52 protein-coding genes, 1 tRNA gene and 1 pseudogene (1 of these 54 only partly in view) are annotated in these 55,824 nt (G+C 71.3%); 23 read left to right on the top strand and 31 right to left on the bottom strand.

The window, feature by feature from the left end; all coding sequences use genetic code 11:
• Window positions 1-131: 131 nt before the first annotated feature.
• Both I4Q55_RS40195 and I4Q55_RS40200 read left to right on the top strand, forming a co-directional pair.
• Window positions 132-536, top strand: a complete 405-nt coding sequence (locus I4Q55_RS40195) for a pilus assembly protein TadG-related protein (protein ID WP_206795814.1) — start codon at window positions 132-134, stop codon at window positions 534-536.
• A 10-nt stretch (window positions 537-546) separates the two neighbouring features.
• Window positions 547-3,249 (top strand): LysM peptidoglycan-binding domain-containing protein, encoded by a 2,703-nt coding sequence (locus I4Q55_RS40200; RefSeq protein ID WP_206795816.1) that lies wholly within the window; start codon window positions 547-549, stop codon window positions 3,247-3,249.
• A gap of 268 nt (window positions 3,250-3,517) precedes the next feature.
• Here the strand turns inward: I4Q55_RS40200 and I4Q55_RS49820 are convergent, their stop codons facing one another.
• Window positions 3,518-4,369 (bottom strand): hypothetical protein, encoded by an 852-nt coding sequence (locus tag I4Q55_RS49820; RefSeq protein WP_242547639.1) that lies wholly within the window; start codon window positions 4,367-4,369, stop codon window positions 3,518-3,520.
• Window positions 4,370-4,441: 72 nt separating this feature from the next.
• On the opposite strand from I4Q55_RS49820, the pseudogene I4Q55_RS51130 reads away from it, so the two are divergent.
• Window positions 4,442-4,942, top strand: a pseudogene (locus I4Q55_RS51130) (recombinase family protein); the annotation flags it as partial.
• A 623-nt stretch (window positions 4,943-5,565) separates the two neighbouring features.
• Here I4Q55_RS51130 and I4Q55_RS40215 read toward each other — a convergent pair.
• A tRNA-Leu gene (locus I4Q55_RS40215) sits at window positions 5,566-5,639 on the bottom strand.
• Between the two features lie 191 nt (window positions 5,640-5,830).
• Between I4Q55_RS40215 and I4Q55_RS40220 the strand changes: the two genes are divergently transcribed.
• Window positions 5,831-6,433: an ANTAR domain-containing response regulator gene (locus I4Q55_RS40220; protein ID WP_206795819.1), complete on the top strand. Its 603-nt coding sequence runs from the start codon at window positions 5,831-5,833 to the stop codon at window positions 6,431-6,433.
• 34 nt (window positions 6,434-6,467) lie between these two features.
• The gene (locus I4Q55_RS40225; protein ID WP_374194528.1) at window positions 6,468-6,992 is read left to right on the top strand and encodes a DUF4352 domain-containing protein; all 525 of its coding nucleotides are present in this window, start codon (window positions 6,468-6,470) and stop codon (window positions 6,990-6,992) included.
• Window positions 6,993-7,047: 55 nt separating this feature from the next.
• Here I4Q55_RS40225 and I4Q55_RS40230 read toward each other — a convergent pair whose 3' ends face one another.
• From I4Q55_RS40230 to I4Q55_RS40250, 5 genes are all read right to left on the bottom strand, one after another.
• Window positions 7,048-7,761: an ABC transporter ATP-binding protein gene (locus I4Q55_RS40230; protein ID WP_206795820.1), complete on the bottom strand. Its 714-nt coding sequence runs from the start codon at window positions 7,759-7,761 to the stop codon at window positions 7,048-7,050.
• Entirely contained in the window at window positions 7,751-8,524 is a 774-nt protein-coding gene (locus I4Q55_RS40235; RefSeq protein WP_206795821.1) for an ABC transporter ATP-binding protein, read from the bottom strand. Before I4Q55_RS40235 ends, I4Q55_RS40230 begins: the two co-directional genes overlap by 11 nt.
• Window positions 8,521-9,678 carry a branched-chain amino acid ABC transporter permease gene (locus tag I4Q55_RS40240; protein ID WP_206795822.1) on the bottom strand — a complete coding sequence of 386 codons (1,158 nt, stop codon included), beginning with the start codon at window positions 9,676-9,678 and terminating at the stop codon, window positions 8,521-8,523. The genes I4Q55_RS40235 and I4Q55_RS40240 overlap by 4 nt, the downstream gene beginning before the upstream one ends.
• Entirely contained in the window at window positions 9,675-10,643 is a 969-nt protein-coding gene (locus I4Q55_RS40245; protein ID WP_206795823.1) for a branched-chain amino acid ABC transporter permease, read from the bottom strand. The genes I4Q55_RS40240 and I4Q55_RS40245 overlap by 4 nt, the downstream gene beginning before the upstream one ends.
• A 109-nt stretch (window positions 10,644-10,752) precedes the next feature.
• Window positions 10,753-11,907: a branched-chain amino acid ABC transporter substrate-binding protein gene (locus tag I4Q55_RS40250; RefSeq protein ID WP_206795824.1), complete on the bottom strand. Its 1,155-nt coding sequence runs from the start codon at window positions 11,905-11,907 to the stop codon at window positions 10,753-10,755.
• A gap of 558 nt (window positions 11,908-12,465) precedes the next feature.
• Between I4Q55_RS40250 and I4Q55_RS40255 the strand changes: the two genes are divergently transcribed.
• Complete coding sequence (locus I4Q55_RS40255; protein ID WP_206795940.1) at window positions 12,466-13,236, top strand: S9 family peptidase; 771 nt, start codon at window positions 12,466-12,468, stop codon at window positions 13,234-13,236.
• On the opposite strand, the gene I4Q55_RS40260 is transcribed toward I4Q55_RS40255, so the two are convergent.
• Complete coding sequence (locus I4Q55_RS40260; RefSeq protein ID WP_206795825.1) at window positions 13,202-14,173, bottom strand: LysR family transcriptional regulator; 972 nt, start codon at window positions 14,171-14,173, stop codon at window positions 13,202-13,204. The genes I4Q55_RS40255 and I4Q55_RS40260 overlap by 35 nt on opposite strands.
• A gap of 4 nt (window positions 14,174-14,177) precedes the next feature.
• On the bottom strand, window positions 14,178-14,618 hold the full coding sequence (locus I4Q55_RS40265) for a hotdog fold thioesterase (RefSeq protein WP_206795826.1): 441 nt from the start codon (window positions 14,616-14,618) through the stop codon (window positions 14,178-14,180).
• A 62-nt stretch (window positions 14,619-14,680) separates the two neighbouring features.
• Here I4Q55_RS40265 and polA point away from each other — a divergent pair, with 62 nt between their 5' ends.
• The 3 genes from polA (at window position 14,681) to I4Q55_RS40280 (ending at window position 19,751) form a co-directional block, all read left to right on the top strand.
• Window positions 14,681-17,422: a DNA polymerase I gene (polA, locus tag I4Q55_RS40270; protein ID WP_206795827.1), complete on the top strand. Its 2,742-nt coding sequence runs from the start codon at window positions 14,681-14,683 to the stop codon at window positions 17,420-17,422.
• Between the two features lie 97 nt (window positions 17,423-17,519).
• On the top strand, window positions 17,520-18,047 hold the full coding sequence (locus tag I4Q55_RS40275) for an EF-hand domain-containing protein (RefSeq protein ID WP_242547641.1): 528 nt from the start codon (window positions 17,520-17,522) through the stop codon (window positions 18,045-18,047).
• Window positions 18,048-18,149: 102 nt separating this feature from the next.
• Window positions 18,150-19,751 carry a serine protease gene (locus I4Q55_RS40280; protein ID WP_206795828.1) on the top strand — a complete coding sequence of 534 codons (1,602 nt, stop codon included), beginning with the start codon at window positions 18,150-18,152 and terminating at the stop codon, window positions 19,749-19,751.
• A gap of 165 nt (window positions 19,752-19,916) precedes the next feature.
• Here I4Q55_RS40280 and I4Q55_RS40285 read toward each other — a convergent pair whose 3' ends face one another.
• A complete protein-coding gene (locus tag I4Q55_RS40285; protein WP_206795830.1) occupies window positions 19,917-20,834 on the bottom strand; it encodes an NADP-dependent oxidoreductase in 918 nt (305 codons plus the stop codon).
• An 85-nt stretch (window positions 20,835-20,919) separates the two neighbouring features.
• Between I4Q55_RS40285 and I4Q55_RS40290 the strand changes: the two genes are divergently transcribed.
• The gene (locus I4Q55_RS40290; RefSeq protein WP_242547642.1) at window positions 20,920-21,654 is read left to right on the top strand and encodes a helix-turn-helix domain-containing protein; all 735 of its coding nucleotides are present in this window, start codon (window positions 20,920-20,922) and stop codon (window positions 21,652-21,654) included.
• Here I4Q55_RS40290 and I4Q55_RS40295 read toward each other — a convergent pair.
• The 6 genes from I4Q55_RS40295 to I4Q55_RS40320 form a co-directional block, all read right to left on the bottom strand.
• Window positions 21,651-22,223: a TetR/AcrR family transcriptional regulator gene (locus I4Q55_RS40295; RefSeq protein ID WP_206795834.1), complete on the bottom strand. Its 573-nt coding sequence runs from the start codon at window positions 22,221-22,223 to the stop codon at window positions 21,651-21,653. The genes I4Q55_RS40290 and I4Q55_RS40295 overlap by 4 nt on opposite strands.
• Entirely contained in the window at window positions 22,220-24,118 is a 1,899-nt protein-coding gene (locus I4Q55_RS40300; RefSeq protein WP_206795835.1) for a YhgE/Pip domain-containing protein, read from the bottom strand. The genes I4Q55_RS40295 and I4Q55_RS40300 overlap by 4 nt, the downstream gene beginning before the upstream one ends.
• Complete coding sequence (locus I4Q55_RS40305) at window positions 24,115-24,846, bottom strand: ABC transporter ATP-binding protein (RefSeq protein WP_206795837.1); 732 nt, start codon at window positions 24,844-24,846, stop codon at window positions 24,115-24,117. Before I4Q55_RS40305 ends, I4Q55_RS40300 begins: the two co-directional genes overlap by 4 nt.
• Before the next feature lie 123 nt (window positions 24,847-24,969).
• Window positions 24,970-25,890, bottom strand: a complete 921-nt coding sequence (locus I4Q55_RS40310) for a GNAT family N-acetyltransferase (RefSeq protein WP_206795839.1) — start codon at window positions 25,888-25,890, stop codon at window positions 24,970-24,972.
• Window positions 25,891-25,913: 23 nt separating this feature from the next.
• Entirely contained in the window at window positions 25,914-26,831 is a 918-nt protein-coding gene (locus tag I4Q55_RS40315; RefSeq protein ID WP_206795841.1) for a GNAT family N-acetyltransferase, read from the bottom strand.
• Window positions 26,828-27,679 carry a class I SAM-dependent methyltransferase gene (locus I4Q55_RS40320; protein ID WP_206795942.1) on the bottom strand — a complete coding sequence of 284 codons (852 nt, stop codon included), beginning with the start codon at window positions 27,677-27,679 and terminating at the stop codon, window positions 26,828-26,830. The genes I4Q55_RS40315 and I4Q55_RS40320 overlap by 4 nt, the downstream gene beginning before the upstream one ends.
• 318 nt (window positions 27,680-27,997) lie before the next feature.
• Between I4Q55_RS40320 and rpsA the strand changes: the two genes are divergently transcribed.
• On the top strand, window positions 27,998-29,497 hold the full coding sequence (gene rpsA, locus I4Q55_RS40325; RefSeq protein WP_003098851.1) for a 30S ribosomal protein S1: 1,500 nt from the start codon (window positions 27,998-28,000) through the stop codon (window positions 29,495-29,497).
• 71 nt (window positions 29,498-29,568) lie between these two features.
• Here the strand turns inward: rpsA and I4Q55_RS40330 are convergent, their stop codons facing one another.
• Window positions 29,569-30,183 (bottom strand): TetR/AcrR family transcriptional regulator, encoded by a 615-nt coding sequence (locus tag I4Q55_RS40330; protein WP_206795944.1) that lies wholly within the window; start codon window positions 30,181-30,183, stop codon window positions 29,569-29,571.
• A gap of 164 nt (window positions 30,184-30,347) precedes the next feature.
• On the opposite strand from I4Q55_RS40330, the gene I4Q55_RS40335 reads away from it, so the two are divergent.
• Entirely contained in the window at window positions 30,348-30,788 is a 441-nt protein-coding gene (locus I4Q55_RS40335) for an OsmC family protein (protein ID WP_206795843.1), read from the top strand.
• A 1-nt stretch (window position 30,789) separates the two neighbouring features.
• On the opposite strand, the gene I4Q55_RS40340 is transcribed toward I4Q55_RS40335, so the two are convergent.
• Window positions 30,790-31,038: a hypothetical protein gene (locus I4Q55_RS40340; RefSeq protein WP_206795845.1), complete on the bottom strand. Its 249-nt coding sequence runs from the start codon at window positions 31,036-31,038 to the stop codon at window positions 30,790-30,792.
• A 121-nt stretch (window positions 31,039-31,159) separates the two neighbouring features.
• Between I4Q55_RS40340 and coaE the strand changes: the two genes are divergently transcribed.
• Window positions 31,160-32,344 carry a dephospho-CoA kinase gene (gene coaE / locus I4Q55_RS40345; RefSeq protein ID WP_206795847.1) on the top strand — a complete coding sequence of 395 codons (1,185 nt, stop codon included), beginning with the start codon at window positions 31,160-31,162 and terminating at the stop codon, window positions 32,342-32,344.
• Here the strand turns inward: coaE and I4Q55_RS40350 are convergent.
• Window positions 32,341-33,849: a glycosyltransferase family 39 protein gene (locus tag I4Q55_RS40350; RefSeq protein WP_206795848.1), complete on the bottom strand. Its 1,509-nt coding sequence runs from the start codon at window positions 33,847-33,849 to the stop codon at window positions 32,341-32,343. The genes coaE and I4Q55_RS40350 overlap by 4 nt on opposite strands.
• 66 nt (window positions 33,850-33,915) lie before the next feature.
• Complete coding sequence (locus tag I4Q55_RS40355; protein WP_206795850.1) at window positions 33,916-34,434, bottom strand: DUF402 domain-containing protein; 519 nt, start codon at window positions 34,432-34,434, stop codon at window positions 33,916-33,918.
• Between the two features lie 200 nt (window positions 34,435-34,634).
• On the opposite strand from I4Q55_RS40355, the gene I4Q55_RS40360 reads away from it, so the two are divergent.
• The 4 genes from I4Q55_RS40360 to I4Q55_RS40375 are packed head-to-tail and all read left to right on the top strand — an operon-like array spanning window position 34,635 to window position 38,165.
• On the top strand, window positions 34,635-35,246 hold the full coding sequence (locus tag I4Q55_RS40360; protein WP_206795851.1) for a carboxymuconolactone decarboxylase family protein: 612 nt from the start codon (window positions 34,635-34,637) through the stop codon (window positions 35,244-35,246).
• Window positions 35,247-35,292: 46 nt separating this feature from the next.
• Window positions 35,293-37,449, top strand: a complete 2,157-nt coding sequence (gene uvrB / locus I4Q55_RS40365) for an excinuclease ABC subunit UvrB (protein ID WP_307793442.1) — start codon at window positions 35,293-35,295, stop codon at window positions 37,447-37,449.
• 48 nt (window positions 37,450-37,497) lie between these two features.
• Window positions 37,498-37,770: a type II toxin-antitoxin system VapB family antitoxin gene (locus tag I4Q55_RS40370; RefSeq protein ID WP_206795852.1), complete on the top strand. Its 273-nt coding sequence runs from the start codon at window positions 37,498-37,500 to the stop codon at window positions 37,768-37,770.
• A complete protein-coding gene (locus I4Q55_RS40375) occupies window positions 37,767-38,165 on the top strand; it encodes a type II toxin-antitoxin system VapC family toxin (RefSeq protein ID WP_206795853.1) in 399 nt (132 codons plus the stop codon). Before I4Q55_RS40370 ends, I4Q55_RS40375 begins: the two co-directional genes overlap by 4 nt.
• A 51-nt stretch (window positions 38,166-38,216) precedes the next feature.
• On the opposite strand, the gene I4Q55_RS40380 is transcribed toward I4Q55_RS40375, so the two are convergent.
• Together I4Q55_RS40380 and I4Q55_RS40385 are read right to left on the bottom strand one after the other, a co-directional pair.
• The gene (locus I4Q55_RS40380; protein ID WP_206795854.1) at window positions 38,217-38,606 is read right to left on the bottom strand and encodes a VOC family protein; all 390 of its coding nucleotides are present in this window, start codon (window positions 38,604-38,606) and stop codon (window positions 38,217-38,219) included.
• A gap of 60 nt (window positions 38,607-38,666) precedes the next feature.
• Window positions 38,667-40,052 carry a S28 family serine protease gene (locus I4Q55_RS40385; RefSeq protein ID WP_206795855.1) on the bottom strand — a complete coding sequence of 462 codons (1,386 nt, stop codon included), beginning with the start codon at window positions 40,050-40,052 and terminating at the stop codon, window positions 38,667-38,669.
• A 246-nt stretch (window positions 40,053-40,298) separates the two neighbouring features.
• On the opposite strand from I4Q55_RS40385, the gene I4Q55_RS40390 reads away from it, so the two are divergent.
• The gene (locus I4Q55_RS40390) at window positions 40,299-40,802 is read left to right on the top strand and encodes an SRPBCC family protein (protein ID WP_206795856.1); all 504 of its coding nucleotides are present in this window, start codon (window positions 40,299-40,301) and stop codon (window positions 40,800-40,802) included.
• Here I4Q55_RS40390 and I4Q55_RS40395 read toward each other — a convergent pair.
• The 3 genes from I4Q55_RS40395 to I4Q55_RS40405 are packed head-to-tail and all read right to left on the bottom strand — an operon-like array spanning window position 40,799 to window position 45,358.
• Entirely contained in the window at window positions 40,799-41,539 is a 741-nt protein-coding gene (locus tag I4Q55_RS40395; protein ID WP_206795858.1) for an enoyl-CoA hydratase/isomerase family protein, read from the bottom strand. The two genes, I4Q55_RS40390 and I4Q55_RS40395, sit on opposite strands and share 4 nt — an antisense overlap.
• 19 nt (window positions 41,540-41,558) lie before the next feature.
• A complete protein-coding gene (locus tag I4Q55_RS40400) occupies window positions 41,559-42,482 on the bottom strand; it encodes an ABC transporter permease (RefSeq protein ID WP_206795860.1) in 924 nt (307 codons plus the stop codon).
• Entirely contained in the window at window positions 42,479-45,358 is a 2,880-nt protein-coding gene (locus I4Q55_RS40405; protein WP_206795862.1) for an alpha/beta fold hydrolase, read from the bottom strand. Before I4Q55_RS40405 ends, I4Q55_RS40400 begins: the two co-directional genes overlap by 4 nt.
• 305 nt (window positions 45,359-45,663) lie before the next feature.
• Between I4Q55_RS40405 and I4Q55_RS40410 the strand changes: the two genes are divergently transcribed.
• Genes I4Q55_RS40410 through I4Q55_RS40420 form a run of 3 tightly spaced genes read left to right on the top strand, consistent with a single transcriptional unit; the run spans window position 45,664 to window position 49,248 of the window.
• Entirely contained in the window at window positions 45,664-46,626 is a 963-nt protein-coding gene (locus tag I4Q55_RS40410; protein WP_206795864.1) for a TerC family protein, read from the top strand.
• Window positions 46,627-46,678: 52 nt separating this feature from the next.
• Complete coding sequence (locus I4Q55_RS40415) at window positions 46,679-48,616, top strand: S9 family peptidase (protein ID WP_206795866.1); 1,938 nt, start codon at window positions 46,679-46,681, stop codon at window positions 48,614-48,616.
• Entirely contained in the window at window positions 48,598-49,248 is a 651-nt protein-coding gene (locus I4Q55_RS40420; protein WP_206795868.1) for an HAD family phosphatase, read from the top strand. The genes I4Q55_RS40415 and I4Q55_RS40420 overlap by 19 nt, the downstream gene beginning before the upstream one ends.
• Here the strand turns inward: I4Q55_RS40420 and I4Q55_RS40425 are convergent.
• From I4Q55_RS40425 to I4Q55_RS49825, 4 genes are all read right to left on the bottom strand, one after another.
• A complete protein-coding gene (locus I4Q55_RS40425) occupies window positions 49,230-49,886 on the bottom strand; it encodes an RES family NAD+ phosphorylase (protein WP_091315215.1) in 657 nt (218 codons plus the stop codon). The two genes, I4Q55_RS40420 and I4Q55_RS40425, sit on opposite strands and share 19 nt — an antisense overlap.
• Before the next feature lie 51 nt (window positions 49,887-49,937).
• Window positions 49,938-50,519, bottom strand: coding sequence for a DNA-binding protein (locus tag I4Q55_RS40430; protein ID WP_206795869.1), 582 nt, complete (start codon window positions 50,517-50,519; stop codon window positions 49,938-49,940).
• Window positions 50,520-50,916: 397 nt separating this feature from the next.
• Window positions 50,917-51,894, bottom strand: a complete 978-nt coding sequence (locus I4Q55_RS40435; protein WP_206795871.1) for a LacI family DNA-binding transcriptional regulator — start codon at window positions 51,892-51,894, stop codon at window positions 50,917-50,919.
• Window positions 51,895-52,047: 153 nt separating this feature from the next.
• Window positions 52,048-53,127 carry a helix-turn-helix domain-containing protein gene (locus tag I4Q55_RS49825; protein WP_307793444.1) on the bottom strand — a complete coding sequence of 360 codons (1,080 nt, stop codon included), beginning with the start codon at window positions 53,125-53,127 and terminating at the stop codon, window positions 52,048-52,050.
• A 177-nt stretch (window positions 53,128-53,304) separates the two neighbouring features.
• Here I4Q55_RS49825 and I4Q55_RS40450 point away from each other — a divergent pair, with 177 nt between their 5' ends.
• Both I4Q55_RS40450 and I4Q55_RS40455 read left to right on the top strand, forming a co-directional pair.
• Complete coding sequence (locus tag I4Q55_RS40450; protein ID WP_206795872.1) at window positions 53,305-53,763, top strand: MmpS family transport accessory protein; 459 nt, start codon at window positions 53,305-53,307, stop codon at window positions 53,761-53,763.
• 17 nt (window positions 53,764-53,780) lie between these two features.
• The gene (locus I4Q55_RS40455; RefSeq protein WP_206795873.1) at window positions 53,781-54,524 is read left to right on the top strand and encodes an ABC transporter permease; all 744 of its coding nucleotides are present in this window, start codon (window positions 53,781-53,783) and stop codon (window positions 54,522-54,524) included.
• Here the strand turns inward: I4Q55_RS40455 and I4Q55_RS40460 are convergent.
• Together I4Q55_RS40460 and I4Q55_RS40465 are read right to left on the bottom strand one after the other, a co-directional pair.
• Complete coding sequence (locus tag I4Q55_RS40460; RefSeq protein WP_206795874.1) at window positions 54,508-55,194, bottom strand: histidine phosphatase family protein; 687 nt, start codon at window positions 55,192-55,194, stop codon at window positions 54,508-54,510. The genes I4Q55_RS40455 and I4Q55_RS40460 overlap by 17 nt on opposite strands.
• A gap of 10 nt (window positions 55,195-55,204) precedes the next feature.
• Window positions 55,205-55,824, bottom strand: partial view of a Na+/H+ antiporter gene (locus tag I4Q55_RS40465; protein WP_242547660.1) — the 3' portion only. 1,276 nt of this gene lie beyond the right edge of the window; 620 of the gene's 1,896 nt are visible here — the last part of the coding sequence; its start codon lies beyond the right edge, outside the window; its stop codon occupies window positions 55,205-55,207.

Raw genomic sequence — 55,824 nt, forward strand, 5'->3', positions numbered from 1 at the left:
CGACAGTCTGTCAGGAATCTCGACGAACGGTCGGAATCGTTATGCGAACGAACAGAACCACCCTGGCCAGGCCAGCAGCTCTACCAGGGCCAACGCACACAGCAGCAACTGGCGAGACTTCCCACACGGTCATGAGGTCGCTGCGCGGCGACCGCGGCTCCGCGTCGGTGCTCATCCTCGGCCTGAGCATCTCGGCGCTGGTCGGCATCGGGTTCGCCGTCGACGGGACCCGCAAGGGACAGGCCTACTCCCAGGCGACGTCGATTGCCGAGGAAGCAGCGCGTGCCGGCGGCCAGGCACTGCACGCCCGCGCGTTGGCCGAGGGGACCGATGCTGACATCGATCCGCAGCTGGCGGTGGTCGAGGCGCAGCGCTACCTCACCGCATCCGGTGCCGACGGAACCGCACGGTGGGACGGCCGGCGCCTGATCGTCGAGACGACGATCACCAGGTCCACCGTGTTCCTCGGCTCGATCGGTATCCCCGCCTTCACCGTCCATGGCGCCGGAGCAGCCGTCGTGGTCTCGGCGGGGTAGGAGGAGTGCGATGCGAACGACTGCGAGGCTGTTCGCCGGCGTCGCCGCGCTGGTTGTGATCGTCGCGGTGCCGCCGATGGCGTTGTGGCACTTCCGGTCCGCCTACCTGCCTGACCACGTGCCATCGGCGTCCGAGGTTGCCACGTGGCTGACGAGCGAGGACACCGGCCGGTTCTTCCTCCTGCTGTTGGTCGGCGTGGGCTTCGTCGCCTGGCTTCAGCTGGTGGTCGCGATCGCGCTTGAACTGGTTGCCCGACTGCGCGGCATTACCGTGCCCCGGCTGCCCGGCTTCGCATGGGCACAGCGCACGGCTGCGGCCTTGTTGCTCGTCGTACTGACGAGCACAGCGGCTGAGGCTACGGAGCTGGCCGGCGACGGAACTCCGTCGACGCACGTGGTCGTCCCTGGCGACAGTCTGACGAAGATCGCCGCCGGCGAACTCGGCAGCGCGGCGCGCTACCGAGAGGTCTTCGACCTCAACCGCGGGGTCCGCCAGCCTGACGGCCGCTCCCTCCAGGACCCCGGCCTGCTTCGGCCCGGCTGGGTTCTCCAACTGCCGGACGATCCCGACTGCGAAGAGGTCATCGTGCGTCCCGGCCAGACCTTGACCCAGATCGCCCGCGAACAGCTGGGGGACGCAAGCCGTTACCGCGAGATCTTCGACCTCAACCGCGGACGAACTCAGCCGACCGGACACTTGCTGGACGATCCCGACACAATCCACCCCGGCGACGTTCTACGCATACCGCGCCCGCCGAAGCCTGCCGCTGGCGGCGGCGGGGCGCCGGCCGCCGCAGTGTTCGCCCGCGCCCCCGAGTCCTGTCAGCCGGCCGAACCACCTTCCCCTCCGCCTCGCCCCCTCGAACCGCCGGAGCCGCCTGGCGGCGAAACCCCGACCCCGACCAACCAGCCCTCGAAAACCGTGACGCCGACCGCCGACGCAGACGATGGATCATCGGTCGTGCTGACGAGCGTCGGTGGTGTCCTCGCCGCAGGTCTGCTCACCCTGCTGGTGGTCCGGCGACGCCGCGCACAGCGTCGCCGACGTCCCGGACACCGCATCCACATCGAAGAGTCTGGCCCGTTTGAACACGCTCTCCGTTCGGCCGCGCATCCGGCCACTGTGGAGGACCTGGCCCGGGCGCTGCAAACGCTTGCGGGACAGGTCGGAGACGACTTGCCGAAGCTCCGAGCCGTGAAGATCGGGACAGAGGGGATCAAGCTTCGGCTCGCCGGGAAGAGCAAGCCGGTCGAGCCGTTCGTCAAGTCAGGGCCGTCCGAGTGGCGGCTGGACTCGACGGCGAATCTCGACGGCGACGGTGTCCCGCCGCCGTATCCGGCATTGGTATCCCTCGGGCACACCCAGAAGCGCGACCTCGTACTGATTGACCTGCGAGAAGTGGGCGTCCTTACCCTCGGCGGCGACCGCGAGGCGGTCGAGCCTGTCCTGCTCGCCATGGCTTGGGACCTCGCCGCGGCTCCATGGACCGCTCGGACGCAGATCACGCTGGTCGACGTGGGAAGAATCTCGGCCGAGGCCCACCCGGATCGACTCCGGTTCACGTCAGGCTGGGATGAAGCCATCGAGTCGCTCGAGCCCGAACCGGACCGGCCTCAGGTGCTGCTGTCGGCCATCCCGCTGACCGGCGACGTCGTGCAACGCCTTCAGTCCCTTCGCCTGGACGCCGTCGTGGCAGCTCACGACGAAGACGTCGTGCTGCCGGGTGCGTGGCACCTCGACGTGACGAACCGGTTCACGCCGGTAGAGGTCTTGGACGAGGACATCGAGCTACAGAGGCTCTCGCCGGCGCAGGTCGGCGAACTCGTATCAGCCCTCGCCGAGGCGGACGAGCCCAAGCAGGTACTGCACCACGAATACCGAGGCGTCCCACCGGAGGAAGAGGGATTGCCAGAGCCGCGCCAGACATGTGAGCCCGCGGCGCCGGTTGCGCCGCACCCCACTGTGGCGGCAACACCGTCTCTCCAGCTGCTGGGTCCCGTACGGCTGCACGGAGCCGACCCGCAAGCCGTGGAGGGCAAGAAGCTCAACCGCCTGACCGAGCTGGCCGCGTTCCTTGCCCTGCATCCTGGCGTGACGGCCGACGAGATCTCCCGACAGCTCGGCACGGACACCCAACCATGGTCCGCAGCGACTCGGCAGGGCTACATCTCGCGCCTCCGCACCTGGCTCGGCCGGGACGAGAACGGCGATCCGTACGTGCCGAACGTCGACGCCCGTCACGGCGGCTACCGGATGTCGGACTCGTTCACCTCCGACTGGCGCATCTTCCGAGACTTGGCGCGCCGCGGTCTCGCCGACCGAGACAGCGGGGTCTCGGATCTGCAGCAAGCTCTCGACCTGGTGCGGGGGACACCGTTCGGCACCGTCTCGGCTGGCAGGTACGCGTGGAGCTCGTGGCACCAGCGGGAGATGATCGATGCGATCGTGGACGTCGCCCACACCCTGGCTGACGCCTACCAGAAGGCCGGTGACCTCCCCGCGGCACGCCGGGCAGCCATGCGCGGCCTCCTCGCCGAGCCGGTAAGCGAGATCCTGTACCGAGACTTGCTCCGCATCGAGTACCGAGCGGGCAATCTCGCCGCCGTTCGCCAGACGGCCGACAAGCTCGCCGCCCTCGCGGCCTCACTCGAGCTGGAGCTCGATGAGGAAACCAGCGCCCTGGTGAGCGCGCTGTTGGCCGGCCGGTCGTAGCGAGCAAGTATTCAGGCAAGCCGCTGGTGAATTGTCGACCACGTCTTTTCGCATGTCTCGCTCAAAGGAAATCCCTGGCATGGGTCCCGAGACACGTGAATCGAAGTCGTGCCTGTCTCGCCCCGGTCTCGCGAACGGTCTCGGTGGTCGAAGTGGCAGTCTCGGCAGGGGAATCGGGTCGCGATCACGTCGTGGCGACGGAAATGGCATGGCGCCAGAGTGGTCCTACTTGGTGTTACGATCAGGAGCGTTCCCGCGGGGAGAAATGTCATTTCTCCGGCCGCGTCGAGCTTGTCAGTGGGGCCAGTGCTGAAGGATTGCGCGCCCGGCTTGCTCGCGCCTCGGCCGATCTTCTTCGTTGGGCTGCTGACGCCTCGTCCGCTGAACCCGCCAAGGATGCCTGATAGCCATGAATTCGCCCGAGCGTGTGATCGTCAACCCTCCTGCTCCAGGGCGGCCCGGTTTTGGTCAACCCCTCCGGCCCGGTGTCTCGGGTCCATCGGGACTGTCCGACCACGCGGTCTCGCCCCTGGGCATGCCGCTGGCCCTGCTCCGAGACGAGGTCCGCGTCGCCTTCCTGGGGCGAACCTCCACAGAGGAGCAGCAGGATCCACGCCAGTCGATCCTGCGTCAGCTGGGCAACTCCAAGACCGCTTTGCCCGAATCCTGGGTCATCGTCGCGCACTTCTACGACGTCGAGTCCGGGCGGATGGAACTGGACCGGCGTGGCCGCGGAGACCACTACGAACGCTTCGACATCCCCATCGCCCGCGACGGCGGCATCGCCGACCTGCTGGCCGAGGCTGCGAGACCGGACCGCCGGTTCGACGTCGTCATCTGCGAGAGCATCGCGCGAGTCGCGCGCCGGGCCTATGAGGGACTCTCGGTCGAACGAGACCTGGAGCGGTGCGAGGTCTCGCTGTTCGCGGCGAACGAGACCATCAGTGTCTCGGGCAGCCGGGCCCAGCGGATCCTGCAGCGCCGGATCAATCAGTCCGTCGCCGAGTACGAGGTCCTGAACACCCTCGAACAGTCCTGGGGAGGCACCTGCACCCACGTCCGCGAGGGCTGGAACATCGGCAAGCCCTGCTACGGCTACAAGGCCAAGACGTTCCGGCATCCGAATCCGGCGAAGGCTGCGAAGGGGATTACGAAGACCCGTCTCGAACCCGACGGCGCGCGTAGCGAGACTGTGACCCAGATCGCTTCCTGGGCTTACTATGACTGCTTGGGTGGCGACGCGATCGCGACGCTCCTCAACCAGGACTTGGCCAACCATCCGCCGCCCGTGCCGCCGGGACCGGAGCGAGCGCGCGGAGCGTGGAGCCGGTCCAGCGTCTACGACATCCTCCGCAACCCCAAGTACACCGGCTATCAGGTCTACAACCGCCGCGCCACGCGGTCACGCCGGGGCAAGGTCAACGACCCGGTGAAGTGGGTCTGGTCGCTCGAGCCCGCCCACGAGCCACTGATCCCGAAGTGGATGTACGACGAGCTCACGGCCCGCAGGCAGGCCAAGAAGGGCTCTCGCGCCGGCGGTGATCGCAACGTCCACCCCCAGACCAAGCGGACCTACCTGTTCCGCGGGATGCTGTTCTGCTCGTGCGGGAGACGGATGATCGGCGTACCGCGGCACGGCAAGTCGTACTACCTGTGCCGGCCGAGCAACACGAACCGAGGTCGTCCGGACAAGTACCTCGGTCACGAGAAGGCGCTGTACTTTCGTGAGGATGCCGTCCTCGACGCCGTCTCCAGGTTCTTCGCCGACCGCGTGTTCGGTTCCGACCGCCGGACCATTCTCGAGGCCGAGCTGGCGGGCGTAGATGACCAGGCCGATCGCGATCGGGAGGCGGAGGCCCAGCGGCTGGCCAGGGCCCTCGACGAGCTCACCAAGAAGCAGAACTCCATCCTGCAGCAGGCTGCCGACGGTGATCCTGATGACCCATTCACGAAGGCGCTGAGGGGCCGCTACAACGAGCTGGAGCAACAACGGGCTGGTGCGGCGAGTGCGCTGGCTGACCTCAAACAAGCCGCTGGAGCCACAGCCGCCAAGCCGACAGCTGAGGACAAGGGCCTGATCGATGCGCTCCCGTACCTGGCCCTGAACCTGGCGAAAGCGCCGGAGCGGCTGCTGAGGACGCTCTTCGAGGTCACTCAGCTGACCATCCGGATTGACGCCGGCGGCGATCGTGCGACACTGGAGATCACACTTCCCGAAGATCAGCTGCCGGACATCACCGGCGCAGCGGAAAGGATCACCGAGGAGATGCTCTCGCAAGGAACGCCCAGCGGGCGGCCTTGTGAGGTTGCTGTTCGTGCCCCCGGTGAGATTCGAACTCACACTGGACGGGTTTTGAATCCGTTGCCTCTGCCAGTTGGGCTACGGGGGCGTGACGTCGTGACTCTACGGGATCACCGGACCCCGCCCGCTCCCGGGGGCGGCCTCCCCGACCCGGCGAGTGTCATGCCCGCCACTACGTGGTGAACGCCATCTCTGCTTCTGGATCGTTCCCGGTAGGCTTCAGGTTCGCGGGAAGCCGCGAAACGCCAACGCCCCGCCGAGTCTTTCAGGAGGACCCCGGTGACCGACCAGGCTACCGAGGCCAGCGTGCCGCAGCGTCGGGTGCTCGTCGCGGAAGATGAAGCGCTCATCCGGCTCGACCTCGTCGAAATGCTGCGGGAAGAGGGCTATGAGGTGGTCGGGGAGGCCGGCGATGGCGAACAGGCCATCGCGCTGGCCACCGATCTGAAGCCCGATCTCGTGATCCTCGACGTCAAGATGCCCAAGCTCGACGGCATCGAGGCCGCGTCGAAGATCACCGGTGACCGGATTGCGCCCGTTGTCATCCTCACCGCGTTCAGCCAGCGGGATCTCGTCGAACGCGCGCGGGATGCCGGCACCATGGCCTACCTCGTCAAGCCCTTCGCGAAGCGGGACCTCGTGCCCGCCATCGAGCTCGCCGTCAGCCGGTTCTCCGAGCTGCAGGCCCTCGAGGCCGAGGTTGCCGGGCTCACCGACCGGCTCGAGACGCGGAAGGTCATCGACCGCGCCAAGGGCCTGCTCATGAGCCGGCAGGGGCTCACCGAGCCCGATGCCTTCCGGTGGATCCAGCGCACCGCCATGGACCGGCGGACCACCATGAAGGCCGTCGCCGAGGCCGTCGTCGAGAGCATCGGGAGCTAGCCGGAAGCAGCGGCCGGCGGGCAGAATCACCCAGGTGAGAGTCCTGCCGGTCGTTGTCGTCCTAGCACTCGCAGCAGGCTGCCAAGCCGGACAGCCCAGCGCGCCCGCACCTGCCACCTACGAGCTGCCGCCGCGGCAGGTGCGGCCCGACGAGACCGCCCTCAAGCTGCCGCCCGCCAAGAACGGCGACACCGAATTCACCCTGATCGGCCTGGCCGCCGGGCTGCCCAGCATCACCGGGAGCCACACCGAGTTCGCCGCGAAGGGCCAGTTCGTGCGGCTGCGGCTCGTCGTGACGAACACCGGCACCTCCAGCGTCCTGTTCGACACCGGACGGCAGCTGCTCGTCGACGACCAGGGCGTCGCGCACCCGCCGGAAGAGCAGGCCGTGATCATCAAGCGCCAGCCCCGCCAGTTCGACCTCGGCCACGGCGTGCGCGTCGAATTCGACCTCTATTGGGACATCCCCAAGGACCGGAAGCCCGTCACGCTCCGCGCCTTCGGCGGCCCCAGCATCACCGACATGAAGAACCTGACCGGCACCGACATCAGGCTGTGACAGAGCCACCAAAAGCAGGGGCCCGGCACCGAAGTGCCGGGCCCCTGGAAGAAACTCAGACGCCCAGGTCGCCACCGAGGTAGGCGGCCCGGACCTGCGGGTCGTCCAGCAGGTCGGCCCCGCGGGCGCTCTTGACCACCTGGCCGGTCTCGAGCACGTACGCGCGGTCCGACAGCTTCAGCGCCTGCTGGGCGTTCTGCTCGACCAGCAGCACCGTCGTGCCGCGCTTGTTGATCTCCCGGATGATGTCGAAGATCTGCGCGATCAGCATCGGCGCCAGGCCCATCGACGGCTCGTCGAGCAGCAGCACCTTCGGCTTCGTCATCAGCGCGCGGCCGATGGCGATCATCTGCTGCTCGCCGCCCGACATCGTGCCGCCGAACTGCGTCCGGCGCTCGTTCAGCCGGGGGAACAGCTCGTAGACCTCGTCGAGGTCGGCGGTGAGGTCGTCCTTGCGGGTGTAGGCACCCATCAGGAGGTTCTCCTGCACCGTCATGCCGGGGAACACGCCCCGGCCTTCCGGCGACTGGCCGATCCCGAGCAGCACGCGCTTGTGCCCCGGGGTCTTGGAGATGTCCTGGCCGTTGAACAGGATCCGGCCGCTGGTGAGCGGACGCAGGCCCGAGATCGTCTTGAGCGTCGTGGTCTTGCCGGCGCCGTTGGCGCCGATCAGGGACACGATCTCGCCCTCGTCGACCTGGATGCTCATGCCCTTGAGGGCGGCGATCTTGCCGTAGTGGACGTTGATGTCCTGGACGTCAAGAAGCATCTTCGGCCACCCCCAGGTACGCCTCGATCACCTTCTGGTTGGTCTGCACTTCCTGAGGGAGCCCTTCCGCGATCTTCTGGCCGAAGTCGAGCACGGCCAGCCGGTCGCTGATGTGCATGACCAGGCCCATGTCGTGTTCGATGAGCAGCACGGTCCGGCCGTCGTCCCGGATCTTGCGGATCAGCGCCTGGAGGGCGTTCTTCTCCGCCGGGTTCATGCCGGCCGCGGGCTCGTCGAGCAGCAGCAGCTTCGGGTCGGTGGCCAGCGCCCGCGCGATCTCCAGCCGGCGCTGGTCGCCGTAGGAGAGGTTCTTCGCGGTCTCGTGCTCCACCTTGCCGATGCCGACGAAGTCGAGCAGCTCACGCGCCCGCTCGCGGCCGCGCTTCTCCTCCTTGCGGTGCCACGGCAGGCCGAGCACCGCGCCGATCGCGCCGGTCTTGTGGTGCGCGTCCGCGCCGACCATGACGTTCTCGAGCGCCGACATGTTGTGGAACAGCCGGATGTTCTGGAACGTCCGGGCGATGCCGCGCTTGGTGACCTGGAAGCGCTTCATCCCGTCGATGCGGTCGCCGTCGAAGCGCACCTGGCCCTCGGTCGGCTGGTAGACGCCGGTGACCACGTTGAACACCGTGGTCTTGCCGGCGCCGTTTGGGCCGATCAGCGCGAAGATCTCGCCTTCGTTGATCGAGATGTTCACTTCGCGCAGGGCGGTGACACCGCCGAACCGCATGGTGATGTTGTCGAATTCGAGCAAGGGAGTCACTTGGCCACCTCCGCCGGGGCTTCGGTACCCGGTCCGGCCACTTCGCCACCGAGCGAGCCCATGCCGCCGGTACCTTCCCGCAGCTCGGCTTTTCGTTGTCTCGATGGCAACAGGCCTTCGGGCCGCAGCGCCATCATCAGCACCAGGACGCCGCCGAACAGCAGGATCCGGAACTCCGCCGGGTCCCGGTCGCCGAGCAGGTGCTGCAGCCACTCGACGGACCGGAGGCGCTCGGGGATCCAGGCCACCAGGAAGGCGCCGAGGATGACGCCCGGCAGGTTGCCCGCGCCGCCCAGCACCACCGCGGCGAGGATCGTCGCGGACAGGATGAACGGGAAGTTGTCCGGCGCGATGAACACGGCCTTGCTGGCGTAGATGCCGCCCGCGAAGCCACCGATCATCGCGCCGATCGCGAAGGCGAGCAGCTTGAACTTGAACGTCGGCACGCCCATCAGCTCGGCGGCGTCCTCGTCCTCGCGGATCGCGGCCCACGCGCGCCCGACGCGGCTCTTCTGCAGCCGCACCGAGAACACGATCACCAGCACGATCGCGACCAGGATCAGGTAGTAGTACGGCGCCGGGTCGAGCAGGAACTCCATGCCGAAGACCGGCGACGGGTGCGGGATGTTGGTGATGCCGCGGGCGCCACCGATGGCGTCGGTGTTCTGCGCGACGATCCGGACGATCTCCCCGAACCCGAGCGTCACGATGGCGAGGTAGTCACCGCGCAGCCGCAGGGTCGGAGCGCCGAGGATGACGCCCGACACCGCCGCGAGCACGATCCCGACCAGGATCGTGGGCCAGACGTTCCAGCCGAACTTCGTGCCGAAGATCGCCACCGTGTAGGCGCCGATCGCGAAGAACGCCACGAACCCGAGGTCCAGCATGCCGGCCAGGCCGACCACGATGTTCAGGCCGATCGCCAGCAGGATGTAGGTCCCGATCGGGAAGATCAGGACGCTCGTCCAGTCCGAGGCGGGCGACATGAACGAGCCGATCCAGGGTGCCGGGAGGATCAGCGCGAACACGATCAACGCGATGTAGACGAGGTAGCGCTGCCACATCGGCGCGTGCTGCCACCACTCCCGCGCGCCGTTCACCGGGTGGAACGAGCGGCGAGTGTTTTCCTGGGTAGTCACACCGTCGCCTTTCATGCGCGAGCTCGCTGGAGGGATTCACCGAGGATGCCGGTGGGACGGAACATCAGCACGAGCACGAGGACCACGAACGCCGTGACGTCCTTCCACTCGGAACCGAGGAAGATCGCGCTCCAGTTCTCGACCAGGCCGAGCACGATGCCGCCGAGGAGCGCGCCGCGCAGGTTGCCGATACCGCCGAGCACGGCCGCGGTGAAGGCCTTGATCCCGAGCACGAACCCGACGCGGTAGCCGGTGTTCTCGAGTTCCATCAGGTAGAGCGCGGAGGCCACGCCGGCCATCGCGCCGCCCAGCAGGAAGGTGATCCGCACGATGCGGTCGATCGAGACGCCCATCAGCACGGCGGCTTCGGGATCCTGGGCGGTGGCCCGGATGCCGCGGCCGATGCGGGTGCGGCGCACCAGCTGGTCCAGCACCACCATGACGAGCACCGCGCCGATGATGACCAGGACCTGGTCGGTGCGGACGACGGCGTTGCCGATCGGGAACAGCGTGTCGCGGTCGACGAACCGCGGCGCGTTCTGCGGGACGCGGCCCGACTTGTCGAAGACGGCGGGGATGATCACCAGCGCGAAGAGTTCCTGCAGGAAGATCGACGCGCCGATCGCGGAGATCAGGGCCGCGAGCTTCGACGAGCCGCGCTTGCGCAGCGGCCGGTAGGCGACCTGCTCCAGCACGACCGCGGAACCGCCGGAGACGACCGCGGAGGCGAGCATGAGTGCGAGCAGGAGCAGGATCATCGCGCCCAGCCCCACCACGATGTTGCCGGAGGTGGCGATGCTGGCCAGGATGAACAGGGACGTCATCGTCCCGATCATGAAGATTTCGGAGTGGGCGAAGTTGATCAGCCGCAGGACGCCGTAGACCATTGTGTAGCCGAGGGCGACGAGGGCGTAGATGGAGCCGAGAACCAGTCCGCCGATGGTGCTGCCGAGGAACTGGTCTTGCAGGGTCTGCAACATGACGTGAGCGCCTTACGAGACAGGGCGAGGACAGGGATACGGGCCGGGAGCGGGGTTGCTGTGGTGACCACAGCGCCCCCGCTCCCGTTGAGTGCTATTCCCTGTTTCGTCAGCCGGTGATCTTGGCTTCGGTCGACGCGCCGAGGTTCTTGATGACGCCGCCGACGACCTGGTACACGTTGATCGCGGCGGTCTCGGGCTCACCGTTCGCCTTGAACTTGATCTGCTTCGAGACGCCCTTGAAGTCCACGGTCTTCAGGAAGTTGTTGATCGTCTCGCCGGTGGTGTTGCCCGCCTTGACCGCGTTGATGATGGCGGTCGCCGCGTCGTAACCCTCGGTGGCGTAGATCGCCGGGGCGACGTTGAACTTGGCCTTGTACTTGGTGGCGAACTCGTCGGTGGTGCCGGCGTCCGGGATGTTGCACGGGCAGCCGATGACCGCGCCTTCGGCGGCCGGGGCGCCCGCGGCCGAAACCAGCTGCGGGTCGAGCGAACCGTCACCGGTGGCGAAGATGGCCTTCACGCCGCCGTCACGCAGCTGCTTGAGCAGCGGGCCGCCCTGCGCGTAGTAGCCACCGAAGGTGATGATGTCGGGGTTGGCCGCCTTGACCTTCTGCACGGTCGAGGAGTAGTCCGGCGCGTCCTTCGGGAACTTGTCGCGCTGAACCGTGACGCCCTTCTCCTTGAAGGTCTTCTCGAACGCGTCCGCGAGGCCGACGCTGTACTCCTGGTCGTCCGAGATGACGAACGCCGACTTCGGCGACTTCGCCGTGACCAGGAAGTTCGCGATGGCGGGGCCCTGGTCGTCGTCGTTCGCCACGACGCGGTGCCAGTAGGTCCAGCCGTTCTTCGCCAGGCCCGGGTTGGTGGCCGAGGGCGAGACGCTCGGGACCTTGTTCTGCTCGAGCTGGCCGCCGATGGCTTTCGACTCGCCGGAGAAGGCCGGGCCGATCAGCGCGGTGATCTTGTCCGAGCCGATCGCCGTGGTGATCAGCGAGGTCGCCTGGTCGGGCTTGCCCTGGCTGTCGTAGTTCTTCAGCTCGAGCTTGACCTTGGGGTTCGTGGCGTTGTACTCGTCGATGGCGAGCTTCGCCCCGTTGTTGGGCGGGATCACGATCCCGGAGTTCTCACCGGTCAGGTCGCCCATGAACCCGATCTTCAGCGTGCTGCCGTCACCGCTGTTGCTGGACGAGCCGCCACCGGCGCAGCCCGCCAGCGCGAGCGACGTCGCCGCTGCGAGGGCGAGAACCCGTCCAAAACGCACTCCTGACACCGACTACCTCCCATGACCAACCAGCCGCCGGTAGGCGTTGCCCCCGACACAGGGGCTAGGTTAGGGCAGGAAGATATCCCTCTTGACTGTCTTGTGCACAGGCGGCCTCACTACTCTGTGTCCACATCGTGACGATCGCAACCGACACGAATTGCACGAAAAGGCGAACGATGTTTCCCCGCGGCCCGCTGCTGGTCACGCAGCGCTGCTAAGTATCGGGGCTTGTTCTGCGAATGGGTGACAACCGTGTTTCACCGGTATGTCATCGCCCATTTCGGCGACCGGAGCGTGGCCCGTTTCCCGGTGGCCCGCTGTTCACCCTGACGGGGTCGTGGGGGTGCGGGCACCGCCGTCGGGATGCACCTTACGTCCGGTTCGGGGGGCCGAACGGACCACCCCTCGAATCAGGTCTGCCCGAAAGTCCGCCCGGCCGGGGACACCTGCCACAACCAACGGTTGTCGTGGCCGCCGGAACGGCTGTTGGACCCGGCCCCCTCCCCGGTTGTTGGCTGGAAGCAGCCGAGAGACAGGGAGAGACAGATGAGCGAGATGAACCAGATGGTCGAGGGTGTCGCGGCGGGCGTGCCGTTCGTGGCGGTGCCGCCGGTGGACCCGGCCGCGCCGGCGGCGCTGCTGGCGGGCTGGCACCTGATGGACGAGCCGGCCAGTGAACGGGCGATGGCGGCGGCCGTCCCGATGGCGGGCCTGCAGGCGTGGCGGGTGTACTTCGGGCTCCCGCTCTCCGGGGCGCGACTGCCCGAAGGCGGTCCCGAAGAGGTCTTCCGGCGCGCGAGCGAGGACGCCGTCCTCAACATCTTCGAGCCGGTGACCGAGCAGGCGGCGGGCGAGTTCCCGGCCGCGCTGGCCGAGCTGCGCGACCGGCTGCCGGGCGCGACCGGGCCGCTCGGGGTGTTCGGCGGCTCGGCCGGCGCGCTCGTGGCCCTGGAGGTACTGGCGCGCGGCGACGCCGGGATCGCGGCTGCCGCGGTGGCCAGCCCGGTCGTCCAGCTCGCGCCGATGATCGCCGCCAACGAACGGCGGTACGGCCTGACCTACTCCTGGACCGAGCGGTCCCGCGCGGTCGCGGCGCGCTACGACTACGTGGACCGGGCCGCCGAGCTGACCGCGCCGCTGCTGCTGGTCACCGGGACCGGCGACGACGTCGCCGTGCGCGAGCCCGCGGAAGCACTGCACGCGAAGGTGGGCGGCGAGCTGGTGACGGTCGAGGGGATGGCGCACGAATTCCCGCCGGGGACGCCGGGCGCGGCCGGCGTCGACGCGGCGTTCAGCGCGTGGTTCGCGCGGCGGTTGCGAGGCTGACGTCGCCGACCGGCAGCCAGGCGTGGTCCGGGTCGTAGGCGCACCAGTCCTCTTCGCGGCTGGTGCGCCCGGCCACGGCCAGCAGCCGCCGCAGCGCCGGGTGGGCCTTGCCGCGCCGCCAGACCAGCGACCACGGGAACAGCGGGGACGGCTCGAACGGCAGCACCTTCAGGTTCAGGTCGGGCGCCAGTTCCATGTCGGCGCCGGCCAGGGTGACGCGCCGCTTGCCGTACCGCGTCTGCTCCAGGGTGTGCCGCAGGTCGTAGCTGACGCCGGAGTCGTCGATCGGCAGGCCGAACTCCGCGCACAGCTCCGTCAGGTAGGACAGCCATTCCGCCGGCCCGCCGAGCCCGGGCAGCCAGATCCCCTCGGCGCGCAGCTCGTCGAGGCGTATAACGTCCTGCACGGCCAGGGGATGCTCCGGCGCGAGCAGGGCGACCAGCGGTTCGAGCCGGACCGGCCGGTGCTCCAGCACGTCGGGCAGCGGCCGTCCGCAGCCGGACACCCGGCCGAAGGCGGCGTCGAGCTCCCCGGACAGCAGCGGGTCGATCGCGTTCGCGAACCCGCGGCCGGCCACCCGGTCGACGCGCAGCCCCGGCTCGTGCGCGGCGAGCCGGCGGAGCAGGAACATGGGGGAGAGGCGGTGGTCGACGAGGTCGAGGCGCAGCGGCCGGTCGTCGGCCCCCATCGCGGCCACCGCCGCGTCGGCCACCCGGACCAGCTCGCGCGCGTGCGGCAGGAACCGTTCGCCGTCGGCGGTCAGCTCCACCGAGCGGGGCGTGCGCAGGAACAACGGTGTCGCCAGGGCGTCTTCGAGCTTCCGGATCCGCTTCGACAGCGCCTGCTGGGTGAGGAACAGCGTCTGGGCCGCCCGCCCGAAGTGCCGGTGCTCCGCGGTCACCACGAACGCGCGGACCTGGGCGACGTCGAGGTCCACGGGCTCAGGCGCCCGGCGGCCGGTCCCGGACCACGCAGGTGAGCCGGGCGGTGCAGGTGCGGCGGCCCTCGTCGTCGGTCAGCACGATCTCCGCGGTGATCGTGCCGCGGCCGACGTGCAGCGGCGTCGCCACGCCGGTGACCGTGCCGGAGCGGACGGCCCGGTGGTGCGTGCAGGACAGCTCCAGCCCCATCGCCGCGCGGCCCGGGCCGGCGTTCAGCGCGGCCACCGTCGACCCCAGCGCTTCGGCGAGCACGGCGTTGGCGCCGCCGTGCAGGAGGCCGTACGGCTGGAGGTTGCCCTCGACCGGGATCGTGCCCACCACCCGCTCGGCGGTGGCTTCCAGGAGCTTCATGCCGACCTTGTCGTTCAGCTGCTGGTCCGCGGCGGCCGGATCGATGCCGGCGTAGTTCTCGACCGCGACGTCTGCGGCGCGTTCGGTCACGCAGTGCTCCTCTTCCTATGCGACACGTAAGAGTGTCGGACCCTCAGCCTAGACTCGGCCTCGTGAGCCCGAGTGAGAAGACGACCGTTGCCAACGCCACAGGAACCACGAGTGTCGCCGAGCGGCCGAAGCTGCTGCTGATCGACGGCCATTCCATGGCCTACCGCGCGTTCTTCGCCCTCCCGGCGGAGAACTTCAAGACGAAGACCGGGCAGGTCACGAACGCGGTCTTCGGCTTCACCTCGATGCTCATCAACCTCCTGCGCGACGAAGCGCCGACCCACCTCGCGGTGGCATTCGACCTCTCGCGCAAGACGTTCCGCTCGGAGACCTACGCCGACTACAAGGCGAACCGCAGCACCACGCCGGACGAGTTCCGCGGTCAAGTCGACCTGGTCAAGGACGTGCTGCGGGTGCTCGGCATCCCGTCGCTGGTGAAGGAGAACTTCGAGGCCGACGACATCATCGCCACGCTCACCACGCAGGCGACGGCCGACGGCTTCGACGTCCTCATCTGTACCGGCGACCGCGACGCGCTGCAGCTGGTCACCGAGCAGGTCACCGTGCTCTATCCGAAGCGCGGCGTCTCGGAGATGACCCGGTTCACGCCGGACGCCGTCGAGGAGAAGTACGGGCTCACCCCGCGGCAGTACCCGGACTTCGCCGCGCTGCGCGGCGACCCGTCGGACAACCTGCCGAGCATCCCGGGTGTCGGCGAGAAGACCGCGGCCAAGTGGATCCGGCAGTTCGGCTCGCTCGGCGACCTGATCGACCGCGTCGACGAGGTCAAGGGCAAGGTCGGCGACGCGCTGCGGGCGCACCTGTCCTCGGTCCAGCTCAACCGCCAGCTCACCGAGCTGATCCGCGACGTCGAGCTGGAGGTCGCGCCGTCCGGGCTCGAGCTGCGCCCGTGGGATCGCGAAGCGATCCACGCGCTGTTCGACGAGCTGGAGTTCCGCATCCTGCGCGACAGGCTCTTCGCGACACTGCAGAGCGCCGAGCCGGAGGCCGACGAAGGCTTCGAGGTCTCCGGTGCCGCGCTCGCGCCCGGTGCGCTGGGCGCGTGGCTGACGGCGCACGCGGGCGCGGGCGAGCCGGTGGCGCTGGCCCTCCGCACCGTGGGCACGTCCGTCCGGTCCGACCTGCGCGCGGTCGCCTTCGCGACAGCGGACGGCGAAGGCGCGTACGTCGACGTCACGGCGATGGACCAGGCCGACGACGCGGCGCTCGCCGCCTGGCTCGCCGACCCGGGCATCCGCAAGACCGGCCACGACCTCAAGGTCCCGCTGCACGCGATCCGCGCCCGCGGCTGGGTCCTCGCCGGGCTGGCCATGGACACCGCGCTGGCCGCGTACCTGGTGCGGCCCGGGCAGCGCACGTTCGAGCTCGACGACCTCGCGCTGCGCTACCTGCACCGCGAGCTGCGCTCGGAGACCGACGGTGGCGACGGACAGTTGTCGCTGCTCGACGGCGGCGCGGAAGGCCTGGAGCAGAAGGAAATCCAGGACGACCTGGTCAAGGCCCGCGCGATCTTCGAGCTGGCCGGTGCGCTGGAGAGGGAGCTGGAGCAGATCGGCGGCGCGAAGCTGCTCGCCGAGCTGGAGCTGCCGCTGCTGGAAGTCATCACCGAGCTGGAGATCGCCGGCGTCGCCGTCGACCTCGAGCAGCTGACTTCGCTGGAGGCGCACTACCTTTCGCGCGTCACGCAGGCCGCCGACGAGGCGTACGCGGTGATCGGCAAGCAGATCAACCTCGGCTCGCCGAAGCAGCTGCAGGTCGTGCTGTTCGACGAGCTCGGCATGCCGAAGACCAAGCGCACCAAGACCGGCTACACCACCGACGCCGAGGCGCTGCAGGGCCTGTTCGAGAAGACCGAGCACCCGTTCCTGCAGCACATGCTGGAGCACCGCGACGCGACCAAGCTGCGCACGACGGTCGAGGGGCTGATCAAGTCCGTCGCCGACGACGGCCGCATCCACACCACGCTGCTGCAGACGATCGCGGCCACCGGACGGCTGTCCTCGACCGAGCCGAACCTGCAGAACATCCCGGTCCGCACCGAGGAAGGCCGCCGCATCCGCGACGCCTTCGTCGTCGGCGAGGGCTACACCGAGCTGATGACCGCGGACTACAGCCAGATCGAAATGCGGATCATGGCGCACCTGTCGCAGGACGAAGGCCTCATCGAGGCGTTCAACAGCGGCGAGGACCTGCACACGTTCGTCGCGTCGCGGGCGTTCTCGATGCCGCCGGAGGAGATCACGCCGGAGCTGCGCTACCGCGTCAAGGCGATGTCGTACGGCCTCGCGTACGGGTTGTCGGCGTACGGGCTTTCGCAGCAGCTGCGGATTTCCACCGAAGAAGCCAAGGAGCAGATGGAGGCGTACTTCGCCCGCTTCGGCGGCATCAGCGACTACCTCCACTCGGTGGTCGGCGAAGCGGCGAAGTGCGGGTACACGGAGACGATCTTCGGGCGCCGCCGCTACCTGCCCGACCTCAACAGCGACAACCGCCAGCGCCGCGAGATGGCCGAGCGGATGGCGCTCAACGCCCCGATCCAGGGCAGCGCGGCCGACATCATCAAGGTCGCGATGCTCAACGTCCACCGCGCGCTGGTCGAGGCGAAGCTGAAGAGCCGGATCCTGCTGCAGGTCCACGACGAACTGGTGCTGGAAGTCGCGGAGGGGGAGAAGGAGCAGCTGGAGAAGCTGGTGCGCGAAGGCATGGGCTCGGCGTACGCCCTGGCGGTGCCGCTCGAGGTTTCGGTCGGCTACGGCCGGTCGTGGAACGAAGCCGCGCACTGAGATCGCTCTGCGTCACGGCCCGGATCACCGGGTCGTGACGCGGAAGTGCTCGGGCGGTCGTCGTCGGGTGTCACGCTCCGCGGCGATGCTGGGCGGCATGGCCAGTGACTTCCAGCGGCGCAAGATCTCCGGCGTCTTCGGCGCCATGGACGCCGACGGCGACGGGTTCCTGACGGAGACCGACTTCCGCGCGCTCACCGCGCGGTGGCTCGACCTCCGCGGCACCGACGCCGGCACGCCGGCGGGGCAGCGGCTCGCCGCGATCATGATGGGCTGGTGGGGCACCCTCGACGACGCCGCCGGCCGCGGCGGCAAGGTCAGCCTCGACCAGGTGCTCCAGGTCGTCGACGTGCTCCCGGAAATGCCGGGCGCCGTCACCGGCACCGCGGAGGCGATGTTCGAAGCCGTCGACGAAAACGGTGACGGCGCCATCTCCGCCGCCGAGTACGACCGCATGATCGCGGCCTGGAACGGCGTCGGCGCACCGTCCGGCGACGTCTTCGCCCTCCTCGACTCCGACGGCGACGGCCGCCTGTCGCGCGCGGAATTCACCCGGCACTGGTTCGAGTTCTGGGCCGGCGACGACCCGGCCGCGCCGGGCAGCAGTGTGTTCGGCCGCTTCTGAACGCGCGTTGTGCCGAACGGAGGACTCCGTTCGGGTGAGCGATTACTGATCGGTAAGGGAGTCGGTGCCGACGCGCGGCGATCACGGCGTAGGGTCCGCCGAATGGGGTTCGAGCGTGAGCGACGACGCTGGCGGGTCCGGTTGCACGACGAACTCGGCCGGGTGTGCGGGGCGGGCACGGTACTGGACGAGTACCACGTGCTCACGAGCGCGCACGTCGTCGAGACCGCCGGTGGCCCCCGAGCCGCGTTGAGCGTCGACTTCGTCGGCTTGGCCGAGGCGCTGCCCGGCGCCGCGACCGTCGTCGAAGGGTGCTGGGTGCCGTCCGACGGCGGCGGCAACGGCGATCTCGCGCTGCTGCGCCTGGAACGCCCGGAGTCCCGCGTGTTCCGCGCGCCGCTGCACCGCATGCCGCTGGGCGAGCACCAGCTCGTCCGCGCGTTCGGGTTCCCGCCGGGCTCGGTCGGCCGCTGGACGCACGCCCGGCTCGGCGGCCCGGAACAGACCGGCGGCGAGTGGGTCCGCCTCTTCCGCACGGCCGAAGCGGAGCCGCTCGGCCCCGGCTTCGGCGGCACGGCGGTGCTCGACGAGGCGACCGGCCACGTCGTCGGCATGGTCGTCGGCAAGGACACCGGCACCTGGATGGTGCCGGTGGAGACGATGCTCGGGCACCTGCCCCAGCTGAGCATCTGGACGTCCGGCAGCCCGGCCGTCGACGCGAGCTTCTCGCGTCCGGTCGGCGAGGCCGTCGACGTGTCGTTCGTGCAGCGCGTCGCCGACTGGTTCGCCAAGGCCGAGCCGGGCACGGTCTGGGTGGTGGACACCGGCGAGGCCGGCTCCCCGGTGGCGGCGGCGTTGCGGTTCGGGATCGTGCTCGCCGACCGGGAACGTTCCCTCGGCGTCCCCGGCCTGCCGCCGGCGTTCGGCCCGATGCCCCCGGCGGGCAGCGTCGACCTGGCGGTCGACGCGACGGGCCGCACGGCGGACGCGGTCCGCCACCGCATCGCCGACCGGCTGACGACTGGTGTCGCGGGCCGCACCCTGGTCGTCGACGCGATCGACGACTCGGCGGAGCCGGACCGGCTGGTCGGCGAGGTGCTGGCACCGTTGGCCGGCCGCGCGGCCGAGCTGGGTCTCCGGCTGCTGCTGGGCTTCCGGGAGGAATCGTCGCCGGGGGTGGCGGCGGTCCGGGCGAGCACGGGCCAGGCCCGCCCGGCCCCGGACGACCTCGCCGGGCGCCTGGAGGTTCTCACCCAGGCGGTGGCGGAGCTGGCGGAGATCGAGGCGTACCAGTTGCGCGTGGCGACGCGTTTCACGGGTGTCGCGATGCTGCCGGCCCGGGCACAGCGGCTTCGCGGGGCACTGAAGCAGCTCCGGTCGGCGGAGGTGGACGGCGACGCGGAGTGGGTCGAGCGCCACATAGACAGCCACGAGCACGCGGTGGCCCCGGCGGTGGAAGACGGCCGCCGCCAGCGCGCGGTCCTCGACGGTCTGGTGGCCCGCCGCGAGGAGCTGCGGGCCCGCTTGGCGGGCGACCACGAGCTGGCTCGCGAGTACGGCCTGGTGGGAGACCCGGAGATCGAGCAGGCGTACATCCCGGCAAAGAGGTTGCTGATCGACGGCCCCTGCGAGCTGACAGCGGCGGCCACGGCGGTGGACACGTATGCGGCGGCGGTCCGGGCTCGCATCGAGGACCGCGGCTGAGCGGCACCGGGCCTGCGGGTGGCGAGCTTGCGGGCGCCGGAATTGTCGGTGCCTGCCGGTAGCGTAGGAAACGGGGGGCGCCCCCGCGGGCGGGTGCCGGGCCGGGCGGGTGCCGGGCCGGACGGGTGCCGGGCCGGGCGGCGTCGGCCACCTTGGCCCAGGCGCCTACACCGTGAGGACGACCTTCCCCCGCAGGTGACCCCGCTCGATCAGCCGGTGCGCGTCGGCGATCCGCTCGAACGGAAACGTCTCCTGCACATGAACCCGCAGCTTGCCCTCCTCGGCAAGCCCGGCAAGCCCCCGCAACGCCACCGGATCCGGATCGACCCCGATCCCGCTGAACCGCCGTCCGGCCGCCGCGAACCGGGCGGCGAGCTCGACGTCCTCGTCCGCCACCGCCGTCACGAGGTGGCCTCCCGGGCGGAGCACGTCGAGCGACCGTGCGGCGACCTCGCCCCCGAGCGTGTCCAGCACGACGTCGACCTCGCCGGTGAAACCGCCCGCCGCGTAGTCGACGAACTCGTCCGCGCCCAGGCCGAGCACGAACTCCCGCTTGCTCGCGCTCGCCGTGGCGATCACGTGCGCCCCGAGCGACTTCGCCAGCTGGATCGCCACGTGGCCGACCCCGCCGCCACCGCCGTGCACCAGTACCCGGTCGCCCGCCGATATCCCCGCCAGGTCGACCAAGCCCTGCCACGCCGTCAACCCGGCGATCGGCAACGCCGCCGCCTCGATGTGCGACAGCGCGGCCGGCTTGCGCGTCAGGTGCAACGCCGGTGCGGCCACGAACTCGGCGTACCCGCCCGCCGCCCGCGGGAACAGCGGCATCCCGAACACCTCGTCGCCCGGGCGGAAGCGCCACGTTTGCGACTCCACGACCACGCCGCTGACATCCCAGCCGAGCACGAACGGCGGCCGGCCGAGCAACGGGAACTCGCCGGCGCGCAGGCGCGGCTCCAGGGGGTTGAGGCCGATCGCCGCGACCCGGACGAGGACTTCGGTCGGCCGGGGCCGGGGTTCGGGTGCGTCCACGATGGTGAGGACTTCGGGGCCGCCGTACGTGTGCTGGGTGATGACTCGCATGCCTCCACGATGGCCGCCGCCGCGAAGGCGTACCACCGGTGTCCCGACAGGAAATTTCGGAAACCCGCCAACTAGGCTGATGACCATGACCGAACCGGCCTGCGGGCCGTTGGCCCACGGCGCGGCCGTCCCCGCGCACTCCCACGACTTCGGCCAGCTGCGGTACGCCGCCGCCGGGGCGCTGGTCACCACGACCACGGCCGGCACCTGGGTGGCCCCGGCGAACCGCATCACGTGGGTGCCGCCGTTCCACGTGCACAGCAGCCGCGCGCACGGCGAGACCGACCTCCGGCTGCTCGAAGTCCCCCAGGCGCTGGCCGGGCAGCTGCCGGCGGAGCCCTCGGTGTTCGCGGCCGGGCCGCTGCTGCGCGAGGCGTACCTGGCCGTGCACACCGAACCGGCCGGCAGTCCCCGCGCCCGGCTGCTCCTCGACGTCGTCCGCGTCGAGCTCGTCCGCGCCCCGCGGGAGCCGCTGCGCCTCCCGGAGCCGCGCAGCGACCGCCTCAAAGCCGTCACCGACCTGCTGCACGCCGATCCGGCGACCCCCGCGACCCTGGCCGAGCTGGGCCGCCGGACCGGCTCGAGCGAACGCACGCTCAGCCGGCTCTTCGGCAGCGAGCTGTCGATGAGCTTCCCCCAGTGGCGCACGCTGCTGCGCGTCCAGCGGGCCGTGCTCGAACTCGGCGACGGCGTCTCGGTCACCGCCACCGCGACGCGGCTGGGCTGGGCGAATCCGGGCAGCTTCATCGAAGCCTTCACCGCGCTCGTCGGCCGGACCCCCGGCCGCTACCGGAAGGAAGCGGCGACCCGCACGGCCTAGCGGTGCCCCAGGCCGCGGATCAGCACCATCACCGCGTCCCGCACCTCCGCCCGGGTCCGCTGCGGCCCGAACACCTGCCAGTCCAGCGCCACCACCAGCATCGTGCCGAACAGGCCCGCCGCCGCGGTGGGGATCTCCACGCCCGCCGGCAGCCGGCCCGCCGACTCCAGGCGGGTCAGCTGCTGCTTCACGATCGAGATGATCTCCTCGCGCAGCAACGACAGCGTCCCGTGCCACTGGCCCGGTGTCCGCCACAGCTCGCTCACCAGGATCTGCGAGAACCCCGGGTACTGCGCGATGAACTCCAGCGTCGTGTCGACCTGCGCCTCGATCACGTCGAGCGGGTCATCCGAAGACACCGCGTCGCGCAGCCGACCGGCCAGCATGTCCACGCCGTAGCGCAGCAGCGCGTCGACCAGGCCGTCCTTGGACCCGAAGTTGTAGTACACCGTGCCCTTCGCGACGCCCGCCGCCGCCGCGATGTCGTCGACCGTCAGGCCCACCAGGCCCCGGCTCTTCGAGAGCTCCAGCGTGGCCTCGAAGAGCTTCTGCTTCGTCGCGCCGCTCACAGGCTCAGCTCGGGCTTGAGCGCGGACACCGTCCAAACGCGACGCTTACGGGCGGCCAAAGTGGACACCAGGATCCCGCCCACGAGATACGCCAGCAGCACGCCGATGTCGCCGAGCAGCCGTCCCGTCGAGGCGCCGCTGTAGAACAGGTGGCGGAAGCCGTCGATCGCGTACCCCATCGGCAGGACCACGTGCAGCGGGTACAGCGCGTCCGGGATCGTCTGCCACGGGAACGTGCCGCCCGCGCTCACCAGCTGCAGCACCAGCAGCACCAGGCCGAGGAACTTGCCGACCGCTCCGAAGAACGCGTTGAGCGCGTGCACCACCGAGGTGAACGTCAGCGATACCAGCACGGCGAACCCGATCGCCGCCAGCGGGTGCGCGACGTGGATGCCGACCAGCCACGTCACCGCGCCGAACAGGACGACCACCTGCGCGGTGCCGAGCAGCGCCGAGGACAGCCAGCCGCCGACCGCGACCCGGAACGGCGCCGCGCCCGCGGTCAGCGCGCGCGTCGAGAGCGGGCGCAGGATCAGGAACAGCACGAACGCGCCGATCCAGGTGGCCAGCGAGATGAAGAACGGCGCGAGGCCGGCCCCGTACGTTCCCGCCGACGCCTCGCCGTTGGCGTTCACCGCCACCGGGTCCGCGATCGTGTTGGCCGTCGCCGAGCGGGTCGGGTCGTCGGGGTTCGGGATCTGCTTCAGCCCGGTCGCGAGCCCGTCGCGCAGCTTCACCGAGCCGTCCGCGAGCTGGTTCGTGCCGTTCACAGCCGTCTTCTCGCCGTCACTGAGCTGCGAAGCGCCGTCACGTAGCTGGTTCGCGCCGTCGGACGCCTGGGCGATGCCGCTCGCCAGCTGCGGGGAGGCCGCGGCGAGCTTGGCCGCGCCGTCGGACACCTGGCGGGCGCCGTCGGCCAGCTTCGCGAGGTCGCCGTTGGCCTGCTGGATCTTGCCGTTCGCCTGGTCGACGGGGGAACGCAGCTGGTCGGCCTTGGCCAGGATCGCCTGCACCTGGGTCTCCGGCACGCCCGCGGCGCGCAGGTCGGTCTGCAGCTGGCTGCGGTAGGAGTCGAGCTTGCCCTGGATGTCCGACGACGCCGTCGCGGCGATCGAAGCCGCGTCGGCGACCTTCTGGTTTCCGGCGGCCACCTGCGAAGCGCCGTTGGCGAGCTGCTGCGTCTGAGACGGCAGGGACGCGGTGGCGCTCTTGAGCGTGCCGAGGCCGGTCGCCAGCGTCGACGAGCCGTCCGCGAGCTTCGCCGCGCCGTCGGCCAGCTGCTGCTGGCCCGACTGGAGCTTCGTGGTGCCGTCCGCGAGCTGGGACGCGCCGGTCGAGGCTTCCTGGATCTTGGCGTAGATGGTGGAGAACCCGACCAGGAACCGGTTCGCGGCCTCGCTGCCGACCTTCTCCGCGATCGTCTTGCGGACCTGCTCGGCGACCTGCTTCGCGATCGTGCCGGACAGGTAGTTGTTGGCGTCGTTGGTGGTCAGCGTGATCGTCGCCTGCTGCGGCTGGAAGTTGCCGACCGAAAGCAGCGCCGCGGAGAAGCCGCTCGGGATGCCGATCGCGAACGAGTACTTGGCGTTGCGGACGCCGTCACGGGCCTCCTGTTCGGACACCTCGTGCCACTGGAAGGTGCGGGACTTGACCAGCTCGTCGGTCACCTCGCGGCCGACGTTGCGCTGCTGCCCGCTGGAGTCCTTCGCGCCGGTGTCACTGGTGAAGACCGCGGCGGGCAGCTTGTTGAGGCGGCCGTACGGGTCGTAGTTCGCGTAGAGGTAGAAGGACGCGTAGAGCAGCGGCACCAGCACGAGCGCGACCAGCGCGAGCTTCGGCAGCGTGCCGGTGGAGAGGCGGCGCAGCTCGTTGCGCGCGATCCGGAAGGCGTTCATTCGGGGGCTCCGTCAGTGCTCTCGGTGAGCTCTTCGGTGGGTTCGGGGCTGGGCTCGGGGCTGGGCTCGGGGCTGGGTTCGGGGGTCGGGGGGAGAGCGAAGTGCTGCGGCTCCGGCTGCTCGGTCGCGCCGATCCGGGCCGGCGTGACGGGCAGGGCGGACAGCGGCGTCGTCGCGGCCAGCACGATCACGGCCAGGCCGCGCCCGGCCAGCTCACGCGCCAGCGCGGCCCAGCTGTCGACCTCACTGGTGTGCCGGTCGGGGGTGTCGAGCACGAGCACGCGCACGCCCTTGCGCTCGGCGGCCAGCTCGGTGAGCAGCCGCGTGCGCAGCGCCGGGGCGAGGTTCTCGAACCGCGTGCCGGCGAACGGCGCGGCGTCGTGCGCGGCGAGCCAACGGGCGACGTCCTCCTTGCCCGCCGGGCGGTGGGCCAGCGCCAGCTCCTCGCCGGCGACCACGCGCAGGGGCAGCGCGTCGTCCGGTTCGCTGACGCCGGGGGCGTCGACGACGGCGACGAGCTCGGTCAGCGGGGCGTCGACGCCCTCGGCGTGCACCGTGCCGGTGGTCGGCTTGAGCCGTCCGGCCAGCGCGAGACCGAAGGCCGTGACGCCGACACCGGGTTCGCCGTGGACGATCGCCAGGTCGCCCTCGCCGAGGGTCAGCGACGTGGGCGGTAACAAGGTGCCGTGGTGCCCTTCGAGGGACACCCGATCGGCTCGGACCTGCACGATTTCTCCCGCTTCGCGAACTTTTGAACTGACCGGTCAGTTCAAAAAGTAGTCCGAACGGCGGATGGCGGCAAGATCACCGGACGCACGTCACACTGGTGAGTGGATCACCGGATCCCGGGGTCAGCGCAGCGCCGCGGCCGGGCGCACCTCCCATGTCGTCCACAGTGGACGATAGCCCTGCCGGTGCCAGAACACCGAGGACAGCGGGTTGGTCGGGTTGTAGTACAGGTACGTGCGGTTCGCGCCGCCCCGGTGCAGCTCGCGGTGCACGTGGGCCATCAGCGCCCGGCCGAAGCCGCCGCCGCGTTCGCCCGGCAGGGTGACGACGTTGTTCACGTACCCCCAGCGTCCGGGCGGCAGCAGCTCCGCCGCCTCGCTGTCCGGCGTCGCGTCCACCCAGGCGCAGTGCGCGAGCGCGCGGGTCTCCCCGTCCTCTTCGGCCAGCCAGACGAGCGGCTCGGCCTCGGCGAGGGAGCGCCGCAGGGCGGGACCCAGCAGTTCGGCGGTGTTGGCGCGCCGGGGAGCGGCGACGAGCCCGGTGTAGTCGAACGTCGCCTCGGCCAGCTTCAGCGCGGTGTCGTAGTCGTCCGGCCCCGCGCGCCGGACCGAAATCTCCGGCAGGGCCTCCGGCGGGCGCGCGGTCCGCACGCCGAGTGCGGAGAGCGGGACGAGGCCGTGGTCGAGGAAGGCGCGGGTCGCTTCGGCGTCCCGGCTGGGCCAGACGACCACGCACGCCGAGTCCTCGCCGGTGTCCTCGGCCTCGAGCCGGCCCTTCAGGGCACGCAGCAGGAGGTCCGCGCCTTCGGTGCCGGTGTCGCCGAAGTACGGGAAGAGCTGCCAGGTGTCGGCGGCCGACCACAGCATCGGGACGTCGCCGGGCGCCAGCCGCTGCCGCTGCAGCACGCCGGTGACCTGGGTGCCGTCCGCGGTCGCCGCGTCCAGCCGTTCGCCGTCGGCGGGCGGCGGGGCGGGCGGCAGCAGCGGGTCGACGGCGGCGAAACGCGCGCGGTGCGCCGCGAGCAGCGGCTCGGCGATGTCCATGGTTTCCCCCTCGGTGGGTGTGGTCAGGACCAGGCGGGGCGCCGGAGCCACATGGTCCACAGTGGACGATAACCCTGCCGGTGCCAGAACACCGGCGAAAGGGGGTTCGCCGGGTGGTAGAACAGGAACGTCCCGCGCACGTCGTGCGTCAGCAGCTCGCGGTGCGCCACCGCCATCAGCGCCCGGCCGACCCCGCCACCGCGGGCCGCGGGGGCGACCGACAGCGTGTCGACGTACCCCCAGCGGCCCGGGAGCAGCCTGCCGTGGACGGAGTTCCCCGGCGTGGCGTGGGCGAGCGCGCAGGAGGCCAGGCCGGCCGGCACGCCGCCGTCTTCCTCCGCGAGCCAGACCAGCCCGCTGAAGCGCAGGGAGCGGACGACTTCGGCGCGCAGCAGCTCCCGGGCGCCCGGTCGCGGCACCGCGGTGCCGACCAGGCAGGTGTAGGACCACTCGGCCAGCCGCAGCTCGGTCAGCGCGTCGACGTCGCCGTCCCCGGCGCGGCGGACGGTGACCCGCGCCGTCCCGGGGCCGGCGGGCGGCTCGGCCGTGCGCACGGCCAGGACCGTCATCGGCGCGAACCCGTGCGCCAGCAGCACCGCCGACGCCTCGGCGTCGCGGCTCGGCCAGGTCAGCGAGCAGGCCGAGTCCGGGCCGGCCGGCGTCCCGCGCAGCCGGTCGCGCCACGCGCCGAGCAGCGCGGCGAGGCCCGCCGCGCCGCTGTCGCCCGGCACCGCGGTCAGGTCGCGGATGTCCGACGGCCCCCACAGTGCCGGCCACGAATCCGGCGCGTGCGCGACCTGCGTCAGCAGGCCACCGGCCTTGCGGCCGCCGACCGTCACGACGAGGGGCTCGTTCGACGGCGCCGGCGGGGCCGCGATCGGCGGGAGCAGCGGGTCGAGCGCGGCGAACCGCGCGTTCTGCTGCTCTTCGAGCGTGCTCACGAGCGGTGCGTGCGGAAGATGGCCGTCCCCGGGAAGAGCTTGCCGCGCAGCGGGCTCCACTGGCCCCACACCCGCGTGTGCCCCGCCGGCCACTCGGGCTCGACCAGGTCGGTGAGGGTGAACCCGGCCGCGGCCAGCGCGCGCACGTAGTCGCCGAGGGTGTGGTGGTACTCGACGTAGGTGGCGGTGCCCTCGTCGTCGACCTCGACGTACGGCGTGCGGTCGAAGTACGGCTGGGTGACGGTGAGCCCCTGCGGGCCCGGGTCGTCGGGGAAGATCCACCGCATCGGGTGCGTCACCGAGAACACCCACGGCGCACCCGGCCGCAGCACCCGGTGCACCTCGGTGAAGACCGCGTCCACCGAGGCCACGAACGGGATCGCGCCGAAGGCCGAGCACGCGGCGTCGAAGCTGCCCGAGGCCAGCGGCAGGTGCTCGGCGTTGGCCTGCACGAGCGGGACGTCGAGCCCGGTGCGCGCGTTGCCGTCGCGGGCGTGGCGCAGCATCCCGGCGGAGAGGTCGGTCGCGACGGCGTGGGCCCCCTCCGCGGCCAGCCAGCGCGCGCAGGCGGCCTGGCCGCAGCCGACCTCGAGCACGCGCTTGCCGCGGACGTCGCCGAGCAGCCGCGCCTCGGCCTCCCGGACGCCCTCCGGGCACCAGACGAAGTCGGCGTCGCCGAGGAACCCGCCGTGCTCGGCCTGGTAGTCGTCGGCGTCCGCGTCCCACCAGGCGAGGTTGGCCGCCGCGGCTTCGGCTCCGCCGACCTCGCGGTAGGCGACCGCCGCGGTGCCCAGCCGGTGCTCGGCGGCGTCGTGGCGCCCCGGCGCGGGCGCCTGCTCCGGTGGCATGATGGTGTCTCCGGTCCCGGTGGCCGTCACCTGCGCCACCTGCGTCCTCGTCCGTGCGGTTTGCTTCCGCGAGGACCTTAGCGAGCCAGGGGGACCCTGATTGTGCCGCCTAGCGGCTGCCGCGTAGGATAAGTGTTAGCGCAGTGGGTTCGCGCTGCCTTCCGCTCAGCTTCTGGTTGGGACTCGGGTCGCGCACCGTATGCGGGGTCATGCCGCGGTCGTTCACTGGTGGACGTTTGCTTGCAGGGTCGTCGCATGCCGCCCATCGCGTCGACAACTGCCAACCCTCGATTCCCATCCACCGGAGCAACCCGCCTAATGACCACCGACACCGCCACCGCCCCGACCGCCCCCACCGGGCCCCAGCAGGTCGCCATCAACGACATCGGGTCGGAGGAAGACTTCCTCGCGGCGATCGACAAGACGATCAAGTACTTCAACGATGGCGACATCGTCGAGGGCACGATCGTCAAGGTCGACCGCGACGAGGTCCTGCTCGACATCGGCTACAAGACCGAGGGTGTCATCCCCTCGCGTGAGCTCTCCATCAAGCACGATGTCGACCCGGCTGAGGTTGTCACCGTCGGCGATGAGGTCGAAGCCCTGGTCCTCCAGAAGGAGGACAAGGAAGGCCGTCTGATCCTGTCCAAGAAGCGCGCGCAGTACGAGCGCGCCTGGGGCACGATCGAGGAGCTCAAGGAGAAGGACGAGCCCGTCAAGGGCACCGTCATCGAGGTCGTCAAGGGCGGCCTCATCCTGGACATCGGCCTGCGCGGCTTCCTCCCCGCGTCCCTGGTCGAGATGCGCCGCGTGCGCGACCTGCAGCCGTACGTCGGCCGCGAGCTCGAGGCGAAGATCATCGAGCTGGACAAGAACCGCAACAACGTGGTCCTGTCCCGCCGCGCCTACCTGGAGCAGACCCAGTCCGAGGTGCGCAGCGAGTTCCTCAACGCGCTCGCCAAGGGCCAGGTCCGCAAGGGCGTCGTGTCGTCCATCGTCAACTTCGGTGCCTTCGTGGACCTGGGTGGCGTCGACGGCCTGGTGCACGTCTCCGAGCTGTCCTGGAAGCACATCGACCACCCGTCCGAGGTCGTCGAGGTCGGCCAGGAGGTCACGGTCGAGGTGCTGGACGTCGACATGGACCGCGAGCGCGTCTCGCTGTCGCTGAAGGCGACCCAGGAAGACCCGTGGCGCCAGTTCGCCCGCACCCACGCGATCGGCCAGATCGTGCCGGGCAAGGTCACCAAGCTGGTTCCGTTCGGCGCGTTCGTGCGCGTCGAAGAGGGCATCGAGGGCCTGGTCCACATCTCCGAGCTGGCCGAGCGCCACGTGGAGATCCCGGAGCAGGTCGTCCAGGTCAACGGCGACGTCATGGTCAAGGTCATCGACATCGACCTCGAGCGCCGTCGCATCTCGCTGTCGCTGAAGCAGGCGAACGAGGGTGTCACGCCGGACACCGAGTTCGACCCGACCCAGTACGGCATGGCCGCCGAGTACGACGCCGAGGGCAACTACATCTACCCCGAAGGCTTCGACCCGGACACCCAGGAGTGGCAGGAAGGCTTCGACAAGCAGCGTGAGGAGTGGGAGCGCCAGTACGCCGAGGCGCACACTCGTTACGAGGCCCACATGAAGCAGGTCCAGAAGGCCGTCGAGGCCGACGCCGAAGCGGCGGCGGACGCGGCGACCGGCATCGAGGGTGGCGCGGAAAGCTACACCTCGGGCTCGGCCCCGGCCGACTCCAAGAGCAGCGGCGGCACCCTCGCCTCCGACGAGCAGCTCGCGGCACTCCGCGAGAAGCTCTCCGGTGGTGCGTGAGCGCTAGCTCTCCGAGCTGAACGACGGAGCCCCCGGTCCTTCGCGGACCGGGGGCTCCGTCGTGTCGGTGGTCAGCGGTTGCGCAGGTCCAAGCCGGCCATCATCGCGCGGACGCCGTCGCGGTACATCGCCTCGTTGGCTTCCTCGGTCGGCGGGATGAACCAGTCCGGCAGCGGCCGCCGCGAGGCCATCATCAGCTCCGCGCCGACCAGCCCGTGCATCGCCGTCCACAGCTGGTAGGCCGCCGAGCGGGCGTCCGCGCCCGGTGGGCACACCCGCTGGACCCGGGCGATGAACAGGGTGAACGTCGTCCGCAGCACCGCCGACCGCAGCGCCGGGTCCGGGTCGAACCCCGGCACCGGGCGCTCGAACATCAGCGCGTAGCGGGTCGGGCTCTCGCGGGCGAAGCGCCGGTACTCCAGCGCGAGGTGCAGCAGGTCCGCGACGCCGTCCTGGCTCGACGGCGGCAGCCCCTCCAGCAGCTCCCGCAGCGAGTCGAACGTGCGCTCGTACAGCGCGTCGAGCAGGCCCGCGCGGCCGCCGAAGCGGGCGTAGACGGAGAGCGTCGACGCGCCGGCCGCCTCAGCCACGCCGCGGACGGTCAGCCCGGGGACCCCGCGGTCCACGAGCACCGACAACGCCGCGTCGAGGAAGCGCTCGCGCCCGCCTTGATCGGCCGGGCGCATCGGCAAGTGCCTGGTAGCCACGGCGCACCCCCTTCGCGCCAGCCGGGCGCAGGGCGGCGTCCGGGTGACCCACCCGCAGCAGAAGATACGATATCCGCAGCGTCTTGGGAATGTTCCGGATGTCCGGATCGTCGGCGGCGCGCCCCCGAGAGGACCGCACGCGGATGGATCACCCCGAGCCCGGCACCGTCGTCGTCACCGCGAGCGGCGACGGCACCTACACGCAGCAGGTCGTCACGGCGACCCACACGCTGCTCGTCGACGAACCGGTCGCGGCCGGGGGCGCCGACGCCGGCCCGAACCCGTACGAGCTGCTCCTCGCGTCACTGGGCTCGTGCACGGCCATCACGCTGCGGATGTACGCCGACCGCAAGGGCATCCCGCTGACCAGGGCGACCGTCCGGCTGCGCCACGACCGCATCCACGCCGAAGACTGCGCGCGGTGCGAAACCGAGCGCGGCCTGCTCAGCCGGATCACCCGCGAGATCGAGCTCGACGGCGACCTCGACGCCGAGCAGCGCGCCAAGCTCATGTTCATCGCCGACAAGTGCCCGGTGCACCGCACGCTGTCCTCGGAGATCGTCATCGAGACGCGCGAAATCTAGATCAGGCGGCGCGCACGGTCACCGCGGCCGGGCGGGCCGGGCCGACCGAGGGCACCCAGATGCGCTCGAGTGCCGCGGCGCGGGCCTTGCGGCGGAGGCCGGCGAAGCTGTGCCTGGCCGGCACCAGCAGCGCGTTCAGCCAGGTCCGGCGGTCGTCCGCCAGGGCCTCGGCCACCGGGCGATGGACAACGCAGTGCACCAGCCCCGGCGTGCCGAGCCGGTGCCTCCCGACGTGCTTGCTGTCCGCCATCGTTCCTCCGCGTGGGCGACGCTGTCGCGCGCACCGTACGCATTCGCGCGGGTCGACGTGGGTAAGCAACACGGCGTGTCCGGATATCGGTTGAGTCACGCGCGTGACTAGGGTGATCGGCATGTTGCGTGTGGGGTTGACGGGTGGGATCGGGGCCGGGAAGTCGACCGTGGCGAACAGGCTCGCCGAACACGGCGCGGTGCTGGTGGACTCCGACCGGATCGCCCGCGAGGTGGTCGAGCCCGGGACCGAGGGGCTCGCCCGGCTGGTCGCGGAGTTCGGTCCCGAAATCCTCGCCGCGGACGGCTCGCTGGACCGGCCCGTGCTCGCCGCGAAGGCGTTCGCCGACGACGAGTCGCGACGCCGGCTGAACGCGATCGTGCACCCCCTCGTCGGCGCCCGCACCGGGGAGCTGATGGCGGCCGCGAAGCCGGACGCGGTCGTCGTCCACGACATCCCGCTGCTGGTCGAGAACGGTCTCGCGACCGCGTACCACCTGGTCGTGGTCGTCGACGCGCCGGTCGAGGTGCGGGTGCGGCGGCTGGTGTCGGCGCGCGGGATGGCCGAGGAGGACGCGCGGGCGCGGATCCGGGCGCAGGCGAGCACCGAGCAGCGCCGCGCCGTCGCGGACATCTGGCTGGACAACGGCGGTGCCGAAGACACCGTGCTGGCCGAGGTCGACGCGCTGTGGGCGGACCGGCTGGTGCCGTTCGAAGCCAACGTCCGGCTGCGGCGGCCGCGGCCGCCGATGTCGCCGAAGATCGCCGACTACGACCTCACCTGGCCCGCCCAGGCCGAGCGGGTCCTGGCCCGGGTCCGCGCCGCGGCGGGCGAGCTGGCCCGCCGCGCCGACCACATCGGGTCGACGGCCGTGCCCGGCCTGCCCGCCAAGGACGTCCTCGACCTGCAGCTGACCGTGTCCACCTCGGCCGACGCGGACACGCTGCGGGAGCTGCTGGCCGACGCCGGGTTCCCGCGGCTCGACGGGGACTGGTGGGACGACGCCGTGGACGGCGACGGGACGTGGCCCAAGCGCCTGCACGTCGGCGCCGACCCGAAGCGGCCGGTGAACCTGCACGTCCGGTCGGTGGAGACGCCGGCGTGGCGGCTCGCGCTGCTCTTCCGCGACTTCCTGCGCGCGAACCCGGACGAGCGCGACGACTACCGCGACGTCAAGCTGCGGCTGGCCGAGGCGCACGCCGCCGACGGCACGGTCGAGGCCTACGCCGACGAGAAGCAGGAGTGGGTCAACGCCGTGTTCGCCCGCGCGGAGAAGTGGGCGGCGGCCACCGGCTGGACGCCCTAGGCGCGCATGTCCCTGAGCCGCGGCCAGATTTCGGCCCAGCTCCCGGTCCGGTCGGTGAGCAGCCAGACGGGCATGTGCTCGCCGGCGTTGCGGATCCCGAGCCGGTTGCCGACCTGTCCGACGATCCTCGCGGTACCGAAGTGCTTCGCGATCTTCGCCGGGTCGTAGCCGACGAAGAGCACGTTGCGCGTGTCGTCGGCCGGGCGGCCGAAGTACCAGAAACCGCGGCTGGGACTGAACGCCTCGGGCAGGCCGCGCTCGGGCCCGTACCGGTCGAGCGCGCCCGCCTGCCAGTACCCGCCGGTGACGATCGCGGTGTCCGGCGGCGCCGTCCGGTACAGCGCGGCGACGTCGGCGGCGAGGTCCGGCCAGCCGATCTCTTCGGCCGCGTAGGCGGGCCGCGGCGCGCCCGGGTGCTCGACCAGCCAGTGCGCCGGCCAGACCGGGAGCGTGAACGGCAGGCTGAACAGGGCGGACACGACGAACACCGGCCAGGTCGGCACCCACCGCCACCAGCGAGCGGGCTCCCGCGCTTCGACGTGCACCGCGGCGGCCGCCCAGAGCACGCCGAACATCCCGGCCGCGTAGTAGTACCGCCCGTTCGCGACCAGGAACACGGCGACGACACCCAGCGCCGTCCAGCCGAGGAACCGGTACGGCCGCAGCTGCTTGCCGCCCAGCAGCACGGCGAGGCCGTAGAGCACACCGAGCGCGCCGATCACCCAGCCGGCGCCGGCCAGCAGGTTCGGCACGAAGCTCGCCCGGCCGCCCGCCGCGTCGACCTCGGCGCCGACGGCATCGCCCATGCCGAGCTGCGGCCAGCCGTTCGCGCGCTGCCAGAGCAGCGTGGGCACCAGCGAGCCGGCGGCGATCAGCGCGCCGAGCCACAGCTTCGGGCGGCGCAGCAGGTCACGCGGCCCGAACACGAGCACCGCGAGCCCGGCCACCACCCAGAACGCGGCGATGAGCAGCTTGCCGTTGAGCGCCACCGCCGTCACGACGCCGAGCCAGACCAGCAGCGCGTCGGAGCGGGTGCGGACCCAGCGGACCAGGAGCCACAGGACCAGCGTCCACAGCAGCGGGTCGATCGTCGACGTCGCGAGGTAGTGGCCGCTGCCGACGAACTGCCCGCAGATCGCGTACGCCGCCGCGGCGCGGGCCTGCGCCCGGCGCCGCCCGCCGAGCTCCCGCGCGATCAGCGCGGTGACGACCACGCCGGCCGCCGTCGCGGCGATCGCGGGCAGCCGGAAGACGACCAGCGAGCCGGGGGCGAGGGTGTCCATCGCCCAGGCGAGGGCGGGCACGAGCGGCGGCTGGTCGGCGTAACCCCAGGCGAGGTGCTTGCCGGCGGCGAGGAAGTACAGCTCGTCGCCGAAGTAGCCGTAGCGGCCGGCGGTGAGCAGCAGCGCGGTGGCCGTGCCCGCCGCGAGCAGCAGGACCGGGAGCCGGGCGAACGGGGCGAGTTCGGCTTTCGCCTGGTCGGGGGCCGTGGCCACGGCGTCCATCGTGCTCCTGTTCCTCGTCGGCGCCGGTCTTTCCGCACCCTACGTGCGGCCCCGGCGTCGCCGGGGTCAGGGGTGGCGCCGCCAGGTCAGGGCGATGCCGAGGGTGGCGAGCCAGGCGGTGAGGTCGTAGCCGTGCGCGGCCAGCCCTTCGACGGCGGTGTAGGTGGTTTTCAGCGCGAACTCGGCGTCTCCGGCGGTGACCAGGCCCGCTTCGAGGGCCGCCAGGAGCTCGTCGGTGTCGATCACCCGCAGGGAGAGCTTGTCCTTGAGCACGATGTCGACGTAGAGGTCGGTGGCGACCCAGCGCGGGCCGTCGCGGTGGACGCGGACGACGTCGAGGTAGAAGTCCTGGTCGCGTTCGTGGCCGGGGGAGAACCAGAAGTCGGTGAGGCGCAGGCCGAGCCCGGGCAGCAGCCACGACTCGAGGTAGTGGAACTGCGCGCGCCCCGGTGTCGGGCGGGCGAGGTAGAGGCCGAACGGCTCCTGCCGGAACTCCTCGACCTCCCGCCGGATGCCCTTCGGGTCGGTGTTCGAGCGCGCGGCGGGGTCGAAGACCTCGACCTTCGGGGGGTGCAGTGCGGCCATGCCGGTCATCCTGCCGGGCCGGTTGCGAAACGCGTACTCACGCCACGGCCGTCACGCGTTCGGGCTAAGGCGCGCCGGACGTCGGTACCCCCGGGTGCGCCGCACCTGCCGATTCTGCTGCCGCGATCCCTATCCTGGTCCCTTCAGCGGGAAACCACACGACGCCTGGGGATGCGGCTGCGGCTGTTGAGGAGCGCACCATGACCGACCCGATGGCCCACCTCCACGACCGGGGCCGCGAAACCTTCGCCGGGCTCGTCGACGGCGGTGAAGCCCGCCTCGACGCCCTCTTCGCGACTGTCCCGGCGCTGGGCGAGCTGGCCGTCGGCACCGTCTACGGCCACCTCCACGAACGCCCGGCCCTCGACGCCCGCACCCGCGAAGCCGCCACGCTCGCCGCGATCGTCGCCGCCGGGATGGCCGGGCCGCCGCTGAGCGTCCACCTCCGGACCGGCCTCGCCGCCGGGCTGGCACCCGCCGAGGTCTGCGAAGTCGTCGTCCAGACCGCGGCCTTCGCGGGCTTCCCGCGCGCGGTTTCCGCCGCCGACCAGCTGAACCGCCTCTTCGAAGGCCACGACCTGCCGATCCCGCCCCCGCCGTCGCCGCGCGAAGTCGTCCTCGCGCACCTGGCGGCGGCGGACGGCGAGGTGGCCGAGGTGCTGGCCGCGTTCCCGCGCACCGAGGTCCAGGCGACCGGCCCGGACCGGGTGCTCGTCTCGTGCTTCGGCGACGACCCCGTTCCCGGCGCGGTCCTGCACTGCGCCGTCGACGGCGCCGATGTCACGTCGATCACGGTCTTCCGAGCGCGCTGACCAGGGCCGACGGAAATTGTCGGTGGGGCGGCCTACTCTGGTCGACGTGGCTTTCGCAACCGAACACCCCGTCCTCGCCCAGTCCGACTTCCGGCCCGTTTCGGAGATCCCGCGGACCGGCGGCCGGTTCGAGGTGATCAGTGACTACCAGCCCGCCGGTGACCAGCCGGCGGCCATCGACGAGCTCGAACGCCGGGTCAAGGCGGGCGAGAAGGACATCGTGCTCCTGGGCGCCACCGGCACCGGCAAGTCGGCCACCACCGCGTGGCTGATCGAGCGCGTCCAGCGGCCGACGCTGGTGATGGCGCCGAACAAGACGCTGGCCGCGCAGCTGGCCAACGAGCTGCGCGAGCTCTTCCCGCACAACGCGGTGGAGTACTTCGTCAGCTACTACGACTACTACCAGCCCGAGGCGTACATCGCGCAGACGGACACCTACATCGAGAAGGACTCGTCGATCAACGACGACGTCGAGCGGCTGCGGCACTCGGCGACGATGAACCTGCTCTCGCGGCGGGACGTCATCGTGGTCGCCAGTGTCTCCTGCATCTACGGCCTGGGCACGCCCCAGTCGTACCTGGACCGCTCGAGCAAGCTCGAGGTCGGCATGCAGCTCGACCGCGACGTCTTCCTGCGGGCGCTGGTCGATGTCCAGTACACGCGCAACGACATCGCCTTCGCCCGCGGCACGTTCCGCGCGCGCGGCGACACGGTCGAGATCATCCCGGCGTACGAGGAGCTCGCGATCCGCGTGGAGTTCTTCGGCGACGAGGTCGAGAAGCTCTACTACCTGCACCCGCTGACCGGCGACATCGTCAAGGAGGTCGACGAGGTCCGGATCTTCCCGGCCACGCACTACGTCGCCGGTCCGGAGCGGATGGAAAAGGCCATCCAGGGCATCGAGAAGGAGCTCGAGGAGCGGCTCGCCGAGCTGGAGCGCCAAGGCAAGCTGCTGGAGGCGCAGCGGCTGCGGATGCGCACGGCCTACGACATCGAGATGATGCGCCAGGTCGGCTTCTGCTCCGGCATCGAGAACTACTCGCGGCACATCGACGGCCGCGGGCCCGGCTCGGCGCCGGCGACGCTGATCGACTACTTCCCGGACGACTTCCTGCTGGTGATCGACGAGTCGCACCAGACCGTCCCGCAGATCGGCGGCATGTACGAAGGCGACATGTCGCGGAAGCGGAACCTGGTCGAGTACGGCTTCCGCCTGCCGAGCGCGGTGGACAACCGGCCGCTGACCTGGGAGGAGTTCTCCGACCGGATCGGGCAGACGGTGTACCTCTCGGCGACGCCGGGGCCCTACGAGATGGGCCAGGCGGGCGGCGAGTTCGTCGAACAGGTGATCCGCCCGACCGGCCTGGTCGACCCGAAGGTGGTCGTGAAGCCCACCGAGGGCCAGATCGACGACCTGGTCCACGAGATCCGCGAGCGCGCGGACAAGGACGAGCGCGTCCTGGTCACGACGTTGACGAAGAAGATGGCCGAGGACCTCACCGACTACCTGCTGGAGCTGGGCATCCGGGTGCGCTACCTGCACTCGGAGGTCGACACGCTGCGGCGCGTCGAGCTGCTGCGGCAGCTGCGGGCGGGCGACTTCGACGTGCTGGTCGGCATCAACCTGCTGCGCGAGGGTCTCGACCTGCCGGAGGTGTCGCTGGTGGCGATCCTCGACGCGGACAAGGAGGGCTTCCTCCGGAGCGGGACGTCGCTGATCCAGACGATCGGCCGCGCGGCGCGAAACGTGTCGGGCGAGGTCCACATGTACGCGGACAAGATCACCGAGTCGATGCAGCACGCGATCGACGAGACGGACCGCCGCCGCGCGAAGCAGGTCGCCTACAACGAAGAGCGCGGCGTCGACCCCCAGCCGCTGCGGAAGAAGATCGCGGACATCCTCGACCGGGTCTACAGCGAGGCCGAGGACACGGAGCAGGTCTCGGTGGGCGGTTCGGGCCGCAACTCGTCCCGGGGCAAGAAGCCCGAGCAGGGTGATCGGGTGCGCAGCTCGGGGATGCTGGTCGACAAGGACGTCTCGGCGATGCCGCGGGCCCAGCTGGCGGACCTGATCCAGCAGATGACCGATCAGATGATGCAGGCGGCGCGCGACCTGCAGTTCGAGCTGGCGGCCCGGCTGCGCGACGAGATCTCGGACCTGAAGAAGGAGCTGAGGGGCATGGACGCGGCCGGCATCAAGTGACCTTGCCGACCCGGTCGAGTATTACACCGTGAGCTGTATATTTACACCATGGCGATGAACATCAAGGATCCGGAGACCGAGCGCCTGGCCGCCGAGGTCGCCGAGCTGACGGGCGACACCAAGACCGGTGCCGTCCGCGAGGCGCTCCGGCTGCGCCGGGAGCAGCTGAAGAAGCAGGAGAGCGCCGAGCAACGGCTGAAGCGGATGCGGCGGGTGCTGGAAGAGGAGATCTGGCCGTTGATTCCACCTGACGAGCTCGGGAAACCGATCTCCAAGGAGGAGTGGGAAGACATCCTCGGGTTCGGGCCGGAGGGCGTGTGATCATCGACAGCTCGGCCATCGTGGCGATCCTCCGTCGGGAGCCGGACCACGAACTCCTGGAGGAACGTCTTGCCGAGGCGAACGAGGTCAAGATCGGGGCGCCGACCCTGGTCGAGGTGGGTGTCGTTCTCACCGCGAAGCTGGGTGGACGGGGCCGGTTGGTGCTCGCCAGGTTCCTGCAGGACAACGAGATCAAAACCGTCCCCTTCACCGAGAAGCACGCGGAGGCCGCGATCGACGCGTTCAGCCAGTACGGCAAAGGCCGCCATCCTGCCAAGCTCAACATGGGCGACTGCTACAGCTACGCCACGGCCAAGCTCGCGCATGAACCGTTGCTGTGCATCGGCGACGACTTCCCGCAGACTGATCTCGAGCTGGTCGAGCTGAAACGGTGAACATCGAAACGGTCGCGGGCTGCTGCCACAGGGCCCCCGAAGCCGGTGCGCTCACTCCGGGGCCGGGGCGTTCTCGTCCGGCTGGAGCATGCCGAACACGTTGCCCTCGGTGTCCTTGCAGTACGCCAGCCAGCCCACGCCCGGGACCGGGTTCTTCGGCAGGGCCAGCGTTCCGCCCGCCCGGTTGACGTCGCCCAATGCCTTGTCCAGGTCCGCCACGTCGATCGTGTTGACGAAACCGTGGATCGGGGCCGAGGACTCGGGCGCCGGGCCCTGGCGGGGGAGGAGCCCGCCGTCGATTCCGGCGCCTTCGCCGGTGGTGATCATCCAGTAGGGGACGTCGCCCCAGCGCTCGAACTTCCAGCCGAACACCGCCGTGTAGAACGCCACCGCGCGTTCGGGGTCACCCGCGTGGATCTCGAAGTGGACGGGACGAGGCATCCTTGCCTCCTCAGGCCGGGCCGTCAGGGTGCCGTGAGAGTACGCCCGGCCTGAGAAAAGTTACAGCCGTGCGCGCGGCGTCAAGTCCGCGTCGAAGTCCGGGAAGCCCGCGGGAGCCGAGCGTGCGGCCAAGGACGACGTCGGCGGCAGGCCGGCCCAGCGCCGGATCGTCGCCGTGGCCGCCGCCGCGTCGGACGGGGCCAGCTGGGCGATCCTCGCGTAGTGGTTGCCGCCCTGGACGTAGTAGCGGTACGAATCGCGGCTGCCGTGGCCCAGCTCGAACGGCTCCGCGCTCCACGGGTCGTTCGAGCCGTACACGAACAACAGCCGGGTGCCGCGGGACTTCACCCAGAAGTCGATGTCCGGCATCGCCGGGTAGTCGAAGCGCGGTATGCGGATCGACGCCGGCACGAACGTCTTCGGCTGGTTGGTGCCCGGGTAGCGCAACAGGTCCCGGAGGTAGCCGTCGTACGCCTCGGGTGAGCCCAGCTGCGCCGCCGCCTGGTAGTAGTACGGGATGTACGGCGCCAGGTCCTGGTCGGAGTACGTGTTGAGGCTCTCCACCTTCTCGTACCAGGCGTAGACCTCCGCCGCGGGCGCGCCCGGCGCCGGCACCGTCGCGCAGTCCGCCTGCTTCTGGTACTGCCAGAACGCGAAGTACGAGTCGATCACCGAGATCTCGAGGGACTTGTCGGCCGACCCGACGATCGAGAACGTCAGCCCGCGCTTCGCCGCGTCCGCCGCGGCGATCGCCCCCAGCTCGTCACGCCGCTTCAGCGCGTCTCGCTGGATCGCTTTCAGTGCGGCGCGGCACGCCGGGTCGTCGCCCACGCGGGACAGGAACCGGTTGTAGCCGTCGACCGCGTCGATGACGTCGTTGGGGGCGACGTACGGGATCGTCGCGTCGACGTCGCCGGGGAAGAAACGGCGGAAGTAGGTCGCGGTCATGCCGCCTTTGCTGCCGCCCGTGGCCAGCCACTTGCCCGGGTAGATCGCCTTGAACGCCCGCACCGCGCGGTGCTCGTCGGCCGCCGCCTGCCAGATCGTCAGCTGCTTCGCCCAGTTCTCCGGCTCCGGCCGGGACGGCGTGAAGTAGCGGTACTCCATCGACAGCTGGTTGCCGTCGACGATCTGCGTCGGCTCCGAGCGGTTCGGCGAGCCGCTGACGTTGTAGCCGCTCGTGAAGGCGACCGTCGGGGCGGCGAAGTCGCGGTGCAGCAAGGTGAACCGCTGCTGGAAGGTGCCGGCCTCGGGGCGCCGGTGGTCGGCGGGCTGGGTGTAGGTCAGCTTGAAGAACCGGAACCCGGCCGGCGCCGCGTCCTCGGAAACGATCGTCAGCCCCGGGATCCGCTGCAGTTCCGCCTTGATGTCGGGTGCCGCCGCGGCCGCCGGCGCCAGGCCGGCCAGCGCGAGCAGGACCGCACCCGCGGTGAAAAGTCTGCGCATCGAGCACCCTCCCGGCTCAGCGAACCCCGACCCAAACCCGACCCAAACCCTCGGTGGGACCTTCACAGAACCGGCCCGGGTCGGCAATCGGCTGTCCGGGCGCAGAATCGGTCAGGATCCGACTTTCGGCGGGTGGCGCCGCGTCCTCCGGCGTGCGCAGCCGCGGGCATTGTGCGAGTTGTCCGCGTGATCGGCGCCACGTACGGTCCGAATCCGTAGGCACTGGCATCGAGCGAGGGGTCCGCCATGAAGGTTTCCGACTGCCCGACGACCCAGGTCGAGGTCCGCATCGCCGCGGCACCGGCGGAGGTCTGGTCCTGGCTGCTGGACATCGACCTGCCGGCCCGGTTCTCCACCGAGTTCCAGGGCGGCGGCTGGGTCGACGGCGCCGAGCCCGGCCTCGGCGCGCAGTTCCGCGGCCGCAACTCCCACCCGGTCGCCGGGGAGTGGGAGACGGTCTCGACCGTCACCGGCTACGAGCCCGAGCGGCTGTTCGCGTGGGCCGTGATGGACGTGACGAACCCGGCCGCGTCGTGGCGCTTCGAGCTCGTCCCGGACGGCGACGGCACGATCCTGCGCCAGTGGGCCCAGATCGGCCCCGGCCCGTCGAACCTCACGACGATCATCGGCTCGATGCCCGAGCACGAAGAGGAGATCGTCGCGATGCGGCTCGGCGAGCTGCAGGCCAACATGCAGAAGACGGTCGAGGGCATCAAGGAGCTGGCCGAGAGCGGCGTGCACGCCGCCTAGCGGAGTACCTTGCCCACATAGGACTTGACGGCGGCGAGCGCCTCGGCCGAGCGCCACATCCGCTCCACCCGCGGGTCGTCGGAGTGGCGGTACTCGGCGATCCGCTCGTGGAAGGGCTGGCGCAGCTGGGCCTTGGTGTGGGCGAACGGCTCGGCGGGCAGGTCGCCGAGCCGGGTCGCGACGGCGACGGCCCGCTCGAGCACCTCCGCCGCGGGAGCCACCTCGTCGACCAGCTCGCGGGCCAAGGCTTCCTCGCCGCCCCAGGTTTCACCCGTGTAGGTGAGTGAAGGCAGCCGAGTGGTCCCGTAGGCACAGCGCAGGATCTCCAGCGCGGCCAACGGGAACGGCAGCCCGACGAGCAGCTCGGTCACGCCGATCGTGCCGGCGCCCAGCACCCGGTGGTCGCAGGCCGCGGCGAGCACCGCGCCGCCGGCGATGGCGTGCCCGTTCAGCGCGGCGACCACCGGGCGCGGGCAGCCGAACACCGCCAGCAGCGCGTCCGACAGCAGCGGCAGGAACTCGGACACGTACGAGGCGCCGCCTTCGTCGATCCGCTTGAGGTCGACGCCCGCGCAGAAGATGCCGCCGGTCCCGGTGAGCACCACGGCGCGGGCCTGCTCGGCGTCCTCGACCCGCCGCACCAGCTCCCGGCACGAGTCCGTGTCGAGGGTGCTGCCCCGGCCGTGGTCGATCCGGAGCACGGCGACGTCGCGGTGGCTGTCCAGGGTGATCGGCACGAGCCCGACCGTACCGGGTTCAGCTGGTGATGTCCTTCCGCGCGAACCGCCGTCCGGCGAAGAGGAAGAACACCGTCCCGTAGATCGCCGCCGACAGCATGCCGCTCGCCAGGTTGGTCCAGTCGACGTCGGTCGAGATCAGGTCCATCCAGGAGAACGCGTAGTGCGTCGGCAGGTAGTTGCGCAGGCCCTCCAGCGCCGTGATCTGGTCCAGGATCTGCGACACGATCGCCACCAGCACCGCGCCGCCGACCGCGCCGAGCGGGGCGTCGGTCACCACGCTCAGCGCGAGCGCCAGGCCGGCCACCCACGCCAGCTGCAGGATGATGTACACAGTGGACAGCGCGATGGCCAGCAGGCTGTCGCCGAAGGACACCGCGTCACCGGTCGGGCTGATCGCGGCGCCCGCGCCGTACCAGAGCACCCCGACGCCGAGCGACACCAAGGGCAGCAGCACGAGCGCGAACGCCGACAGCAGCCCGGACACGATCGCCTTCTGCCGCAGCACCCGCTGCCGCGGCACCGGCACGGCCAGCAGGTACTTCAGGCTCGACCACGACGCCTCGCTCGCGATCGTGTCGCCGAAGAACAACGCGACGATCATCGGCAGCAGGAACGTCCCCGACACGAACAGCGCCAGCACGACGAAGTTCGGCGCGGACGCCGTCGCCAGGTCGACGAACCCGCCGCTGCGCCGGTTCGGGCTCGACTGCCCGAGCTGGAACGCGATCACCAGGATGAACGGCAGCAGCGCGACGAACCCGAGCAGGAACTGCGTGCGCCGCCGCTTGAGCTGGCGGCGCAGCTCGACACCGAGCCGCAGCGTCCGCCGCGCCGAGTAGCCCTCGACCGCGCCGTCCGGCCCGACGCCCGCGTGTTCGGCCGAAGCGACGTCGCTCAGCTCGTCTAGCGCATGCGGGTCGGTGTGGACACCCTCGCTCATGATCCCTCTCCGACCAGTTGCAGGAACGCGTCTTCCAGCCGGCGCCTCGGCCCGGCCTGCTCCACCGCCACGCCGGCGCGGACCAGCGCGGCCACGCCTTCGGCCCGCGGCAGTTCGCCGAGGTTCGCGTGCACGAGGTCGCCGTCGACGTCGACGTCGGTGACGCCGCTGAGCGCCTTGAGCGCCGCCGCGGCCACGGCCGGGTCGTCGACCCGGAACGTCGCCTCGCCGCCGGCCGCGGCCAGCTCGCCGACCTCGCCCGCGGCGACCAGCGAGCCGCGGTGCATGACCACGACGTGCGTGCAGGTCTGCTCGACCTCGGCCAGCAGGTGGCTGGACACCACCACGGTGCGGCCGGTCGCGGCGTACCGCTTCAGCACCTCGCGCATCTGGTGGATCTGGGGCGGGTCGAGCCCGTTGGTCGGTTCGTCGAGCACCATGAGCTCCGGCAGGCCGAGCATCGCCTGGGCGATCGCCAGCCGCTGCCGCATGCCCTGGCTGTAGGTTCGCACCCGCCGTTCGACCGCGTTGCCGAGCCCGGCGATCTCCAGGGCCTCCGCGAAGTGCGCCTTCTCGGCGGGCCGTCCGGTCGACGCCCAGTACAGCTCGAGGTTCTCCCGGCCGGACAGGTGCGGCAGGAAGCCGGAGCCTTCGACGAACGAGCCGATGCGCGAGAGCACCGGCGCACCCGGGGTGATCTTGTGCCCGAACACGCGGATGCTGCCCGCGGTCGGCGTGATCAGGCCCATCAGCATCCGCAGCGTGGTCGTCTTGCCGGCGCCGTTCGGCCCGAGCAGGCCGAGCACCTGGCCCGGCTCGACGCGGAACGACAGCTCCTTCACCGCGACGAACCCGCCCGCGTACTGCTTGCGCAGCCCTTCGATGACCAGCGGGGTGGTGGCGAGCTCCGGGTCGACGTCGGTGGCGCGACGGCGGCGCAGCGCCGCGAAGAACACCGCGGCGAGGCCGATCGCCAGCGTGACGCCGATGCCTGCCAGCTGCCCGACCGGGGCGGGCGAGCCGACGGACCTGCCCGGCACGATCGGCACCGCCAGCCCGGTGCCGCCGGCGGCGAGCCCGATCCGGAACACCGCGGGCGCGGCCGGCGCGGCGTACCCCTGGTCGGTGGTGCCGACCACCAGCCGCAGCGAGTGGCCGCCCTCGATCGGGCGGACGATGCCGGGCAGCGTCACGGTGACGTCGACCGGGGTGCCGTCGGCGGGCAGCCCGCTCACCCGGAACGGCGCGATGGCGTTGGCCGGCAGCACGCGCGAGCCGTCCTGCCCGACGTCGTAGAGCTTGGCGAACAGCACCGCGTCCGGCTGCGGGTGCGCCGGGTCCGCGGCGACCTGGAGCCGCACGGTGGCCGAGCCGCTGACGACGACCTGGCTGTCGACCGGGGCCGTGGTGAACTGCGCGGCCTGGCCGGGCGGGTCGTTGCTGAACAGCGCGCCCAGCCGCGACGAGCTGCTCGCGACACCGTTGAGGCCCGGGATGCCGCTCACCGCCGCCGGGTTCGCCCCCGCCGGGCGCACGACCGGCTGCGCGGGCCCGTTCAGCGCCAGCAGCCGCCGCTCGGTGGCCGGCCCGGTCAACCCGGGGTAGGCGGGGGCGTTGACCGTGCGGACCGACGGCGTCCCGTTGGCGCGCAACGTGCCCTGGACGTCGTAGCTGAAGCCGGTGCCCGGGTCGCCGCCGTCCAGCGCCGTCCACAGGAAGTCGGCGATCTTGGCGCGCAGCTGCGGGCCGGGCTTGCCGCCGTCGTGGCCGCCGGTGTACCAGATCGTCCTGACCTTGCCGCCGGCCGCGGTGATCTGCCGGGCGTTCGCGTCGGACTGGTCGAGGCCGAACAGCGTGTCGCTCTCGCCCTGCACCAGCAGCGTCGGCACGGTGATCTTGTCCGTCACGGAAGCGGGGGAGACGCGGCGCAGCAGGTCGACGCTCGCCTGGCTCGCCTGCCCGGTGGTGCCGAGCTCGGTGTAGGCGCGGCAGACCGCGGCGGTGAACCGGCCGCACGGGTCGGCCGGCCCGCCGCGCGGGCCGTTCCCGCCGGGTGGCCCGGCGGGCAGAGCGGCCGCCGCACCGGCGGCGGTGCCCGCGGCACCGGTCGAGCCCGTGTCGGTCTCCTGCCCGGCTTCCGGTGCTTCGGCGGAGGGCGAACCGCTCGCCGCGGCACCCGAGCCGGCCGAGAAGAAGATGCCGGCCCAGCTCTTCTTGAAGACGCCGTCGGTCGCGAAGGCCCCGGCGGCCGGGGTGCCCGGGCCGGCGGACGCGGGCGTCGCCGCGTTCGGGATCAGGCCCTGGGCGAGGTCGTTGTAGGTGATCACCGGCGCGATCGCGTCGACGCGCTTGTCGGTGCCGGCCAGCAGCAGCGCCAGCGCGCCACCGTAGGAGGCACCGGTGACGGCGACCTTCGGGTCGCCCTTCGCGTCGAGGGTCACCTGGTGCTGCGCGACGAGCCGGTCGATCAGGCGGCTCGCGTCGGCGACCTCGCCGTCCGGGTCGTTGAGCCCGATCTTGCCGGTGCTCTTGCCGAAACCGCGCGCGGACCACGTCATCACGACGAAGCCCTTCCGCGCGAGCTCGCGCGGAAGGGCTTCGTCGGCGACGCTGTTCTTGTCCCCGCCGAAGCCGTGCGCGAGCAGCACCGCGGGCGCGGGCACGGTCGCCGGGAGGTAAGTGGTCGTGTCGATCTTGACCTGCTCGGCCGAGCCGGGCGCGGCAGGCATGTCGAGCAGGGCGTCCTGGGTGGGCACGGCGGGCGGGGCCGTGTCGCGCGTCGCCCAGAGGACGGTCGCGGCGGCGAGCACCGCCACGACGGCGCCGAGCGACGTGAGCCGGGCTCGGCGGGTGCGCGGGAGCGGGAGTCGGGGCACGAGGTGACCGTATGTGAAGTTTCCTGAGAGTGTCCTCACCGGCTCACGTCGATCACACGCCAGGGACCGCCTGGCGGACCGAAGTGACCGGAATTACACGACCAACCCGGTGACGTGGGCAACCCCGGCTGGCGCTCGGCCGGGGGCAACCGGCAAACTGAACCAGCTGTGAGGGGAGTATTCCTTCGCGGCGGTGTCGTCAGCACGGTGGCCCTCGCGCCCCCGGCACCGTCGGCCGGTGGTTCCACCGGCGGAAGAGACCTCCGGTTAGTTGCTGCTGCGCACTATCCGGAGGTTCGAGTTCCATGACTGTCCCCCTGTGGCTGTGGATCGCCACGATCGGTGGCCTGCTCGCGCTGATCGCGCTGGACCTGGTCATCGTCGATCGCAAGCCGCACGAAGTGACCACGGGGGAAGCGGCTCGCTGGGTCATCTTCTACATCTCGTGCGCGATCGTCTTCGGCATCGGCGTGTGGATCTTCGCCGGGCACGACCCGGGCGTCGAGTTCTTCACCGGGTACATCACCGAGTACTCGCTGAGCGTCGACAACCTGTTCATCTTCATGATCATCATGAGCTCCTTCAAGGTGCCCGCCATCCACCAGCACCGCGTGCTGCTGGTCGGCATCCTGCTCGCGCTCGCCATGCGGAGCGTGTTCATCGCCATCGGCGCCGCGCTGATCGCGCAGTTCGTCTGGGTGTTCTTCCTGTTCGGGGCCGTCCTGATCTGGACGGCGATCAGCATGCTCCGCAGCAAGGGCGAGGAAGAGGAGTACCACGAGAACGCCGTCACCCGGCAGGTCCGCCGGTTCTTCCCGGTGACCGACGACTACCACGGCCACAAGTACACGGTGAAGCTGAACGGCAAGCGGATGATCACGCCGATGCTGCTGGTGATCGTGGCCATCGGCTCGGCCGACCTGCTGTTCGCGGTCGACTCGATCCCGGCGATCTTCGGCATCACGCAGGAGGCGTTCCTGGTCTTCACGGCCAACGCCTTCGCGCTGATGGGTCTGCGGCAGCTGTACTTCCTGCTCGGCGGCCTGGTGACGAAGCTCGTCTACCTGAGCTACGGCCTCGCGATCATCCTCGCCTTCATCGGGGCGAAGCTGTTCCTGCACGCGTTGCACGAGTACCACGTGGTGCCGGACTGGCTGGACATCAACAACTGGGTGTCCCTCGGCGTGATCGTCACCGTGCTCGCCGTGACCACGGCGGTCAGCCTGGCCAAGGCCCGGCGCGACGAGCGCAAACAGGTCGCCGCGTAGGTCCTCCCCGAAACTCGTTCGCACCGCTAAGGACTTCGGGTACGGTCGGGACGTGCGTCCTGCCGACATCGAAGCCCTCGTCGTCCCCGGTCGTCCCGCCCTGCGCGGGAACCTGCTGCTCACAGCCCTGAAGAGACCGGATCTGAAGGCGAACGCCGCGCACGGCGCGGTGCGGCGCGTGGCGCTCGACGGCGGCGACGCCGCGTGGACCCACGGTCCGCGCGACTCGGCCCCGGCGATTTCGCCGGACGGGCGCTGGGTGGCCCTCCTCCGCGCGGGGGAGGGCACGGGTGCCGAGGGCAGCCCGCAGCTGCACGTGATGCCCGCGGACGGCGGGGAGGCCCGCCGGCTGACGTCGCTGCCCCTCGGGGCAGGCGAGCCGGTGTGGGCACCGGACTCGCGGCGGATCGCGTTCACCGCCCGCGTGCCCGAGGCCGGCCGCTACGGCACGCCGGACGCCGACGGCGAGACGCCGGAGCCGGCCGCCGAAGCGCCGCGCCGGATCACGCGCATGGACTACCGGATCGACGACGTCGGCTTCCTGCGCGACCGCATGCAGCGGCTGTTCGTCGTCGACACCCTCGAACCGGGCGACCCCGAGCCGCTGACCGGCGACGGGTTCGACGCGGCCCACCCGGTGTGGACGCCGGACGGCACGCGCGTGGTCTTCACCGCACCGCCGGACTGGGGCGCGGTCGAAACCGACGCCCGCGACATCTGCGCGATCCCCGCCGAGGGTGGCGCGCCCGAGGTCGTCGTGCGCGGCGAAGGTCTCTCGGAGCGGCCCGCGTTCGGCCCCGACGGCACGCTGTTCTACTTCGGACAGTCCTTCGCGGAGCACCACGAAGCCGCGCCCACCGGGCTGTACGCGGCCACGCCCGCGTTCGGCGCCGGCCCGGTGAAGGCCCGGCGGCTCACCGACGCCGAGACGGTGGACTGCGAAGCCACGGCGGGCCCGCCGGCCCCGCGCGGGGACGACGTCCTGGTGGCCGTCCGCAACCGCGGCGCGGTCGAACTGCGCGCGGTCGCCGTCGAAGCCGTCGAGGTCCCGCTGGCCGACCTCGCGGTGGTCTACGCGGAGCAGGCCGTGGTCCGGTCGTTCACGCTGGCCGGTTCGGTACTGGCGGCGGTGATCGCGACGCCGTCGACCTCGGGCGAGGTCGTGCTGCTGGGCGACGGCGCGCCGCGGGTGCTGACCGACTTCTCGAAGCCGTTGCGGGACAAGGGCATCCGGCCGATGATCGAGCTGGAGACGACCGCCCCGGACGGCTACCCGGTGCACGGCTGGCTGGTGCTGCCCGAGGGCGAAGGCCCGCACCCGGTGCTGCGCGTGGTGCACGGCGGCCCGTTCGCCCAGCAGGAGTGGGCGCTGTTCGACGAGGCGCAGGTGTACGCGTCGGCGGGCTACGCGGTGGTGGTCGGCAACCCGCGCGGGTCGGCGGGCTACGGGCAGGCGCACGGCCACGCGATCACGCACGGCTTCGGCACGGTCGACGTCGACGACGTCCTGGCGCTGCTGGACAAGGCGCTGGAGCGGCCGGACCTGGACCCCGCCCGCGTCGGCATCATGGGCGGCTCGTACGGCGGCTTCATGACGAGCTGGCTGGCGGCCCACCACGGCGAGCGCTTCAAGGCGGCGTGGAGCGAGCGCGCGGTCAACGCGTGGGACTCGATGGTCGGCAGTTCGGACATCGGCTACTTCTTCGTCGACGCGTACATCGGCTCGTCGCCGGAGGTGCAGCGGGACCGTTCGCCGCTTTCGTACGCTTCCCAGATCAAGATCCCGTTCGCGGTGGTGCATTCGGAGCAGGACTGGCGTTGCCCGCTGGAGCAGGCGGAGCGGATGTTCGTGGCCCTGCGCCGCGCGGGCGCGCCGGCGGAGATGCTGGTGTTCCCGGGCGAGGGCCACGAGCTGAGCCGCTCGGGGCGGCCGCGGCACCGCGTCCAGCGCTTCGAAGCGGTCCTCGAGTGGTGGTCCCGGCACCTGTGACGCGCGGCCTGGTCTGCTTCGACGTCGACGGCACCCTCGTCCCGGGCACCAGCTCGTGCGCGTGGGTGGCGGCGGCGCTGGGCCACGAGGCCGAGCTCGTCGCGGCCGAGGAGGCGTACGTCGCGGGCCTGATGACGAACCAGGAGGCGTCGGTCATCGACGCCCGCGGCTGGGCGGGGCACACCGAGGCGGAGGTGCTGGCCCGGCTGGCGACGTTGCCGCTGGTCGACGGGATCGCCGAGACGGTCGCGTGGTGCCGCGACCACGGCCTGCGCCCCATCCTGACCACGCTCGCGTGGACGCCGGTGGGCCGCCTGCTCGCCGGCCGGTTCGGGTTCGCCGCCTATTGCGGCCCGGTGCCCGAAGCCGTCGGCGGGCGCTACACCGGCCGGGTCGCCGAGCACCTGGACGAGTACGGCAAGCGTGACTTCGCGCTGTCACAGGGCTTCGCGCCGGAGCGGTGCGCCGCGGTCGGGGACAGCCGGTCCGATCTGCCGCTCTTCGCCGCCGTCGGCACGAGCATCGGCTTCAACGCGACCCCGGCCGCGCGTGCCGTCGCGACCCACGTCGTCGACGGCCCGGACCTGCGGGGGGTCGTCCCGGTGCTCGCGGCTCAGTTCAGCAGCGTGTAGTTCAGCTCTTCGCAGACCCGGCCCAGCGGGACGTCGAGGCCCGGGTGGTCCAGCGGCAGCAGCACGTCCGGCGCGATGGGCAGCGCGGCGCCCGCCGGCGGGTCCCACAGGCAGATCGCGGGGTCGCCGGAGTCCATCGACGAGCGGTACCAGAGGCCGTCGAGGTCGCTGAACGCGCCGCGGATCGCGCGGGCCCACGCCTGCGTCAGCTTCTTCGGCCCGCTGGAGATCTCCTGCGACGCGCCCACGCGGGTCGGCCAGAGGCCGGTCAGGTCGAGCAGGCGCAGCGTGCGCGTCGGGCGGACGACGACCAGCCGGGGACCGCGGGTGCGGCGGTCGACCGTCGAGCTGGTCTGGAAGACCTCGGCCACGGAGGTGCGCACGGTGAGGCCGAAGTACAGGACGCCGTTCGCGGGATCGGTGACCGGCGCGCCGCCGCGGCCGGGCGTCTGCTGGTCGAACCGGCCGTGCGGGAGCGGGCCGGTGTAGCGGAACGAGTTCCACTGCTGGGGGTGTCTGCCGTGCGCGGTGAAGATCCGCACGAGCCTGGTCGCGGGCTGGACCGTCACCACGTCGTCGGCGCGGTTCAGCTGCCGGACCAGGACGGATCGGGCGGGCGGCAGCGGGAGCCGGGCCATGGGTCGGGGGTGGTCCGTCCTTGTCGGTGATCTTGCTCGGGAGGGTCCAGCCTAGAGCGGAGTACCGAGCGTGGCGATGAGGCGGGCGACGTGGTCCGGATCACCACCGGAGAGGAGCCACTGGCGCGGCGTCGCGGGCTGGTCGTTGATGACGAGATCGGCCTGCGGAGTGCTCATGAAGGCGGCGACGACGAGCGCGGGCTGGTCGTCGGGCAGGGCTTTGAGGACGACTTCGAGGCCGGGCAGCACGCCCGAGCCGGCGAACTGCCAGGCGGGGAGCCGCCACCCGCCGTCCTTCCAGCCGGTCAGCCGCCCTTCCTTGAGGCGGTGCCGGATCCGGCTGTCGTCGACCCCGAGGGCCTTGGCCGCCTCGTTGACGCTCAGCGCGCCTTCGGCGAGCACGGCGTGCGCGGCCACGGTGCGCGCTCTGAAGTCGGGTTCGCCTTCTTTGCGTGGCGAGAGATCGAGGCCGACGTCGGCGAGCGCGGCCCGCTGGTCGGCGGAGAAGTAGTGCGAGGGATCCGGATTCGGTGGGGACAGTCTGCGCGCCGCGTCTTCGACGAGTGTCAGGAACTCGTTCGCATCGACCTTCAGGCCCGCCTTGGCGAGGATGTTCTCCAGCGCTACAGACATGTGCCTCAGGTTAACCCGAAACAGCGCGGATGTGCGGGTTCGTGCGCTTTCTTGCCCTGTCTGTGGGTGAATTCACCAGAGATCGACACTCAGGGCACATCATCCAACACGTTGAGTAGGCAACTTCCGGTCAGTTTCCCTGGAACGGGCGAGCTTGTCCAGTCTCGGTCCGGCTTGACACTGCGGGACGGGGAACCTAGGTTCCGGGATGAGTAAACGATTTCCGCTCCGTGCTCACGGACCCCCGGCGCTGCGGCGCCGGCGGTGGGGGACACAGGGGGTGGGGCGTGCCTGGGGGGCCCGGCACGAGCCGGCCCCCGGGCACGTCGCTCGCCGCTCGTTCGGTGGGCCGACCCTTGTGGGTACGCGAACCACGCCTCCGCGCAGCCGCCCGGTGTCAGCGGCGCGAACTCTTCCGCACGATCAACCGGGCCTCCAGCGTCGTCGTGGTCGCGTCGCGGGTGCTGTCCGAAATGCGGGCCAGCAAAAGCTGGGCCGCCACCCGGCCGACTTCGTACGCCGGCTGGGCGACCACCGTCAGGGGCGGGTCGATCAAGGTCGTCCACGGTGCGTCGTCGAACGAAACGATGCCCACGTCGCGGCCCGGGCGCAGGCCTCGGGCCGACAGGGCCTCCAGCACTCCGATCGCCATCGTGCTGTTCGCGACCAGCAGCGCGTCCGGCGGCGACGGCTCGTCGAGCAGGTCCAACGCCGCCAGCCGGGCGCCCTCGGCGCGGTACTCCGACCGCCGGAACAGGACGTTCTCCTCGCCGACGACGTCGGCGTACCCCGCCAGGCGGTCTTCGGCCGTGCGGACCTTCGCGGGGCCGGTGAGGCAGCCGACGCGCCGGTAGCCGCCGGCGAGCAGGTGCCGCGTCGCTTCGGCCGCCGCGTGGCGCGTGTCGACCAGTACCTGGTCGCCCTCCGCCGCCTGCAGCGGCCGGTCGACCGCCACCAGCGGCGTGCCCTGGCGCCGCAGGCCCTCGACGTTCGTCGACCGGCCGGTGGGCGACAGCACCACCCCGGCGACCCGCTCCTGCAGCGCCACCTCGATGTAGCGACGTTCCTTGTCCTCGTTCTCGTCGGAGTTGCAGAGCACCACCGAGTAGCCGGACCGCTGCGCGAGATCTTCGACGCCCCGCGCGATGGCCGTGAAGAACGGGTTTTCGACGTCGGAGATGATCAGCGCGAGGACGGCGGTTTCCTGACGCCGGAGGTTCCGGGCCAACCCGTTCGGGTGATACCCGAGCTCGGCTGCGGCCTCCTGCACCCGCGCGGCCAGCGCGGGGTCCACAGTGGACTTGCCGTTGAGCGCGCGCGACACGGTCGCCGTGGAGACCCCGGCTCTCGCCGCGACGTCGCTGATGGTGGCCACACGCCCTCCCTGATCACTCGTCGAGGGGAGGATAGCGCTCCTGGTGGTGGTTTACCGTCCGCTTACCTTTTTGGGTGAACAGCCACTTCCGGTTGTTCGCAGGGGTTACGCCGAACGGAGTCGATCACGCAGCGCAACGTCCACAGTGGAGGTTCAGCGGAAGTAGGCGCGCGGCGTGAGCCCGGTCAGCGCCCGGCAGTCCCGGCTGAGGTGCGCTTGATCGGCATACCCCGCGGCGGCGGCCAGCGCGGCGAGGTTCGGGGCACGGGGAGCCAGCGCGACGGCCCGCTGGAACCGGCTGACGCGGAGGTAGGTGGCCGGCCCGTACCCGACGGCTTGGACGAACCGCCGCCGCAGCCGCCGCTCGCTCACCGCACCCGGCAGGGCGGGGTCTTCGACCCGGGCCGCCACGAGATCCACCGGGCCGGAGCCGCCGGATGCGGCCCCGCCGGATGTGGTGGCGCTGAACGCTGCTCTGCCGGACGTGGCTGCGCCGAACGCGGCCTCGCCGAATGCGGGCCCGCCGGATGTGGTGGCGCTGAACGCTGCTCCGCCGAACGCTGCCCTGCCGGACGTGGGTGCGCCGAATGCGGCCTCGCCGAATGCGGGCCCGCCGGATGTGGTGGCGCTGAACGCTGCTCCGCCGAGTGCGGGCCCGCCGAACGCTGCCCTGCCGAACGCGGCCTCACCGAACGCGGCCTCACCGAACGCGGCCTCACCGAACGTGGCCCCGCCGGATGCGGCGGCGCTGGGTGGGGCCCCGCCGGATGTGGTGGCGCTGCCCGCCGCGTCACCGACGCGGGCCGCCCCCTTGTCCAACCGGGCTATCAGCTCCGCGACCGCCACCTCCACCTCGTCCGGCGGTGGTGCCTCCGACAGCCGCTCGGCCACCTCCTCCGCCAGTGAAACCTCGCCCTCCGCCAGCCGCTCCGCCGAACACCGCCCCCACAGCTCCGCCAGCGGCACGCGCCGATCCCGCACCTCGTCCGCCGCGACGCCCAGGACCGCCGCCGCGAGGCCCGGGATGAGCCGCACTCCGCTCAGCACCTCGCCCGGCCTGGTCACCGATGACCACGCCGCGGTGTCCGGTCCGGCCACGAACACCGCGCCTTCGCCGCGGACCAGGTCCACGCAGCCGTCCGGGACGATCCGCTTCGGGCCCTCCGAAGCCGATCGCCACACGCACCGCGCCACGCCGCTCAGCCGCCGGGGTGGTGCCGCCTCTTCGTACACACCCCGATCATCCCTCTCGGCACCGACAAAAACCGAACAAGAACCCGGCGGCCGACGGCCACCCGTCCGGGTGAATGTCGAACTTCCTGCGTAGAGCGGCTAACGCGCCGTTAGGTCACGGCGAGATATAGATCGACGCACTCGACGGAAGTGCGCGCGACGAGAGAAGACCTCTCCATGGGTGTTCCCACCGCGATCCGCGCCGAACGGGCTCGGTCGGCCGGCAGCTTCGTCGTCGTCCTCGGCGTGCTCGCCGCCGCCTTCGCGGTGGCCGCCTACGTCGTGCCGCGGTCCGGGCGCGGCCCCGTCAAGGAAGAGCCCGCCGCCGCGCCGGTCGCCCCCGTCGCCGTCCGCACGGTGAGCCACAGCGTCGTCTACGAACTGCTCGGCGCGCACGGTGCCCGCAACGTCACCTACGCCGCCGCGGGGTCGGCGCTGACCCAGCACGCCGAAGTCTCGACGCCGTGGTCCGCGCGGTTCACCCGGGTCGGCCCCGACGGCCGCACCGAGTTCTACAGCATCGCCGCCCGCAACCCCGGTCCCGGCGCGCTCCGCTGCCGGATCGTCGTCGACGGTGTCGTCGTCGCCGAGAAGACCGAGACCGAGCCGGGGCGCCTCTTCAGCTGCGCCGTCTGAACGGCAGGATCGACGGCGTGAACGCCGCGATCACCTTCGGGCCCGCCCTGGTGGGCGTCCTCGTCCTCCTCGCCGTCGCCGGCGCGGTCGTCGTCAAGGCCGGTGGCCTCGGCGACGGACGCGCGGTGCTGGTCGCCGCCGTCCGCGCGGTCGCCCAGCTCGCCGCCGTTTCGCTGGTGATCACCGCCGTCCTGCGCTCGATGCCGTTGACCGGCCTGTTCGTGCTGCTGATGTTCGGGATCGCCGCCGTGACGTCGGCACGGCGCGCCGGCACCCGCAGGAACCTCCCCTGGACGGCGCTGGCCATCGCCGCCGGCGTCGCGCCCGTGCTCGGCCTCGTCCTCGGCGCCCGAGTCGTCCCGCCGGAGCCGATCGCCGTCGTGCCGATCGCCGGCATCGTGATCGGCGGCGCCATGACCGCGACGTCGCAGGCCGCCCGCCGCGCACTCGACGAGCTGAAGTCCCGGCACGGTGAGTACGAAGCCGCGCTCGCCCTCGGTTTCCTGCCCCGGCCGGCCGCGCTCGAGATCTGCCGCCCGAGCGCCGGGCACGCGCTCATCCCGGCGCTCGACCAGACCCGCACGGTCGGCCTGGTGACGCTCCCCGGCGCGTACGTCGGCGTGCTGCTGGGCGGCGCGGGTCCGATCCAGGCCGGGCTGACGCAGGTGCTCGTGCTGATCGGGCTGCTGGCCGCGCAAGCCGTCTCGATCCTGGTGACCGTGCAGCTCGTCGCGGCCGGGAAGCTCAGCCGAGCGGAGTAGCCAGGTGGGCGGTGTCGTTGTAGCGCCGCACGATCCAGTTGTCGCCGTGCAGCACGAGGTGCGAGATCGAGCCGTTGTCGGCGCCGAGGAACGCGAACCGCTCGACCGCGCGGCTGGCCTGGGCGAACACCTCGCCGATCACGCCGCCGTGGGTGAACACCGCGACCCGCTGGTCGGGGTGCGCGGCCGCGATCCGCGTCAAGGCGCCGCGCAGCCGGGCGCCGAACCGCTCGTCGGACTCCGCGCCCGGGATGACGTCCCAGCGCTGCTCGGCCCACAGCCGGTCGACGATCGGGTGGCCGTCGGCCGTGTACTTCCGGAACAGGCCGTTTTCCCACTCGCCGAGGTGGATCTCCCGCAGGTCCGGCTCGACGACCGGGGTCAGCCCGAGCTTCTCCGCCAGCGGCGCGGCGGTCTGCGCCGTGCGGCGCAGCGTCGTCACGTAGATCGCGTCGATCCGCTCCCCGGCGAGCCGGACGCCGACGCGCTGGGCGTGGTCGCGGCCCTCCGGGGCGAGGTCCGGGTCGGCCTGGCCGTCGACGAGGTCGAAGGGCGCGTCGCCGCGGGCCGGAGCGGACTCGCCGTGCCGGACCAGGAAGATCTCCGTCGCACCCGGGGGCGGGCTGAAGCGGTATTGGCGGTATTCGATCTCCTGCTCGGGCGTGCTCATGGCCCCGACCCTAGCCGAGTTGCTTGTCCACGAAACACCATCGCCACGTCTCGCCCGGCTCGTAGCTGCGCATGACCGGGTGGCGGGATTCGTGGAAGTGCTGGGTCGCGTGGCGGCGCGGCGAGGAGTCGCAGCAGGCGACGTTGCCGCACTTCAGGCACATCCGCAGGTGCACCCACGTGGTGCCCTCGGCGAGGCAGGCGGCGCAGCTGTCGGCCGAGCTGGGCTCCTTCTCGACCCACTCGTGGGCCAGGTGCTTGCACGACCCCGCCGTCGCGGCCGGGGTGCGCAGCTCGCGGCCCTCGATGTCCGGCTCGGCCTCGTCGCGGTCGAGCATGGACTCCTCGATGTCGAGGCGTTCCAGGACGCGGCGCAGGACGTCGTCGTCGGCGCTGCCGCCGGCGCGGGCCTTGAGGAACTGCTCGCGCTCGACCTCGAGGAGCTCCAGCCGCAGCCGGCGGTAGGCGTCGCTCGGGGTCTCGGCCAGCGCGCTCTGCCTGCCGAGCTGCTCCCACGCCGAGTCGGCGCGGTGCTGCAGGCGGTCACGCAGGCGCTGGATGATCTCCGGCGGGTCGTCGGGCTGCCGGATCTCCTCCAGCTTGGCCAGCGCGGCGCGGGTCATGTCGTGCA

This window comes from Amycolatopsis sp. MtRt-6 (assembly GCF_017308975.1).
Lineage (GTDB): Bacteria > Actinomycetota > Actinomycetes > Mycobacteriales > Pseudonocardiaceae > Amycolatopsis.

What these genes read in the sequence shown, in the direction of transcription:
- I4Q55_RS40195 (WP_206795814.1), top strand. Translation starts at nt 132, where the DNA reads ATGAGGTCGCTGCGCGGCGACCGCGGCTCCGCGTCGGTGCTCATCCTC.
- I4Q55_RS40200 (WP_206795816.1), top strand. Translation starts at nt 547, where the DNA reads ATGCGAACGACTGCGAGGCTGTTCGCCGGCGTCGCCGCGCTGGTTGTG.
- I4Q55_RS49820 (WP_242547639.1), bottom strand. Translation starts at nt 4,369, where the DNA reads ATGCCGGAACGTCTTGGCCTTGTAGCCGTAGCAGGGCTTGCCGATGTT.
- I4Q55_RS40230 (WP_206795820.1), bottom strand. Translation starts at nt 7,761, where the DNA reads ATGCTTCTTGACGTCCAGGACATCAACGTCCACTACGGCAAGATCGCC.
- I4Q55_RS40240 (WP_206795822.1), bottom strand. Translation starts at nt 9,678, where the DNA reads ATGAAAGGCGACGGTGTGACTACCCAGGAAAACACTCGCCGCTCGTTC.
- I4Q55_RS40245 (WP_206795823.1), bottom strand. Translation starts at nt 10,643, where the DNA reads ATGTTGCAGACCCTGCAAGACCAGTTCCTCGGCAGCACCATCGGCGGA.
- I4Q55_RS40255 (WP_206795940.1), top strand. Translation starts at nt 12,466, where the DNA reads ATGAACCAGATGGTCGAGGGTGTCGCGGCGGGCGTGCCGTTCGTGGCG.
- I4Q55_RS40275 (WP_242547641.1), top strand. Translation starts at nt 17,520, where the DNA reads ATGGCCAGTGACTTCCAGCGGCGCAAGATCTCCGGCGTCTTCGGCGCC.
- I4Q55_RS40280 (WP_206795828.1), top strand. Translation starts at nt 18,150, where the DNA reads ATGGGGTTCGAGCGTGAGCGACGACGCTGGCGGGTCCGGTTGCACGAC.
- I4Q55_RS40285 (WP_206795830.1), bottom strand. Translation starts at nt 20,834, where the DNA reads ATGCGAGTCATCACCCAGCACACGTACGGCGGCCCCGAAGTCCTCACC.
- I4Q55_RS40290 (WP_242547642.1), top strand. Translation starts at nt 20,920, where the DNA reads ATGACCGAACCGGCCTGCGGGCCGTTGGCCCACGGCGCGGCCGTCCCC.
- I4Q55_RS40300 (WP_206795835.1), bottom strand. Translation starts at nt 24,118, where the DNA reads ATGAACGCCTTCCGGATCGCGCGCAACGAGCTGCGCCGCCTCTCCACC.
- I4Q55_RS40310 (WP_206795839.1), bottom strand. Translation starts at nt 25,890, where the DNA reads ATGGACATCGCCGAGCCGCTGCTCGCGGCGCACCGCGCGCGTTTCGCC.
- I4Q55_RS40320 (WP_206795942.1), bottom strand. Translation starts at nt 27,679, where the DNA reads ATGCCACCGGAGCAGGCGCCCGCGCCGGGGCGCCACGACGCCGCCGAG.
- rpsA (WP_003098851.1), top strand. Translation starts at nt 27,998, where the DNA reads ATGACCACCGACACCGCCACCGCCCCGACCGCCCCCACCGGGCCCCAG.
- I4Q55_RS40330 (WP_206795944.1), bottom strand. Translation starts at nt 30,183, where the DNA reads ATGCGCCCGGCCGATCAAGGCGGGCGCGAGCGCTTCCTCGACGCGGCG.
- I4Q55_RS40335 (WP_206795843.1), top strand. Translation starts at nt 30,348, where the DNA reads ATGGATCACCCCGAGCCCGGCACCGTCGTCGTCACCGCGAGCGGCGAC.
- I4Q55_RS40340 (WP_206795845.1), bottom strand. Translation starts at nt 31,038, where the DNA reads ATGGCGGACAGCAAGCACGTCGGGAGGCACCGGCTCGGCACGCCGGGG.
- coaE (WP_206795847.1), top strand. Translation starts at nt 31,160, where the DNA reads ATGTTGCGTGTGGGGTTGACGGGTGGGATCGGGGCCGGGAAGTCGACC.
- I4Q55_RS40350 (WP_206795848.1), bottom strand. Translation starts at nt 33,849, where the DNA reads ATGGACGCCGTGGCCACGGCCCCCGACCAGGCGAAAGCCGAACTCGCC.
- I4Q55_RS40355 (WP_206795850.1), bottom strand. Translation starts at nt 34,434, where the DNA reads ATGGCCGCACTGCACCCCCCGAAGGTCGAGGTCTTCGACCCCGCCGCG.
- I4Q55_RS40360 (WP_206795851.1), top strand. Translation starts at nt 34,635, where the DNA reads ATGACCGACCCGATGGCCCACCTCCACGACCGGGGCCGCGAAACCTTC.
- I4Q55_RS40370 (WP_206795852.1), top strand. Translation starts at nt 37,498, where the DNA reads ATGGCGATGAACATCAAGGATCCGGAGACCGAGCGCCTGGCCGCCGAG.
- I4Q55_RS40380 (WP_206795854.1), bottom strand. Translation starts at nt 38,606, where the DNA reads ATGCCTCGTCCCGTCCACTTCGAGATCCACGCGGGTGACCCCGAACGC.
- I4Q55_RS40385 (WP_206795855.1), bottom strand. Translation starts at nt 40,052, where the DNA reads ATGCGCAGACTTTTCACCGCGGGTGCGGTCCTGCTCGCGCTGGCCGGC.
- I4Q55_RS40390 (WP_206795856.1), top strand. Translation starts at nt 40,299, where the DNA reads ATGAAGGTTTCCGACTGCCCGACGACCCAGGTCGAGGTCCGCATCGCC.
- I4Q55_RS40400 (WP_206795860.1), bottom strand. Translation starts at nt 42,482, where the DNA reads ATGAGCGAGGGTGTCCACACCGACCCGCATGCGCTAGACGAGCTGAGC.
- I4Q55_RS40410 (WP_206795864.1), top strand. Translation starts at nt 45,664, where the DNA reads ATGACTGTCCCCCTGTGGCTGTGGATCGCCACGATCGGTGGCCTGCTC.
- I4Q55_RS40425 (WP_091315215.1), bottom strand. Translation starts at nt 49,886, where the DNA reads ATGGCCCGGCTCCCGCTGCCGCCCGCCCGATCCGTCCTGGTCCGGCAG.
- I4Q55_RS40430 (WP_206795869.1), bottom strand. Translation starts at nt 50,519, where the DNA reads ATGTCTGTAGCGCTGGAGAACATCCTCGCCAAGGCGGGCCTGAAGGTC.
- I4Q55_RS40450 (WP_206795872.1), top strand. Translation starts at nt 53,305, where the DNA reads ATGGGTGTTCCCACCGCGATCCGCGCCGAACGGGCTCGGTCGGCCGGC.
- I4Q55_RS40460 (WP_206795874.1), bottom strand. Translation starts at nt 55,194, where the DNA reads ATGAGCACGCCCGAGCAGGAGATCGAATACCGCCAATACCGCTTCAGC.